Source organism: Pseudidiomarina salinarum (assembly GCF_000753715.1).
Taxonomy (GTDB): Bacteria; Pseudomonadota; Gammaproteobacteria; order Enterobacterales; family Alteromonadaceae; genus Pseudidiomarina; species Pseudidiomarina salinarum.
Genome location: NZ_JPER01000001.1, coordinates 115,051 through 172,721, shown reverse-complemented (window position 1 = coordinate 172,721; position 57,671 = coordinate 115,051). Strand labels below are relative to the sequence as shown.

Genomic DNA, 57,671 nt, shown 5'->3' with positions numbered 1-57,671 from the left:
ATAGTGGCACCAAACCCCGAACTGCAATCCAGCCGCACGTCGCCGGTGCTGGTTTTCTCAAAGGTGCATTCGCCGGCGGCGGTGGGGTAGCGCAGTTGCTCCGTCGAGTAGACTGCGGTAACTCCGAAGCTGCGCTTGAGATTGCGCGAAAAATTATAGTCCCGGCGTAAGTTAGCCCTTACTTTTGCCAGTAACGGGTCCTGCGTGGCCTTGGCCAGATCGCCGGACACCACCTGCCCCGGGTCAAGCTGACCGCCGGCACCACCACAGGTGATCAGCGGCAGTTTGCGACGCTTGCACCAGGCGATCAGTGCCGCTTTGACCTTCACACTGTCAATCGCATCAAGCACCGCCGTAACGGGGTCGCCAAGGTAGCTTTCCAGGTTCTCTTCACCGAGAAAATCATCAATCACCCGCACTTCACAGGCCGGGTTAATGTCCCTGACGCGCTGCGCCAGCACTTCGGTTTTCAGCTGACCCACGGTGCTGCTTAAGGCAGGCAGCTGGCGGTTGATATTGCTCTGACAAACATCATCCAGATCGATAAGCGTAATACCGCCGATGCCGCTGCGCGCCAGCGCTTCTACCGCCCAGGAGCCGACGCCGCCAAGGCCAACGACCGCCACGTGGCTGTGCTGAAAACCGTCGAAGGCGGTGTTGCCGTAGACCCGCTGGATACCACTGAAACGCTGATCACTCATACCCGGCTACACCGAAAACGGATACTGAATGGCTGGATGGTGCTGATAGCCGTGCACCTTAAAGTCATCCATGGTCACCCAGGTTTCCAGATCTTCGAGAGTGCGGATATCCGGATTGATCTCCAGCTGCGGCGACGGGAAGGGCTCGCGCTGCAGTTGCTCGTTAACCATTAAATCCAGCTGGTCTTCGTAGATGTGAGCGTTCACTATCTTGTGATAGGCGATGCCCGGCTTATGGCCGGTTATCTGCGCCATCAGTGCCAGAAACACGAACACCTGGATTTGATTGAAGTTAAGCCCCAGCGGCACATCACAGGAGCGCTGGAAGCTGGTCAGATACAGGGTATCGCCCAGCAAGGAGAAGTTGTGGGTATGCATACAGGGGCGCAGACAGCCCATATGAAACTCACCGGGGTTATAAAAACTGATAATCTCGCCGCGATCATCGATGCCCTGCTTCAGGTTATCGACCACCTTGCGTAGCTGATCCACGCTGCCGCCCTCGGGTTTAGCCCAGGCCCGGCCCTGCACTCCGTACACCCGGCCCATATCGTCCTCGCCCTTGCGGTAAGGGTTATTCAGCCAGGCTTCATTCAGGTTGGCATTGGCATTCCAGGTTGGCGTGCCAATGGCGCGAAAATCCGCGGCATTGTCATAGCCACGGATATAACCGATAAGCTCAGCAATGGCGGCTTTCCAGTAGCTTTTGCGGGTGGTGATCAGCGGAAACTCATTATTATCGACGCGGTATTCCAGATCCGCATTGATCACGGTCAGGCAGCGTTTGCCGGTGCGTTCGTTCTCAACCCATACGCCTTCATCGACGATGCGCTGACATAAGGCCAGATACTGGTTCATGCTTTGCGCCCCCTGGCTGGCTTCGGCTTCGCCGGTGGCTTAGCGCGGTAAGCCATGATAATCAACGCGGCGCCAATCATCACCATCGGCAGCGACAGCCACTGGCCCATGGACCAGCCCATCGACAGCAGGCCGAGATGGCGGTCCGGCTCGCGGAAGTATTCAACGATAAAGCGCGCCAGCCCGTAGCCCGCCAGGAACAGGCCACTGATCGCACCGGTTGGCCGCGGCTTGCGGCTGTACACCGCCAGAATAATAAACAGCAGCAGGCCTTCAAGGCCGGCCTGATATAGTTGCGACGGATGCCGGGGCTCGGCCCCGGCGGCTGGGAAGATAATGGCCCAGGGTACATCGGTAACCCGTCCCCAGAGTTCGCCATTGATAAAGTTACCGATACGGCCCAGCCCCAACCCGATGGGTACCAGTGGCGCGACGAAGTCACCCACCTGCAGCAAGCTCATCTGCATTTTGCGGGCAAAGATTAGCAGCACGGTGATCACACCCAGCAGGCCGCCGTGGAACGACATGCCACCACTGGTGATATCAAACAGGTACAGCGGGTTTTGCAGCAGGTAGTCAAACTGGTAAAACACCACATAGCCGATGCGACCACCGATAATTACGCCGATAAAGCCCCAGAACAATAAGTCGCTGAAGCGCTGGCGGGTCCAGCCGACCTGCTTGTAGTGCGTCATATCGCACTGGCGGTTGCCCCACCACCAGGCAAACAGAAAGCCCAGCAGATACATCAGCCCGTACCAGCGCAAATCCAGCGGCCCGATGCTGACAATGATGGGATCAATATTGGGGTGAACCATGTAGTTGCTAAACGCCGACTCGGATTGCATGGGTTATCCTATAACCAGATTAACTGAGATAAATACCAGAAATAAGGCGAAGCCCAGTTGCAGGCGCTTCACCGGAATTTTTTGCGTCAGGGTGGCACCAAATGGCGCGCAGACCACCGAGGCGATTGAAATCGCCAGCCAGGCTTCAAAGTGCACATAGCCGAGCAACCCGGCGCTGCCTTCCAGCCGCTGCCCCAGCACAATAAAGGCCAGCGCCGCGGTCAGGCCGATACTTAAACTGCCCACCGATGACACGGCGATGGCCTGCCGGATTGGTACCCGCAACCGCTGCAGCAAGGGCACCGTGAGCGAACCACCGCCGATGCCCACCAGCGCCGCCAGCGTTCCCATGCAGGCGCTGATTAACGCCATCAGCCGCTTGGACACATCGGTCAGCGGCTCGCCGGTGCGTTGCGGGATCAGCATACGCACCGCCAGAATCATTAATACCCCGGCGAAAATCCGCTGCAGCCATTCAGGTTTCAGCAAGGTGGCCAGCCAGGCACCGAGCACCGCGCCTACCATCAGGCCGGGGATCAGACGTCGTACCCAGAACCAGCTGATCTGACCGTGCTTGAGGTGCGAACGGGCCGAACTTAAGGTGGTCATCACTATGGTTGCCAGGCTGGTCGCGATCGCCATCTGCATCACCAGTTCCTGCTCTACGCCCAGTATCGGCAGCAGATAAATCAGCAGCGGTACGATGACCAGTCCGCCGCCAATCCCAAGCATGCCCGCCAGCAATCCGGCAACCATACCCCCGGCCAAACACCATAACCAGCCTGTGATGAGCACTCGTTCTCCTTTTGCTGTTTTTTGCTATCAGCCGCCGGCGCGGACAAAGCCGCCCAGCCCGGTTTGTTCCAGTAACATAGTGACCGCCTGGCGCACTTGCTGCGGCGAGCGGGCTACCAGCGCTTTCTGTAGCAGTCCGTCAAGATCCGCGGCCTTGCTGTGGCGAATGATCCAGCGGATGCGATCGATATTGTAACTGTTCATGCTCAGGGTGCGATAGCCCATCGCGATGAGCAAGAGCGCGCCGCCGGGTTCACCGGCCAGTTCGCCACAAATCGAAACCGGCTTATTGAGTTCACGGCAGCGATCAGCTATTTGCTGCAGCGCATGCAACACTGCCGGATGATAGGCATCATATAACCCGGCAACCCGCTGATTGTTGCGATCCACCGCCAGCATATACTGAGTTAAATCATTGGTGCCAACCGAGAAAAAATCAACCTTGTCGGCCACCGAGTGCAGCTGGTAAATCATCGCCGGCACTTCAATCATGACGCCGATCTTCGGCTCCTGCAGGCGTTGCTCGCCATCGGAGTTAAACTCTTCGGCCACCTCGTGGTAGGCCTGGCGCACCATGCGCGCTGATTCATCAACTTCTTCGGCGGTGGTGATCATCGGCAGCAGGATCTGCAGGTTGTTACGCCCCACCGAGGCACGCAGCATGGCGCGGATCTGTACCAGAAAGATCTCCGGATGATCCAGCGTCATACGGATGCCGCGCCAGCCCAGAAACGGGTTATCTTCCACAATCGGCAGATACGGCAGCGGTTTGTCGCCGCCCACATCCAGGGTGCGCATCACCACCGGACCAGCCGCGAACTGCTCGAGGATCTGACCGTAAAGTTCGACCTGCTCATCTTCGGTCGGCAGCCGGTCGCGGGCCATAAAGGTGAATTCGGTGCGGTACAGGCCCACCCCTTTTACGTCCAGTTCTTTCAGCCAGTCGCGCTCGGTATTCAGGCCCACATTCAGCTGCAGGTCGACTTTCACGCCATCGGTGGTTTCAACCGGCAGCCCGCGGGCACCCATCACTTTTTCGCGTAGTTCGAGTTCTTCTTCGGCCAGTTGCCGGTATTCGTTTTCGACCTGCAGCGGCGGATTGACAAACACATCGCCGTTGTAGCCGTCAACGATAAGGGTCTGACCGGCAATGTCGTTCAGATCAATGTCAGTGGCACCCAGTACCGCGGGAATACCCATGCTGCGCGCCATAATGGCGGCGTGGGAGTTGCCTGAGCCGCGCAGCGAAACCATGCCGATAATATCGGCGTGGGGCAGCTCGGCCAGCATGGTCGCGGTGACTTCCTCAGCGACCAGAATGCACTGCTCCGGGGTGCTGTGATGGCGCCGGTCACGTTCCTGCAGATAGGATAAAATGCGCTGGCCGAGATCGCGCACATCACTGGCGCGTTCGCGGATATATTCGTCATCAAGGTTCTCAAACTGATTAACCAGGTTCTCAACCACCTGCTTCAGCGCGGTCTGGGCACGCCAGCCCTGGTTAATGCTCTGTTCGACTTCCTGCCCCAGGTTGGTGGAATCGAGCATGGCGTGATAGACATCAAAAATCGCCAGGGTTTCCTGTGCCACCTGCCCCTGCATGCGCTCGCTCAGTTCGTTCAGTTCCTGCCGGGTGTGGGCGACGGCACTGCGAAAACGGCGGATTTCAAATTCGGGTTTATCGGTACGCTTGGGGGTGACGCTGCTGAGCCGCGCCGGTGGCTTGACCACATAGGCCTCACCGATACTGACCCCGGGCGCTGCCGGCAGGCCTTTTACGGTATGCAGCCAGGCGGATTGATTGGCAGTACGTAATAAGCCCTTGGCTTCAGCATGGGCAATGACCACCGCCAGCTGCGCCGCCAGGGTGACCACAAAGGCTTCTTCATCGCGGGTAAAGGCGCGGGCGCTCTCTTGCTGCACCGCCAGTACCCCCAGCACCCGCCGCTGGTGGATCACCGGCGCGGCCAGCATGGCGCAGTAGCGCTCTTCGTCTACCTGGGGCAGTTTCAGAAAACTGGGGTGTTCATAAGCATTGGCTAAATTCAGGGGTTCTTCACGGCGCGCAGCCAGGCTGATCACGCCTTCGCCGAACGGCACGTGAATGGGTTGGTCGGAAGTCACTTCCAGACCGTCAGTGGCTGCCAGCGCAAACTGCTTCTGGTCATGATCTGCGAGATAAACGGTACAGGAATCGGTATGCAGCGCTTCTTTTACCTGACGCACCATGGTTTTCAGCGCCAGCTCAAAGTCCGGCGCCTGATTCACAGCTTCGACAATGCGTTGCAGTACTCGCAGCATATTAGCGTTTCCGACGTGGGGGTCGCTGCCGCTTCGGATGCTTAGGCGGCTGCTGGCTCAAAGCCGGCATCACCACAGGCGCGAATTCTTTCATCACGCGCCGGTACACATCCCGTTTAAACGACACGACTTGTCGCACCGGATACCAGTAACTGACCCAACGCCAGTCATCAAATTCCGGGTGGCCTGAACACAGCACGTTAACGTCCTGTTCGTTGCAGGCAAGTCGCAGCAAAAACCACTTTTGTTTCTGACCAATACAGGTCGGTCGTTGTTCGCGTCGAACTAACCGTTTTGGCAAGCGATAGCGAAACCAGTTGCGACTGGTATAGACTATCTCAACTTGCTCGGGCTTCAGCCCGACTTCTTCATAGAGTTCCCGGTACATGGCTTGTTCGGCGGTTTCGCCATCATCAATGCCACCTTGGGGAAACTGCCAGCTATGTTGCCCAAATCGACGCGCCCAAAACACTTGTCCCTGATCGTTACAGATGATGATCCCGACATTGGCCCGGAATCCTTCTGCGTCTATCACGCGGGCATCCTCTTAAATTCGACTTCTGTCTGGGATTTTTCCATAATCAGGCTACTAATGAAAGGAGTTATTCATTTATATGACAAAGTTGCAAACCTTGTTCCACCGGGCCAGTGCGCTGGCAGGCCGGAGCTTTGCTGAGCTGGCGGCAGACCAGGGAATTAAGGTACCGGCGGATCTGCGCCGGCATAAAGGCTGGGTGGGCCAGTTGCTGGAAGGGGCGCTGGGCGCGGCGGCGGGCTCGCAGGCGCTGCAGGATTTCCCTGATCTGGGCGTCGAGCTCAAAACTATCCCGCTGGATGCGCGCGGCCGGCCGCTGGAAACCACCTTTGTCTGCACCGCACCGCTGACCCATGTGGATGATCTGAGCTGGGAAACCAGTAACGTACGTAACAAACTGCAATGCGTGCTGTGGATCCCCATTGACGGCCGCCGTGAGATCCCGCTGGCCGAACGCACCGTGGGCACCGCCTTTTTCTGGCAACCCAGTGAGCAACAGGAGTCGCAGCTGCAGCGCGACTGGCAGGAACATATGGATCGCATTGCCCTGGGCCAGGTGGAACAGATCACCGCCCATCAGGGTGACGTACTGCAACTGCGCCCCAAAGCCGCCAACGGCCGGGTCACTACCGACGCGATTGGCGAACAGGGGCAACTGATCAAAACCCTGCCACGGGGCTTCTACCTGAAGACAGGTTTTACCTGGCAGATTATCTGTGAGACCTTTCAGATGGAGCCGCAAGCCACTAGCCCCAAGGCAACTACCAAGGAGGCCGGATGACAGCACCCTTGCCTAAAGTCATGCATGCGATCAGCCCCGCCGCCCGCAAACACGGCGTCGGTTTTGCCCTGCTGGGCTTGTTTATTTTTGCGATCAGCATGTTCTTATGGCTGATTGACGCGCCCCTGCCAACCCCCGCCTGGGCGTTGCTGTGGATAATCAGCGCCGCACTGATTTTTCTCGGCTGGGCCAAGGTATTTGAACCTGAGATCAGCCTTAATATCACCCCCGGGCAAATCGAATACCTGCATCATCGTGGCACCTGGCAGCTGGACTGGGATAATGTGGTGCGGGTGGACTGTCCGCGCACCCACAAAGGTCTGGATGCCATCGAACTGCCCTATGTGGGATTTTGTCTGCGTGATATCGAACCCATACTCAAGAGCATCTCGCCGCGGCTGTCGACGCACCTCATCAGCGAGCAGCGCCATCTGCTGACCACAGCGCTGCGTCATGAGCGACCCGACATTCAAGACTACAGCCCCTACTTTGATATTCCTGATGCTTTTATCGCCCCCAGCGGTACCCGTTACACCGGTGTGCAGGCTTTGTTTGCCATTCGCTGTCGGCAGTTGCGCGAGCTGCTGGGGTACGAGCTGTATGTGCCTGAGAGCGCCCTTGACCGCCCGCTGGACGAGTTTATTCAGTGGCTGCGTCAACTACAGGCCAGTCGTAACGAACATTTGTAAACGTGCTACTATTGATTGATCGACAGTCGGACAGCAAAAGGATTAAAATCAGCGCATGCAAACACTAGGTTGGCGCGAATGGGGAGCTCTCCCCGATCTGGGCATTCCTGCCCTTAAAATGAAAGTTGATACTGGCGCACGCACCTCCTGCCTGCACGCATTCCGGCTGGAACCATTTGATAAAGATGGTGAAGACTGGCTGCGCATCTGGTTACACCCGGAGCAGGACAGCGATCGCGAACAGATTTGTGAGGCCCGCATTCATGATCAGCGGCCGGTCACGGATTCCGGCGGCCATACCGAACTGCGCTACGTGATTAAAAGTACCTTGCGGCTCGGTACCTTCAGCCAGCCGATAGAACTGACTCTGACCAACAGAGATACCATGAAATTTCGCATGTTATTAGGACGCCAGGCCATGCGTGGCCACTTTTTGGTTGATCCTGATGCATCCTATTTAATCGGCAAACCCGGAGCACCTTCATGAAAATTGCAATTTTGTCGCGTAATGCCAGGCTTTATTCGACCCGCCGTCTCATTGAAGCGGCCGAAGACCGGGGCCATGAAGTGGACGTGCTGGATCCGCTGCGCTGTTACATGAACATCAACGCCCGCGAATCCTCGATCCATATGAAAGGTAAGGGCCTGCCACAGTACGATGCGATTATTCCGCGCATCGGTGCTTCAATTACCTTCTTCGGTACCGCGGTACTGCGCCAGTTTGAGATGATTGGCACCTACCCGCTCAATGAGTCGGTCGCGATTTCGCGTAGCCGTGACAAATTGCGCTCACTGCAGTTGCTCAGCCGTAAAGGTATTGGCCTGCCCACCACTGGCTTTGCCAGCCAGCCGCAGGACATTCCGGATCTGATGGACATGGTTGGCGGTGCTCCGTTAGTGATTAAACTGCTGGAAGGCACCCAGGGCATCGGCGTGGTACTGGCAGAAACCCGTCAGGCCGCCGAAAGCGTTATCGAAGCCTTTATGGGGCTGAAATCGCACATCATGGTGCAGGAATATATTAAAGAAGCCGGTGGTGCTGATATCCGCTGCTTCGTGATTGGCGATAAAGTCATTGCCGCCATGAAGCGCCAGGCCAAAGCCGGCGAGTTTCGCTCCAACCTGCACCGTGGCGGCTCAGCCAGCCTGGTCAAACTGACCCCGGCCGAACGCGCCACTGCGGTAAAGGCCGCTAAAACCATGGGCCTGAACGTAGCGGGTGTGGATTTACTGCGCTCTAACCACGGCCCGCTGGTGATGGAAGTGAACTCCTCGCCGGGCCTGGAAGGTATTGAAAATGCCACGGACCGTGATGTTGCCTCACAGATCATTTCTTTTATCGAAAAAAACGCGAAACTGCATCGTACGCGCACTAAAGGTGGCAAAGGTTAACAGTGACGAATAAACCAACTAAACCCACTAAAAAACGTCCTTCGTTTAATCTTGCCGGGCAGAAAATCGCGCCCGGTTCGCGCCATAGCATTAAGGTGCCGGCAGCCCGTTTGTATAACGACACGCCGATGGATCTGCATGCTGAGGTGTTTCACGGGGTCAAGCCCGGGCCGACCCTGCTGGTGTGTGCTGCCATCCACGGCGATGAGCTGAACGGTATCGAAATCTGTCGCCGGCTGATGGGCCTGATTGACCCGCTGGAACTCAGTGGCACGGTGATTATTGTACCGGTGGTGAACGTGTTCGGCTTCATTCAGCAGTCGCGCTACCTGCCTGACCGGCGCGATCTGAACCGCTCATTCCCCGGCTCGGAGCGCGGCACCTTAGGTGGCCGGCTAGCGTTTTTGTTCAACGAGACGCTGGTGCAAAGCGCAACCCACATTATTGATTTGCATACCGGTGCGATTCACCGCGAGAATCTGCCACAGATCCGCGTCGACACCGACAGCCCCGAAGCGCTGGATATGGCCCATGCCTTTGGTTCGCCGGTGATTCTGCATTCCAAAGAGCGCGATGGCTCGCTGCGGGCGCTGGCAACGGATTTAGGCATTCCGCTGATTCTTTATGAAGCCGGCGAAGCACTGCGGTTTAATTATGCGGCCATTAAGTCGGGTGTTATTGGCGTGCAGAATGTGATGAAATCACTGAAAATGCTCAAAGGTCGCCGCACCCGGCGCAATCTGAAATCCGTGGTTGCCCTGCGCAGTGGCTGGATCCGTAATGAGTATGACGGACTGGTTATTCCGAAAGTAGAATTAGGCCAGAGTATCAATAAAGGCCAGGTTATTGCCCAGACGGTCAATCCGCAGGGCGAAGAGCTGCATCCGATCAAAAGCCCGTATCATGGTATTATTATCGGCATCAGCAAAATTCCCGTCGCCAACGAAGGTGAAGCCCTGTTTAATGTGGCTCAGTTTGATGGCGAAGGCATTGAGGAGGCGTCTGAAAACGTCGACTTATTCAGCGAATATTACGAGCGTAAACCCATTTAAATGAAACATTTACAGTCCCCCTCGCAGTTGATTCTGCGCCATAGTGAACGTTTCCAGCAACCGCTGTTGCTGGTCAATGCGCCCGATCCTGAGGTGGCCGCGGAGCTCCAGGTGGCCGGCACCTGGAACCTGCATGCCGGCTACCATCAGCGCTGGCAGCAGCAGTCAGAACAGCCCAGCCATTTTGGCGAAACCCCGCCGGCTACTGACGCTGAAGGCGCGCTGCTGTGGTTGCCAAAAGAAAAGCAACTGACGGATTATCTGCTGCGGGCGCTGGCCAGTATTTTACCGGCCAACGCGCCGGTCTGGCTGGTTGGCGATAACCGCAGCGGTATTAAGAGCATCCATAAGATCATGCCGGAGGCCTACGCGCCGGTGCAACGGGTTACCAGCGGTAATCACTCACTGTTGCTGTGCAGTGAACTGCGCGAGCCCAGCGACCAGTTCAGTGCCGACAGTTACCTGCATCAGTGCGAGCTTGAACAACCCGGCCATCCGCCGCTGCAGTTATTTAGTTTGCCCGGCGTGTTCGCCTTTCCCAGTATTGATAAAGGCAGCGAGATGCTGCTCAAGCATCTGCCGCGCTGGTCCCATGGCAATGTCCTGGATTTTGCCTGTGGCCACGGCGTGCTGGGGGCCTGGATCAACCGCGCGGCACCGGCGCTGGAAGTGACCTATCTGGACGTGAGCGCGATGGCACTGGCAGCCTGCCGCAAGACCCTGGCCGCCAACGACCTGACCGGCACCTTACTGGCCCATGACGGCCTGAGTCCGACTCTGAAAAAATATAAGTATATGGTCAGCCACCCGCCGTTTCATACCGGCCTGGCAACGGACTATAAAATCGGTCAGCAGTTTTTACGCGAAGCCCGTCAGCACCTGCAGCAAACCGGGGAACTCTGGCTGGTGGCGAACCGCTTTCTGCCGTGGCCCGAGCTTATTGTTGAGTCATTCGGGCATTGCGATAAGGTCGCCGAAGACAATCGTTTTGCGGTGTACCGCGCAGTGAATAAACCACCGGTAAAAATACGGGAGCGTAAACGTCGCTGATGGCCGGGTTCAGTTCTGTAAAACGTAATTTTTCGTGGCTACTGGTGCTGGTCAGCAGCGCTATGGTGCTGCTGGGCTGCATTGTGCACGGCGCCATGCAGATCCACGAAGTACGTGACCGCCTGCATAGTCAGGCGCAGAACATGACGCAACTGCTGATTGGCACCGCCAGCCGGCATCTGGTATTTAACAGCCCCGACGATTTGACCATTGCCCTGAGCCACCTCAACGCGGTGCCTTTTGTGCAGCATGTACATGTGTACCGCAAACAGTCCGAAACCAGTATCGGCCATTTCTTTGCCAGCTATAACCGCGAAGGCCTCGCGCCGATTCCCAGCCGTATTGACCGGATCCAGGGTATGCCCGATGGCGAGGTTGCAGTTACTGACCGCTACCTGGAAATTGCCCGGCCTATTTATATCGGCGAGCGGATTCGCGGCTATATCTATCTGCGCGGCTCGCGCGATGAACTCAACGCCGCCTGGACCGGTGTCATGCTGACCAGCTTTTTTATCGTGCTGGTGGCTGCCTTGCTGACCTGGCTGGTGTCGCTGCGGCTACGGTTGTTGTTTACCCGGCCCCTGGATGAGGCGGTGGACAGGATCCAGCAAATTGCGCGCGACAAAGATTACTCAATTCGACTGCCGGATACCCATCTGGAAGAACTTGACCGGCTGAGCACCGCATTTAATATGCTGCTGGGCCGGGTGCAACAGCATATCAACCGCCAGCAGCAGGCCGAGCAGCAAGCCAGTGAACTAAACACTGAGCTGGAGCGCCAGGTGAGCCAGCGCACCATGGCCCTCAAAGAATCGAATGAAGAATTACTGAAAACGCTGGAAACCGTCCACCAGTATCAAAGCCAGCTGGTTGAGGCCGAAAAAATGTCGTCGCTGGGTGACATGGTCGCCGGTATTGCCCATGAGATGAACACCCCGGTCGGACTGGTTATTACTTCAGCCTCGCTGCTGCAGGATAAATTACAGGTGATGCAGCAGAAATTCGAAGACCGCAAGGTCAGCAGTCAGGACTTCGAACGATTTCTGACTGCCTGCCGTGAAAACCTGCGGCTGATTAGTCGCAATACCGAACGTACCGCGGATCTTATCACCCGCTTCCGGCAGCTGGCGATGGACCAGTTTGCTGAAGATATCCGCAGTTTCAACGTCAATACCTTCTGCGAAGATGTCGTCAGCTCGCTCTACAGTCGCTTCCCGGAACTGAAAAATCATAAGCTGACGATGGACTGCGCACCGGATCTGACTGTCAGCAGCCACCCCGGCCCCATTCACCAGATCATTAATCAGCTGGTGCAGAACTCGTTGCAACACGCCTTCGAGGGACATGACAAAGGTCATATTGCGATCGCTATTGATTGTGCCGGGGAAAATACGTTACAACTAACCTACCAGGATGATGGTGTGGGTATTCCCGAAGATCTCGGGCGCCGTGCTTTTGACCCCTTTATTACCACCAAACGGGGTACTGGCGCCGCCGGGCTGGGTTTGCATCTGGTTTATAATCTGGTCACCCAGGTTCTGGACGGCCGGATCGACATGCGCAGTTCGCGCGAGGGTGGCACCACGTTCGTTATCCGGTTCCCGGCCCAGGGATGCGATAAACGGAACTAAATTCAGGTTAATTCGTCATAAAATACTGCACGAAATTCACCCATTAATTTTAAACCCATGCTACACTACCATTTATCACTATATTGCAACATATGTTAAGAGATACCGGAACACCCTATATGAGCGCCAGATTACTAATTGTCGAAGATGAAGTCGTAACCCGCAACACCCTGACGCGTCTGTTCCAGCAGGAAGGCTATGACGTGTTTGATGCCGCCGATGGGATGCAGATGCAACGCATCATGGCCCGTCAGCAGGTCGACCTGGTTATTATGGATGTCAACCTGCCGGGTAAAAGCGGTATAGAGCTGGCAGAAAGCTTGCGTGAAAACGAGAATATCGGTCTGATCTTTCTGACCGGCCGCGATGCTGAAGAAGATCGTTTACTGGCACTGGAACTGGGCGCCGACGATTATCTGATCAAACCTTATAATCCGAAAGAGCTGCTGATCCGGGTCCGTAACCTGTATCGCCGGATTGAAGCCATCAAAAGCCAGCAAAAAACCGTTGGCCATGACAGTGTGGTTTACGAATTCAATAACTGGCGTCTGGAAAGCGACAGCCGCTGCCTGTTTTCTCCTGAAGGGAAAATGTTCCGGTTACCGAAAAGTGAATACCGGGCCATGGAGCTGTTCCTGACCAATCCCGGCAAGATCCTGGACCGCGAAACCCTGGTGAAGAAAATGCTGGATCGTGAACTGCGTCCGGCTGATCGTACGGTAGACGTCGCGATTCGTCGTATTCGCCGTCACTTCGAGGCTTATTCTGATTCGCCGAATCTGATCACCACAATCCACGGTGAAGGCTATCGTTTTGTTGGTGATGTGACTATCCGCCACCTTGAACAGCCCTCGTTAAATACTCCGGGCGTTTAACCACCGTTTTAAATGAAGCTGGTGCAGGGGCAACTCAGTTGCCCACTGCTCCAGAATTTCACTTGCGTCATCCCAGTCCCAGCTTTCCCGCTCTAAGTATTCCATCCGTCTGGCCAGCTCTTTAAGGCCAATCGATCGGCAGGCACCTTTTATTTTATGAGCCTGACGTTTCGTTTCCGTATAGTCACGCTCGCCGATAACCCGCCGCATCAGATCTAAATAACCATCGATATTGTCAGCGAAGGTGTCGTACATTTCAGTCACCCCCTGGGCGCCCATCAGCTCGGCATATTGCTCCAGCAGTTTTTCATCCAGCATGTCGTCTGGCGGGGTATCTGAGATTGTATTTGTCATAAAAAGCTTCCTGAATAATGCGTTCCCTGTACTTTTTCGAACGGTACAATCGAAATTCTTTTGCCTACATATTGAACCCGATATGGCAAACTACCGTAATCGAGTTAATTCTTGTATACTAATGCCCCATTTTTGGGTAGTCGTCCTAATTTTTTAGTAACGCTTTGGAGCCGTATTTGATGCCAATAGCCACACCGACGTTAATGCCAGATATCGCCAATCAGACCCTTGCCCAAACTGAGGGCGCGCTGGACTGGGTTGGCATGAGTAACATTGAAATGCCGCTGGTTGTCGGAGCTGCCAACGAACCTGAACGCCCGGTCAGTGCGCGCATTGATGCTTTTGTGAATCTTACCGATCCCAAAGCCAAGGGCATTCATATGTCCCGGCTGTACCTGTTACTGGAAGATTTATCCAACAACGACGTACTCAATCACGACTCATTGCGCAAATTACTGCATGACTTTATTGATAGTCATGACGGTCTCGCCGACCAGGCCTATGTAAAATTCAGCTTTGATTACCATCTGCGCCGCAAAGCGCTGGTAAGCAAGAAGCCCGGCTGGAAAGCCTACCCTATAACTTTAGTCGGCCGCTATGATAACGGCAAGCTGGCATTGCAGCTAGGTGTCGATGTGCCTTATTCATCCACCTGTCCCTGCTCAGCGGCGCTGGCGCGGCAGCTGATTCAGGATGCCTTCGCCGGCCAGTTTGGTACCGATGCTGAAGTGGACGCCGAAACCGTGCACCGCTGGTTAGGCACTACTCAGGGCATCATAGCGACGCCCCACAGCCAGCGCTCGGTCGCTGAAGTCAAGGTTCTGCTTAGCGATGATCTCAACGAGCTGCCGATCATTCATCTGGTTGACGCCATTGAAGAAGCATTGCAAACCCCGGTTCAGGCTGCGGTCAAACGTGAAGATGAACAGGAATTCGCACGACTCAACGGCCAGAACCTGATGTTCTGTGAAGATGCGGCCCGCCGCCTGAAGTTCATGCTGAGCCACCAGTCGCAGTTTTTTGATTTCTGGATTCGGGTAAATCATTACGAATCGCTGCACGCCCACGATGCCGTGAGCATCGCTACCAAAGGCGTTCCCGGCGGCTTTCAGCCCTGATTAGTCGACCTATAATTGCGGCTGCTGTATACTGTGCGGCCGGATTTTCTTTGCGTTAGGTACTTATGGAATCAATAGATATAGTTGGCATCGGCAACGCGCTGGTCGACCAGGAATTTGAAGTTACTGACGACTTTCTGCTGCAGCATCAGATCGAAAAAGGCATGATGACGCTGATTGAAGATGCCGAGCAGGAAAAGCTGATTGCCGAACTGAGCCGCCGTGGCGAACTGAAGAAGCAATCCGGTGGCGGTTCCGCTGCCAATTCACTGGTTGGTTTCAGCCAGTTCGGGGGCAAAGCCTTCTACTGCTGCAAAGTTGCTGATGATGATGCCGGCGACTTTTACTGCAACGATCTGGAGCGGGTTGGCATCACCACCAATACCGGCAGCTGTAAGCATGAAGGCAAAACCGGCCGCTGTCTGGTGATGGTTACGCCGGACGCTGAACGGACCATGCGTACCTATCTGGGTATCACCGCTGATCTGTCGACCGATGAGCTCGATGAAGACGCCATTGCCCGTGCCGAGTATCTGTATATTGAAGGCTACCTGGTCACCTCGCCGATTGCCCTGCAGGCAATAGCCCGCGCCAAAGAAGTGGCGCGCGCAAATGGCACCAAAATCGCTATGACCTGCTCAGATCCTGCTATGGTTAAATACTTCCGGGACGGCATTGAAGCGATTCTGGAAGGCGGCGTCGACGTGATGTTCTGTAATCAGGAAGAAGCCCGTATTCTGACCGGCACCGACGATGTGCAGGAAGCCTTGCAGCAACTGCAGCAGCGCGCCGGGCTGGTTGCTATTACTTTGGGTAAAGATGGCGCCCTGCTGGGCGACGGCACCCGCCAGGTGGCGGTACCCGGTATCAAAGTGAAAGCGGTGGATACCAACGGCGCTGGTGATATGTTTGCCGGAGCCATGATGTTTGGTCTCACCCGTAATTATCCGCTGGCGGCCTGTGGCCTGCTAGCCAGCCATGCCGCGGCACAGATCGTCACTGAGTTCGGTCCGCGCTTAAGCGCCGATCAGCAGCAACAGTTGCTGATCCGTATGCAGCATGAGCCGGAATTTCAATTTTAAAAACGACACGCGAGGCGTATAGATGAACAAATCACAAGATTACAAAGTAGCCGATATCGGCCTGGCTGACTGGGGTCGCAAAGAAATTTATATTGCCGAATCTGAGATGCCGGCACTGATGACTATTCGCCGTAAATACGCTGACAGCAAGCCGCTGTCAGGCGCTAAAATCATCGGCTGTATTCACATGACCATCCAGACTGCGGTACTGATTGAAACCCTGCTGGAGTTGGGCGCGGAAGTGCGCTGGTCTTCGTGTAATATTTTCTCGACTCAGGATCACGCTGCCGCGGCGATGGCGGCTGCCGGGGTGCCGGTATTCGCCTGGAAAGGCGAAACCGAAGAAGAGTATGAATGGTGTCTGGAGCAGACTTGCCACAAAGACGGCGAGCTGTGGGATGCCAATATGATCCTCGACGACGGTGGCGATCTGACCCTGCTGATCCACGACAAATATCCACGAATGCTGGATAACGTGCATGGCATCACTGAAGAAACCACCACCGGTGTGCACCGCCTGCTGAAGATGCTGGAAAACGGCACCCTGCGCGTCCCTGCCATCAACGTCAACGACTCAGTCACTAAATCGAAGAACGACAACAAATACGGTTGCCGCCATTCCCTGAACGATGCCATCAAGCGTGGCACCGATCACCTGCTGTCGGGCAAAAAAGCCCTGGTTGTGGGTTACGGTGATGTGGGTAAAGGTTCCGCCGCAAGTTTGCGCCAGGAAGGCATGATCGTGAAGATCAGCGAGATTGACCCAATCTGTGCCATGCAGGCCTGTATGGACGGCTACGAAGTGGTGTCTCCTTATCGTAACGGTGTGAACACCAAGAGCGAAGAAGGCATCAACAAAGAGCTGCTGGGCACCATCGATCTGATCGTGACCACCACAGGTAACGTCAACGTCTGTGACCGTTACATGCTGGCAGCACTGAAGAAAACCGCCGTGGTTTGTAACATCGGCCACTTTGATAACGAAATCGACACCGCCTTTATGCGCAAGAACTGGCGCTGGGATGAAGTGAAGCCACAGGTACACAAAATTCACCGCAGCGACGATGAACACGATTACCTGCTGTTGCTGTCCGAAGGCCGCCTGGTGAACCTGGGTAACGCTACTGGTCACCCCAGCCGGATCATGGATGGCTCGTTTGCCAACCAGGTACTGGCGCAGATGCATCTGTTCCAGCAAGGTTACGCCAAGCTTGATAAAGCCGAGCAGATCGAACTGCTGCGGGTGGATGTATTACCTAAGCACCTGGATGAAGAAGTCGCCAAATATATGGTACAAGGGTTCGGCGGCGTCATTACCAAGCTGACCGAAGAACAGGCCGACTACATTGATGTCGCTGTTGAAGGACCATTTAAAACGGATGAATACCGCTACTGATTCGATTCACTACCGGGAACTTACGGCCGCTGACGAAGCGGCCGTAATTGTATTGGCAAACGAGGTACATGGTGCCAATTACCTTACCGGGACGAATTTTGCTGATTATCTGGAACGCGGCCAGCTCAATGGCGTGAACCTCAATTGGCTGGCCTTTGCCGGTGAGCAACTGGTGGGCGTACGCCTGACTTTCGCGCCCGGTAAATGGGATATCGATAGGTACTGCACACCGTCGGCCTGGCCGGTACCTGCTGAAGCCATGTGTTATTTTAAATGTGCTGCTGTTGATGCCAACATCCGCGGTGCCGGTATTGGCCGCAACCTGCTGGAACGATCCATAGGTGCTGCTAAGCAACTGGGTTGTCGTGCCGGTCTGGCCCATATCTGGATGGAAAGCCCCAACAACAGTGCCTTTTCGTATTTCAGCCGCTGCGGCGGTCAGCTGATCACAGAGCACCCCGGGCGCTGGTACGAGATTTCGGTAAACGACGGCTATCATTGTCTGGTCTGCGATGGCATCTGCCACTGTACCGCCGGCGAGATGATTCTTCCTTTCGATAACTATTAACCTCTCAGGTATCCCCATGTACGATCCGCTGCACGATGCTTGCCCTGGTCCCGGTCAACCGGCCGCGGCGAGTTATTGGCAGCAGCATAGCCAACCCGAGTGGCCGGTAACCCATACTGAATTACCTGAGCGCGCTGATGTGGTGGTGATTGGTGCCGGTTATACCGGCCTGAACGCGGCGCTGGAGCTGTCCGAGCGCTATCAGCAACAGGTGGTGGTGCTGGAGGCTAATCAGCCCGGCTGGGGCTGCTCTACGCGTAATGCCGGCTTTGCGATGCCGGGTACCGGCCGGCTGGGTTATGCCGGCTGGGCCGAACGCTTCAGTACCGACGTGGCGATGGGGATCCGGGCTGAATACCAGCAAGCCTTTGGCCGCCTTGAGCGCCATCTGCAGGCCTGCCCCGAACAGGCTCAGGTGCAACGCGGCGGCTATCTGAAAATCGCTCATAAAGCGGGTGCCGTAGCCGGCCTTTATCAGCAGTACCAGCAACTGCGGACCTTCGAGCCCGACACCCGCTGGCTTGAGCGCGACGAACTGCAGCAGCGGGTGCGCAGCCCGCAAGCTTTTGCGGCTATTCACTTTCCGCAAAGCTTTGGCATCAATCCGCTGCTGGTCGCTGCCAGCGTCGCCCGTCAGGCGGTGGCGGCCGGTAGCCGTTTGCTGGCGGATACGCCGGTGACCAGCTGGCAGCAGCAGGGTACTGAACAGGTATTGCAGACGCCGCGTGGCAGCATTCGCGCCGGTAAAGTGATTCTGGCAACCAACGGCTATACACCGAATCACCTGCACACCGCCGTACACGGCCGCAGCCTGCCGGTGCTCTCGAGTGTACTGGTAACCCGCCCGCTTACTGCCAGCGAGCTTGCTGCCACCGGCCTGAGCCCGGCGGAGCTGGTGATGGATACCCGCTTGCTGAAGTATTATTTCCGGCTGTTACCTGATGGCCGGCTGTTATTTGGCGGGCGCGGCGCTATTCATGGCAAGGATGCAAATAAACCACGTTATGCCCGGCATTTATTACAGGGCCTGGCGGCGACCTTTCCGCAACTGAGCGCGCTGGCCGCTGAGCAACCGGCCTATTTCTGGAGTGGCTGGATCAGTGTAGCGCTGGATGATTATCCGCGGATCTATTCGCCGGCGGCGGGCGTTTTTACCAGTATGGGTTACTGCGGTGCGGGCGTGACGTTCAGCCAGCTGGCGGGGGTGCGGGTGGCACAACTGGCGATGGGCGAGCAATTACCTGCCCTGCCGTTTTACCAGTCGCCGTTACCACGCTTTCCGTTGCCCGGGTTACGGCGGCTGGGCCAACAGGCTTACTATCAGTATGCCCGCTGGCGCACCGGCCTGTAAGCCAGGCTTATAAACCGAATACCACTTTCTCGCTGTTCAGCATGCGGCCAATCAGTCGCAGCAGCAACATCGAGACCGCGATGGTAAAGAGCCCGCTAATCAGCATCGGCAGCCACTGCAGGGTTTCGCCTTTGATAATATCGAGCAGCGCCTGATGCTGGCCGGTCAGCGGCAGGTAATAGAGGATTTGATTCTTCAGCCGCGAGAATTCCACTCCGAAAACTGCCAGCATGGGCACCATCAGCAAAAACGAGATGTAGGTCTGGGCTTCTTTGAAGCTTTTTGCCCGGAACGACACAAACAGCTGCAGCGCCGTGGCGAACAGCGCCAGTGGCGCCAGCAACACCATGATCAGCAGCAACATCGGCCACTCCAGCACCACGCTGATGCCAATATTATGCAGCGGCAGGAAGCGGAAGATAATGGGGATCAGGATCACGCTCAGAATGCCGCCAAAAATAGCGAAACAGCTGGCTGCCAGCGCCTTACCCCACACCAGTTGATGACTACTGAGCGGCTGCGATAACAGTAACTCCAGCGAGTTGCGTTCGCGTTCACCGGCGCTGATATCAATCGCCACGTTCATGCCCGAGAAGAACACCGACAGCAGCATAAAAATCAGCACACTGCCCATCAGAATGGCCGCTCTCGAACCTTTAGTCGCGGTGTCCTGCTTGACCAGATCAATGGCCGTGATCAGTTGTGGAGCCAGCCCGCGCATCTGCAGGCGGATGTAGCCCAGTTGACGACTATAACTGCTGACGGCCTGCTCTACGCGCCGGATTTCAGTACGCTGTTTCTGCGCCGAGAAGTCAGCCCGCAAAATCACTTCAGCTGGCTGCGCCGAGGCAATATGCTCATCCCAGTGACCGGCAATTTCCAGAATAATTGGCTGCTGGCCAGCGGGCCAGGGCTTGGTGCGCTCAACGATGCCTTGATCCTGCAGATGCTGGATTAGTGCCGGCGCATGTTCAGCGCCCTTGATGTCAATTTCAACATCGCTTTCGTCAGTCAGCTGGCTTATCAACACATAAAAAGCGACCGCCATCAGCAGCGGTCCGAAGAAGGCGTACGACATAGCCGCCATCACCGATCGTTTATCACGCAGCGCGTCTTTCAGTTCTTTGCGCCAGACTATGGAAATCGGATTACTCATGCGGCAATGCCCTCGTCGGTGCCAATTATTTTCACAAAGGCTTCTTCTAACGCCGTTTCGCCTGTGAGTTCACAGAGCTCTTCCGTGGTACCTTGTGCGGCAACCTTGCCTTTAGCAATAACAACCACCTGATCACATAAGGCAGCGACCTCCTGCATCACGTGGCTGGAAAACAAAATACTGGTGCCCTGCTGGCGTAGTTCGCGCAAGAGATCGCGCAATACCCGGGTGCTCATCACATCGAGCCCGCGGCTGGGTTCATCCAGTATCAGATGTTTGGGCTGATGGACAATGGCCTGGGCCAGTGCCACTTTCATCCGCTGGCCCTGGGAAAAGCCCTGGGCACGGCGGTCAGCGATGGCATCCATATCCAGGCGCTTGAGCACTTCGGCGACGGCTTGGTCCCGGTGTTCACCTTTCATGCCATGCAAGGTGGCAAAGTAGGCCACCTGCTCGCGCGCGGTCAGGCGCTCGTACAGCCCGAACTTATCAGGAAAGATCCCAATATGCCGCCGCGCCTGCAGCGGGTTCAGGTTAGCATCCACGCCATCAATCAGGGCCTGACCGCTGTCAGCGCGCAGCAGACCGTAAATGGTACGCAGGCAGGTGGTTTTGCCGGCGCCGTTGGGGCCGAGTAAGCCGGTGATCTGCCCTTCAGGAGCAGAAAAACTCAGACCGTCAAGGGCGATAACCTTGCTAAAGGTCTTATGCAGGGATTTGACTTCAATCATAGTGCGTTCCTCATAGCCCTTTGCCGTTACTGTTCAGGATAAAGGGGGCAGGTTGTTCGCGCTGCAGACAGGTCGCGTCCAGCGTACTGAAGTTCAGCGTATCGATAAAAGTCGCCGCCAGCTTATTGGCGCAGGTATGGCCGGCGATGGTGTGCGCACCATGGTTGGCGATCAGGTGGCGGCTATTGCTTAAGGTTGCGGCTGCCAGCTCGCCCCAGGCAGGCGGCGTGACAGGATCGGAGGCACCGGACAGTAATAGTGCCGGTATCTCGCTGACCACAGGGTCAAACCAACTGTCCGGGCGCTCAGCCTGAGGCCAGACCGAACACATTTCGACAAAAGCTTCGCCGGTGCGGCCACCGATAAAGTTATTCGCGGCATCGGCTTCAAGCAGTTCCGGGGTGGCCCGCGGCAGATCTTCACTGCACAGCACCGACAGGGTCAGCCCCATATACATCTGCGACTGCGCCAGGGTACTACCCAGCAGGCCAATCAGGGGGGTGTAATTTTCCGCGGCGGTCTGCTGGATGACAAAAGGCAGCATTTTTCGCGTCGAGGGATGGTACAGGCCCACCCGCATCACCGAGGTAAAACGTCCGGCGGTGATCAGAATCTCGATGGGCTGATTGCTCAGCGGATCCGGCACAGTCAGCGCTACCGGCTCCTGTTCAAGCCGGGCCACGGTCTCCAGATAAGTCTGCTCGAGCGCCGGAAAGGTTTGATCACAGCTTTGCTGCGCAGCGCAGTTAGCGAGCAGAATTTCAAATGAATCCGCGCCATGCTGGCCAAAGGGCCCCACCACCACCTGTGGCGGCGCGACCGCATCGAGTATCGCGCTGCGCACCGACGCCGGCGCTTCACGCATATAGACCAGACCGGCGCGGCTGCCGTAAGAACCGCCATACAGATTAACCTGAGGATAGCCCAGGGCCGCGCGAACCGCTTCAAAGTCACGGATGGCATTTACGGTATGATACTGGGTGAGATCCACCTGCGTATATTTGCTGGCGCAGTCGGATGCCATCTGTGCCAGTTCCACATCATCATCGGCCTTAACCAGCTCTTCGACATGATTCAGTTCACAACTCAGCGGATTGGATTTGCCGGTACCACGCTGGTCGATTAACAGGATATCGCGCTGCCGGCGGACATCTTTAAAGATGCGGTCGATCATGGGCGCCAGTTCGGTCGCCGCCTGACCCGGGCCGCCAGCCAGAATCAGTAATGGATCCGCGGCCTTACTTTCACTGATTGCCGGCAATACCGCAAAGTTAATGGCGATAGTACGGCCTTCGGGCTGGTCATAATTCTCTGGCACCTGCAACGAGCCACACTGAACGCGTTCTTCGATACCATCAAGGTAGCAACCTTCAAGTTGCGTCAGCCGGGCGTTTTGCGGCTCCGCCACCGCGGACGAGGCAAGTAACAGCAACAGACTGCCAGTAAACAGGCGGGTAAGGGGCATAGCTATCGGCTTCATAGGTTGTTATCCAAGTCTAACAATGGGCCATAGTGTACCGCGTAGAAAAGAGATTAAAAAGATGTAAACTGTAACGAAAAATTAAGTTACTTATTGCGTGAGTCTGGCCCGGAGCACCTGGCCGATAGGGTTATCGAGTAGCTGGTGCTGCCGCGCCCATTCGTAATCCCCCGAGGCCTGAATATCTTCTGGTTCAACGCTGGAGGCAATGTAGCGTCCGATATCGTAGGATTTATGGCGAAGCGCAAACTGAATCAAGGAACTATCGTTACAACGGACGCTGGAATAGATGTCGCGCATACGCAAGCGCTCAGCCCGTAGCTTGCTGCGCAGGCGATTGCTGTCGTTATCCCGCACATAGGTGCAGAATACCAGCGCAAGTTCATCCGTACCCGACAGCGCCTGGGCACTGACCGGTGTTATTGGTAGTAAGGTTCCAATAGCTGCAAGCAAAAGCATGCAACGGGCAACGAAGGGGGACATTAACCATCAACCTCGTTTGTTTAAATTAACGAAAGCAATGGTACAACTGCGGTTCCCTGCCCGCAACGGAATAAAATGTTACAAATGCCGGGCTGGTTACTTTTTCTTTACCTTTGTGCTAATCAATGCTGACGCTGATAGATTAATGCTTTGAATTTGTGCGGGTTTTTATCGTCAGCCGGGTACTCGGATGAGTCCAGCAACTGCCAGGCACCCTGCTTATGGTAGTCGGGGAAGTAGGTATCGCCGGGGGTGTCCAGGTCGATTTCGCTAACATACAACTTATCGGCCAGCGGCAAAAACTCAGCATAAATGTGACCACCACCGATAATCATCAGTTCATCAACGTCACCTGCTACTTTCATTGCCTGCTCAGGGCTGCTCACCCAGATCACGCCCTGATCGTCTTTGTAGGGTTGTTGGTACGAACGACTGAGAACAATATTGGTGCGGCCGGGCAGCGGCCGGCCGACGGATTCATAGGTCGTGCGACCCATGACCACCGGCTTACCCATAGTAATACGTTTGAAGTACTGCAGCTCGGCCGGCAGATGCCAGGGCATCTTGCCGTCCTTACCGATAACGCGATTTTTGGCCATAGCGGCAACCAGAGAAATAATCATATCTGCCTGTTTTCCTTTGCCGGACTATTTCTTGTAGACAACCTCGACATCATAATCATCTTCGTCGAAATCGTCATCATCGTCGTCATCTTCATCTTCAGACGCGGCCTCGCCCATCTGCTGGGTATGGTAATCATCCCATTTGAATTCAGCGCCGGCTTTGGCTTCTTCTTCCATCTCTTCCGGCGTCTGCTGGGGCTGCTGTTCGATGTAGGTCATGATCTCTTTACACAGCAGATCAGTGCCCTGCTTGCTGATCGCAGCAATCTGATACACCGGACCATCCCAGTTGAGGGCGGCTTTCACTTCCTCAATACGGGTGGCGATTTCTTCTTCGCTCAGCAAGTCGACTTTGTTAACCACCAGCCAGCGCGGCTTGGCCGCCAGTGCCGGATTGTATTTTTCCAGTTCCTGCACTATGGTCACCGCCTGCACCGCAGGGTCGCTATTATCATAAGGCGCCAGGTCAACCAGGTGCAATAACAAACGGCAACGCTCCAGGTGCTTCAGGAAGCGAATACCCAGACCAGCGCCTTCAGCGGCACCTTCAATCAGGCCGGGAATATCGGCAATGACGAAGCTGGCGTGCGGCACCGGTTGCACCACGCCCAGGTTTGGCACCAGGGTGGTAAACGGGTAGTCAGCAACTTTTGGCTTGGCCGCGGATACCGAACGGATAAAGGTTGATTTGCCGGCATTTGGCATACCCAGCAAGCCCACATCGGCCAACAGCATCAGTTCCATCTTCAGGTTACGGATTTCACCCGGTGTGCCGTCAGTTTTTTGCCGTGGCGCGCGGTTGGTACTGCTTTTAAAGCGGGTGTTGCCTAAACCGTGGAAGCCCCCTTTGGCCACCATGCGACGCATGCCATGACGGGTCAGATCGCCGATGACTTCGCCGGTTTCCACATCAGTGGCACGGGTGCCGACCGGCACTCTCAGTACGATATCGTCGCCGCGACGACCGGTACAGTTTTTACCCATACCGTTCTGCCCACGCTGGGCGCGGTGAATACGATCAAAACGATAGGTAATCAGGGTGTTTATGTTTTCGTCTGCTTCCAGATAAACGTCGCCACCATCACCACCATCGCCGCCATCGGGACCGCCTTTGGGGATATATTTTTCACGCCGGAAACCAACGCAGCCATTACCGCCGTCGCCTGCTTCAACGCGAATTTCGACTTCATCTACAAACTTCATGATTACCTACCTGCTTACATGAAAAAACCCCGTCACACCGGACGGGGTTTCTTATTCTTCGTTAGTGCGAAAACTGAGTTTTATTCAGTAACGATACTAACGTATTTGCGGCTTTTAGGACCTTTTTCCGCAAAAGAAACTTTACCATCGGTGAGGGCAAATAATGTGTGGTCACGGCCCAGGCCAACGTTGTCACCAGCGTGGAAACGAGTTCCGCGTTGACGAACGATGATGCTGCCTGCTAATACAGACTCACCACCAAAGCGTTTTACACCCAGACGTTTACTCTCTGAGTCACGACCGTTACGAGTTGAACCACCAGCTTTTTTGTGTGCCATGTGTCGTTACTCCTTCAATTAACCGTTAATGCCAGTGATTTTCACTTCGGTGAACCACTGACGATGACCTTGTTGCTTCATCGAGTGCTTACGACGACGGAACTTAATAATGTTCACTTTGTCGGCACGACCATGATTAACAATTTCCGCTTTAACAGAGCCACCAGAAACAAAAGGTGCGCCGATTTTCACGTCGTCACCGTTCGACACCATTAATACCTGGTCGAACTCAACCACTTCACCAGTGGCTTGCTCCAGCTTTTCCAGGCGGACGATTTGGCCTTCAGACACACGGTGCTGCTTACCGCCACTTTGGAATACTGCGTACATAGGTTTTCTCCGATTTGCCCGCTAGGGCAGCTTAATATTTAAATCAGGGCGCGAATTATAGGCGAATCGACAGCCCGAGTAAAGGGGTAGATCGCGATTGTAGCCCGTGGTTCTACCACGGGTAAAGGTTTGGTGCGAAGGTTCGGGTTTTACCCGTGGTAGAACCACGGGCTACCCAATTCGGTCCACGGCGATATCGGCGAGGGCGTGCAGGGCATCGCGGTATTGGCTGGCCGGCAGGGCCTGCAGCTGCTGCTGCGCCAGGCGGGCTTCGGCCAGCGCGCGCTCGCGGGTGTAATCGAGGGCGCCGGTGCGACGCATGGCGGTGAGAATGGTCTGCAGTTTATCGCGGCCATCACCCTCTTCGATGGCCTGGCGAATCAGCTGCTGCTCGGTGTCATCACCGTTCCACATCGCGTAGAGCAGCGGCAGCGTCGGCTTGCCTTCGGCCAGGTCATCACCAGCCTGCTTACCCATGGTTTCGCTGTCGGCAGTGTAGTCGAGCAAGTCATCAACCAGCTGAAAGGCCGTGCCCAGATGGCGACCATAAGCCGCCAGCGCTGCTTCCATCTGTTCCGGCTGGCCCGCCAGTACCGCACCCAGCTGGGTAGCGGCTTCAAATAACTTACCGGTTTTACCGTAAATCACATTAAAGTAGCTGCTTTCACTGGTATCAGGGTCATTGCAATTCATTAACTGCAATACTTCGCCTTCGGAAATCACATTGGTGGCATCTGCCAGAATGCGCATGACCTTGATCGAATCCAGGGTCACCATCAGCTGAAACGCGCGGGTATAGAGGAAATCCCCCACCAGCACGCTGGCTTCATTACCAAACACGGCATTGGCAGTTTCCTGCCCGCGCCTCATTTCTGACGCGTCCACCACATCATCGTGCAATAAGGTAGCAGTATGAATAAATTCAATGATGGTGGCTAAGGTGCGATGATCTTTACCATCATAGCCCGCCGCCCGCGCAGCAGTAACTGCCAGCAAGGGGCGCAGACGCTTACCGCCACTGTTGACGATATAAAGTCCAAGTTGATTGATCAGCGCGACATCAGACTGCAGTTGGGCAGCGATTAACTGGTTCACACCGGTCATATCGTCTGCCATCAGCGTATTGATTTCAGGTAACTTCATAACTACTTGCTGGCTGTGGACAGGAGCCTGAGATTGTACAGGAAAACGCACGCGAAAGGGTAGCGGATCGCTGCGGCTTTAATCATCCAGCGTATTTCCCCGGTGTAACAGCATGGCAATGACCGCACCGGCGGCGATCCCGGCCAGGTGCGCGGGCACCGCGATCTCGCTGCTGACCGGCACATAAAACAGGTCGTAGATGTTTTTACCGAGAATCGCCACCAGGATCAGCCAGCCCGAATACCTGCCAGCTAAAATGTCCCGGGTACTACCGTAAGCAAATAAACCATAGAGGGTGCCGGAGAAACCGGCGTAGTAAGTGATTTCAGGCTCACCGAGCAGATGCCCGAGACTGCTTATCAGCATCACCGGCAGCAGCCAGAGCCAGGTGCGCCAGTGTGGCAGGTATTCGATAAACAATAGCCACCAGAGCCAGAGCCCCAGCACATTGAGCCACAGATGAGGCTGATCAAAGTGAACCAGCTGCGCGCTCAATAGCCGCCACCATTGCCCCTGCTCCACCTGGTTGCGCTCAAACACCAGCACTTCAAACCAACCGGAAGCAATATAGAAGAGGCCGATCATCAGCAAGCTGAGAACGACTACGGGGACTAATTTAGCTCTGTTCAGCGGCAGCCTGGACTTGCCGGTGAACGTACTGACCAGAGACATCTGAATTTATGGCTCCACCAAAGAAAAACGCCGGGATGATGCTTATCATCACTCCCGGCGCTTAGCAGGTCAACCTTTAATTAACGGATAGGTTCCTGTTATTTAACAAAGTCCACGCCAGTCTGAATATCTTTCTTCAGGCCGTCGAGCATATCCGCTTTGGCTTTTTCTTCTTTGCCGCTCAGTTTGCCATACGACAGGATTTCTTCCACGCCGTTTGGACCAAGGCGTACGGGCTGGGCAAAGAATTTCGCATCGCTGCCATCGCCTTCAACATAAGTACATTCAACGACGCTGGTGTCGCCCTGCAGGCCACGCACCAGTGACAGACAGAAACGCGCTGCGGCCTGCCCCATAGATAAGGTCGCAGAGCCGCCACCGGCTTTGGCTTCAACCACTTCAGTACCGGCATTCTGGATACGATGGGTCAGGTTTTCGATTTCTTCGTCAGATAAGGTCACGCCTTCAACCTGCGACAGTAATGGCAGAATGGTGGTGCCGCTGTGGCCGCCAATTACTTTCACATCAACATTGGCCGGGTCCATCGAGCGCAGTTCTGCGATAAAGGTTTCTGAGCGGATCACATCCAGCGTGGTTACGCCGAATAATTTACGCTTGTTGTAAACGCCTTTTTTCTTCAGCACTTCAGCAGCGATTGGCACCGTGGTGTTGACCGGGTTGGTGATCACACCGATACAGGCATCCGGGCAATTATCAGCAATGGCTTCAATCAGGTCGGCGATGATACCGGCATTGATATTGAACAGATCTGAACGGTCCATACCGGGCTTACGCGGCACACCGGCAGGAATCAGGACGACATCAGCGCCAACCAGTGCCGGTGCCAGGTCTTCTTTACCATAGCCTTTCACACTGACTGCAGTCGGGATGTGGCTGAGATCAACAGCAACACCTGGTACTACCGGCGCGACATCATACAGCGCCAGGTCAGAGCCAGCAGGTAATTGGGTTTTTAAAAGCAGTGACAGTGCTTGGCCGATACCGCCAGCGGCACCTAATACAGTAACTTTCATCTCAGACTCCATCCAGTTTATATGAGGAAATTGCAGGTCGAAAACTTTACTCCAATCAGGCCCGAATTACAACCGAGACCCCCGTGGCTAGGCGCTGGAAAACAAATCATGTACACTGGCGCAATGCCTCCGGTGTGACCATTTTTGTACAGGAACAGTTATGTCTGACAATAAGAACGGCACCTTAATTGAAGCCTTTAAAGAACTGCTCAATGAAGAAGCTTATGGGTCTCAGGCCGACATCGTCGATGCCCTGAAAGCCAGAGGTTTTACCAACATCAGCCAGTCAAAAGTGTCGCGGCTGCTGAGTAAATATGGCGCTGTGCGCACCCGTAACGCGCGTCAGGAAATGGTCTACTGCCTGCCGGCCGAACTGGGCATTCCCTCTACCCGGGCACCATTAACCCAATTGGTACTGGATATTCAGCATAATGATGTGATGGTGATTATCCGCACGACGCCAGGTGCGGCGCAGTTAATTGCCCGCTTGCTCGATTCAGTGGGTAAAAAAGAAGGGGTCCTGGGCACTATTGCCGGCGACGACACCATTTTTATTGCGCCGCTGAAAGTCTCTGAAATTGATTACACCCTGCAGAAAGTCAAAGAGCTGTTCGAGAACGTCTAGCCGTTGGCTTCGAGAAAATCGATCGAGGGTACAAAATAGGCCGCATTGCTGACCGCTTCGGTGTAGTCCAGCAGCGGGTCGTAGTCGCCCTGCTGATCGGCGATATAACGTTGTTTCAGCCAGTAAATCATCTGCGTCGGGTCGGCCGCGAAGTACATTCCCAGCAGCCCCTGCTCGCGCAAGTTCCCCCACGGCATATTCTGCCGCAAGATAGCCAGCGGTTCACCTTCACTACCAACCAGTCGCGCTTTCTGGGTATGAGTGACCATGCTCAGTACCGCTTCACTGATGCGCTCACCGCTAATCTTCTGGCGCCCGAACACATGTTCCTGAATTTCAGTATTTAACTGCTCCCAGCGGCGCAGGTCGTGGCGGAATTTCTGCACAAACAGGTAGCTGCCGCCCTGAAAATAAGGGTCATCATCGCTTTTTATCAGTGCCGTCTGCCGCCGGCGCAGGCCCCGCGGGTTATCCGGCGCGTCAATAAAACCCATCAGGTCACGGCCATCCATAAAGCGGAAGGTCTGCAATTGTTCCAGTAGTTCGACATCGTGGCCGAGCCACTCAAGCAACGTGCGGGCGCTCTGAAAGTTCACATCAAAGCGATCCGAGCGGATGCTCAGCAGCAGATCTACCGGCTGTCGGGGTGCCTGGCGGTCGCCGTCACGTAATTCCGGGAAGCCGGCAAGTTGCAGCGGCCGGCGGTCGGGATACAGGATATCCCAGTAGTCACTGCCGACGGCCACATAGCCGTTGAGCATGGATTCGGAGAAGCGATCATCAAGATTGGCGATAATCGCCGGAATACGGGCAATTTTACGCCGCACGCTGCCGACATCATCGGTCATCACGTTTAATAGCAAGGTCAGACCATGTAGATTCGGCTCTGCGTAGATTCCACCTTGTGCTCGTGCCATACTTCGTCCTCAATCAAGCTGCTTGCGTTGCCGCCCGGGTTGCATACAATGCGAATCCAGTGTAACAAAAATTACCCGGAATAATTCGACAAAAATACGGAGTTTTTATGGGCTTACCATTATCCTTTAAAACCACCCTCAGTGCTGCGGCACTGGTGGCATTGCTGGGCGGCTGTACCGCCAGTCCCGGCGACCAGACGGCGGCGCAATCGACAACAGTTGCAGCCCAGAGCGCCGACGAACGGTTCACCGAAGTGGCTGACCGCATCTGGAAAAACCTGCAGGAGCAGCGCACCAGTCAGGGTAATGAATTACCGGATATGTCGCCCGAAGCCCTGCAGGCGCGCGTGGACGAACAGCGCGACTGGCTGGCGCAGTTACAGGCGATATCCGCAGAACAACTGAATGAGCAGAACCGCATCAACCTGCGGATGCTGACCTATCGCATTAAGAATAACGTCGACAGCTACGATTATAAAGAACACCTGATGCCGCTCAATGCCGAAGGCGGCTTTCATAGTAATCTGGCATTTATGGTGCGTAACACCGTATTTGCCAAGCCGGAAGACTTTGACGACTACCTGCAACGGCTGGCGACCATACCGCGCTACATGCAGCAACAGACCGACTGGCTGCGCCGGGGTATGGAACAGGGTTATACTCAGCCCAAGGCCGCCATGCAGGGCTTTGAAGACAGCATTGCCGCCTTTATCGTGCAGGACCCGGCCGAGAGTACCTTCTACCAGCCGTTTCTGGTCAAGCCCCACTTTATGGACGACGAGCGCTGGCAGGCATTACAGTTGCAGGCTTATAAACTGATTGATGAAACCGTTGTCAGTGCCTATCAGGACTACTTTGAATTTATGGTAACTGATTATCTGCCCAACTGTCGTGATGACGTCGGCGCCAGTGCCCTGCCCAACGGCCGCGAGTACTACCAGAACCGGATCCGGCATTTCACGACTCTGGATTTAACGCCTGAACAAATCCATGAAATTGGCATGGCCGAAGTCGCCCGCATCCGCCATGAAATGCTGACCGTGATTGAAATGACCGGCTTTGACGGTGACTTCGATGAATTCGTTGCGTTCCTGCGTACCGACCCGCAGTTCTATCCGGAAACCGCCGAAGAGCTGCTCAAAGAAGCTGCCTATATCGCTAAACAGATGGACGGCGAGTTGCCTAAGTTATTTAAGCTGCTGCCGCGCCAGCCGTTTGGTATCGCTCCGGTACCAGCTGAAATTGCGCCGAAATACACCACCGGCCGCTATGCCGGAACCGGACGGGATGACCGCGCCAGCTTCTACTGGGTGAATACCTATGCGCTGGATCGTCGTCCACTGTATGAAATGGAAGCCCTGACACTGCATGAAGCCATGCCCGGTCACCATCTGCAAAACGCCCTGGCGCGTGAGATGGAAGGCGTTCCGGATTACCGCCGTCAGACCTATATTTCGGCCTTTGGTGAAGGCTGGGGGCTGTATGCTGAGTGGCTGGGCCTGGAAGCCGGTCTGTATCAGGACCCATACAGCAATTTTGGTCGGCTGAGCTTTGAAATGTGGCGCGCCGCTCGCCTGGTTGTAGATACCGGTATGCATGCGATGGGCTGGAGCCGGGAACAGGCCATGGAGTTTATGGCCGACAATACGGCACTCAGCCTGCACAATGTCAGAACCGAGATTGACCGTTATATTACCTGGCCTGGTCAGGCACTGTCTTACAAACTGGGTGAGATTCTGATCAAGCGTCTGCGCACTGAAGCGGAAGATGCGCTGGGAGCAGATTTTGACGTACGGGAGTTCCACCATGTGGTGCTGCGCAATGGCAGTATTCCGCTGGATGTGCTTGAGGTACAGGTACGCAACTGGATTGACAGCCAGCTGACGGAAGCGAAGGACTAAGGCTCGCCGATTGTCGCTGCCGGAAATAATACGTCGAGCGGCAGCGGCACCTCAGGTGTCAGCCCCTTCTTCTCGGGGAGGGGGTTGTTGGCGCCATCGCGCACCTGATCAGCACTGTACATCGACAAACCGATAATCCAGCCATTGGGTAAGGTTCGCACCGTGATTGGCGAAAAGGCGCCACGGGTGGTCTGCCCGCTCAGGGTCAGCCCGCGCAACCGTAAAGCCTGCGCCAGATGTTCTGCAGCGCTGGCGGTCACTTCGGTAACCAGCACGGTGCCATCCTGATACAAGCCACTGAGATCGGCCGCCCGCGGCGATGCTTTGATCGCATGTTCACCAATAATCGCCAGCGGCTGTTCTTTATAGGCAATGCTATCAGCCAGCTGACTGGCCAGCAGCATGCTGCCCCCCTCGTTATAACGCAAATCAATCAGCAGCTCAGGTGGCTGCCCCAGTAGTTGTCCGGCCTTACGCATATCTGCCGCGATAGCATCGAGCGCCTGAGCCAGGCAGCGCTGATCCGCCGCATCGTAGTTCGGTTGGTCGGATAATTCCTGTAAACTCAGCACACCCAGGTAATAACGATTATCTTGTAACAGCCCCCACCAGATCTTCCGCTCACAGGATGATGCCAGACGGCTGCTGCTAAGCTGTTGCAGCAGGTCAAAGCGGGCCCGGGCGCGCTGTGCCTCACCCACGGCAAAGGTGCTGACGCTATGGTAATTCTGCAGCTCGCGGGATAGCAGAAAGGCATGTTCGTCGCCGCCCTGGTCCAGCACCGCTGTCAGTAGTTGAAACAACGCCAGGCTTTCAGCCAGCGGCGAATCATGCAGCTCGGTGTCCAGCCGCCCGGCTTCGTAACGCCAGCGTAATAGCTGACTATAGGGTACCGGATGGCCGAACTGGGCCAGACTGAAGGTTAAGGCGTCGAGATTAGTTTGCGCGGTTTCGACCGCGCTTACCTGGCAGTTGCCGGGCAAAAACGGCGAGCGGATGAACACCACCGGCAGACCGTCGGAACGGCGCTGCAGACGAATGCTCTGGTAATCAGCGTAGACCCAGTCGTGCTGACCGGCAGCTGTGGCCGGCGTCATCACTTTTGGCAGCAGCCCTGCCGCCGCTTTATTGCAACTAGCGGGAGTCCACTGATAACGGGTAGCGATTTGATCCTGAACGTCAAGATAGGCCTGATAACGATGGGACCAGTATACCCCGTCAACCAGGGTAACTGCTGACGGGGTGCTCAGGGTTGAGCAGCCCATCAGCAGCATACTAATAAAGCCCGCTGTGATCCCTGCGCTGGCCGGTTTACGCACCGCTTACAGGTATCTGTCGTACAGCAGCTGCAGGGTGGCTTCAGCCGCCAGCTTGCCTTGTTCGGCCCAGATCTCAATAGGGTTTTCAATGATATCGTAGCCGCTGGCACCGGCTTCAACCCCGGCGAAATTCTGCGGCCGTTGCTCACTGTAACCGGAGGCGCCAGCCCGATACTCTTTATAAGCTTCCGGAATCGCAACCCGATCATCAGCCAGCAGGGTGGCATCTTCCAGCGAGGTCATGGTCAGCTGATAACCGATTGGCTCGTACTGGTATTTCTGCTCACGATACGGCAACACTTCAATCAGGAGCTTGGAATGCTTGCGTAGCATGTCCATCTCCAGCCGCTGACTGTCATCCTGCGGGTTGCGGTTACTGGTTTCCCGAATCTCGGAATCAAGCAGCCGCAAGGCCACCGCCCGGTTGACCAGGCGCACACCATATTTCAGCAACGTACTCTGGTAGCCGCGCTGGTACTCATCCCACTGGGCCGGTGTCAGCAACGGCGAGCGCCGCGGAATATCGTAGCTACGGTTCTCCACCCCCACCTGCACACTCTGCGACTCAGGCACGAAGGTGCCGTCGGTGCCGGTGGCAGTAGCGTTAATATTCAACCGTCGGTGCATGTGCCAGTCGGATACCATATCAGTGAAGGGCTCGCCGACCAGCATGATCAGCTTGGGCTTACCCGCCGCATCGTAGGCCTTGCGGAAGGTCGCCTCATCGATGCGCAGCATCGTAATATGTTCTACTTCAGCGGCCCGCTCTTTATCGAAATAGGGATCGGACAGCATCTTGCCCGCCGGTGAATCCTGCGCCAGCGCGGCGATACTGACAGCCGCAGCGGCCACACCCGCGATTAAGCGGTTAACCCGTAGTTGCCGTTTCATAATTAACGACCCTCTCTAAGCTCCACCAGAAAATACTGGGCGCGGTTATTCAGTGACATTTCGCGATAAACCGCGGTACCGTTCGCAGGAACATACACCCGCCGCCACATGCTTTCGTCCATCAGCGGCGCCTGATCCGCGTCAAAAAACATGGCTTTACCTTCTACCTGTAAATCATAGTCGGTTCGGTTGCGAATGGTAGTCCAGACTTCCAGCTGCCCGGTTTCAGTATTACGCATGCCGCTGCGATCCAGCGTCACTTTCACGGTATCGCGAACGCGGTCGCCGAACGGCGTACGGGTAATATCGGTGCGGTTCAGCGCGTGGTCGATAAACACTATGGTGTTCATTTCATTAGTCTGTGTACGCTGTACCGGATGTGCTCCGGCATAGCCGTCCTGGGTGCTATTACAGCCGGCCAGGAAGGCGCTCAGTGCCACTGCCGCCAGTACCTTGGTTTTTATATTTTTTGTCATAAACAGAACCTCATCAAATGCCCGGCTAACGCGGGCGAGAGCTATGCCAGATAATATGATTGCCACGCGGATCCTGATAGTGACGGAATACGCCTGACGGTTGATTCACTGGTTTACCTGCCAGATCCATATACACCGCCTGCCAGCTTTCCGGATTACCCGGTGTGCCGCGCAAACTGGCAACGTGCACCGCATCGGGCAGGCGCGACCAGTAACGGGTATCGGCCCGCGGCTTCACTTGCTGTGACAGGGCCATGCTGGCCACACCGATCAGCGCCAGGGTATTACCCACCTGCCCGGTACTGCCACCCGCCAGCGGCGCATACACATTAGCCGCAACACCCAGCTCGGCCAGCACTTTACCGGCTTCGGCAGTATTCTGGGCAAAGGCCGCTTTGCCTTCGACGATGGCATCTACCGGCCGGCCACCACGCGAGGTGGCCTGCCAGTAGATATTTTCTACCGGCGGCACCGGCATCAGCTCCGCACCGGTGTGGATCGCCAGTTGTTTTTCCTCAAACTGCTTACCCGGACGGAACACCAACTGATAATGGCCCATGCCATCGGCCAGCTTTCGCGGTGCCTTGCCGGTCTCGCCTATGATCAGCACGTTATCGTCCGGCCCCGGGATCGGATAATCCGGGCGCAGGGCACGCAGTTCGTCGTAGGCTTCCTGCGCCAGCCCGGTACTGCCCATTTTCTGCGCCGACCAGCCCGCCAGTAACATCATCAGGGCAAAGTCCGAGCGGTTTTGTTCTTCTTCAGCAAAGGCATCCTGCATCAGGCCGCTGATAAAACTGGCCCGGGCATTGTCATACTCGCCGTCGATCAGATAAATCAGGCCGCGGTAGTAATACACCATAGTGCGCTCATAGGGTTCGCCTTTAAAATCCTTGCGGCCCTCTTCGTGCCACAGGCTGCGGGCCTGGGTGGCAGAGTCATTATTGGCGTACACGGTTTCGATACGGGCAAGGGCTACATCAAAGCTTTCGCGGGCTTCGTTCAGGTCACCGTGATAAAACGCCGCAGTACCTATTTCCATCCGGTTCAGTACTTCGTTGCGCTGGCCTTCCTGAAACAACTTCTGGTAGAGCGGACGCAGATACGCCGGCTTGCTGGCCAGCGTATTCTGTTCCTGGGTATTTAACGCTAACGGCTGGTATTGCGCCGGGCCGGTGGCACCACAACCAGCCAGCCCCACTGCCAGCACCGCACTAGCGATAAACGACGTCGTCCTGGGCAGTTTTCTGGAATTCATAAATGCCACTCCATACATAAGTGCCAAGCTCAAGATCGATCAGTTCAAAGGTGATCTGATGATAACGCGAGCGTTCCTGACTGCCGGTGTCCATCTTGTCCAGCGACATGATCCGGCCAACCAGCCGGAAGTCAGCGCCAGCGGTCGCCGCGGTAGTACGAATGGTACCGCCGTCAACCACGCCCCGGCGTTTCAGTTCACGTTCTTTCTCAACCATGTTGGCGTATTCACGACCGACAAACACCAGCCGGCCATTGGCCGCACGGTTCAGATTAATCCGCAGCCGGTCCGTCAGCATGTTCTTGTTGATCCGCGACGAGCTTTCATTGGTAAAGTACTCGCTGTCGATGATCACCCGCGGCGACACTTCGCGGCTTACCAGCATCGAGTTGCTGAGCATATCGCGCATCATCTGATCAGTAACGGCCATGATGTCCTGTGATTCAACACCAACACCCTGAATTTTCCCGGGCTGGCGGGCATCTTCATAAACCGTTGCGCGCCCGGCAGTATTGTCGATGCGGGTACCGGCACAGCCCACCAAAGTAGTGGCAGTTACCGCTGCCACCAGGATCATTAACTTGTTCATGATTGGTTCCTTAGTAACTTACACCCACTGAAGCTTGCTGCAGGGCAACGTGATAGACCTGCTTCAGCTCAGGGTAGATACTCATCGCCGATTCCAGCGCGTCAGCATAGTGCGGGTGCGCCGAGTGCGTTACATACATCCATACTGACAGTTCTTCCAGGGTATTAAAGGAGATGTCTGAGGTACCGCGCAGGGCTTCTTCACCACCGGCCATTTCCAGCGCGACTTCACGGCCTACAGCATTACCGACTTCCTGACCAATCCAGCCACCGATGAAAGGAATATTTTCGGCCAGCTTCTGGCCAGCGTAGGCACCGGCCATACCGCCGATTGCGCCACCCATTTCAGCATTTACAGCATTGTTAACCCATTCAGCTAACACACCGTCCGTCGTATAAGGACTCATAAACTGTCCGGTATTACCCTGGATGGGGGCGGGAGCAGTTAGTTGGTGAGGCTGGGCGATTTGCGGTCCCATCGCGGCACAAGCGGTCAGCAATACGGCAACGGAAGCAACAAGCAGGAGTTTGATTTTGTTCATAGCGGTGCTCTCCAATGAGCAATAGATAAGGCCTGTTAGGCTATTTGTATTATAACGAATGCAGCTTAATTGATCAGATACTGATCAGTTGAGTTAGGATTATGCAAGTTAAAATGATTTGCAAGTGAATTTTCAAGAAATCTTTACATATTAAAAAAGCCCGCTGTATCTTGCTGATACAGCGGGCTTTTTAGTTTTTCCCGGAAGCGGATTAGCGCTTATCAGGCAACATTTAAGGTGGGTATAATGTTTTTCTTCGCTGCGGATTCAGCGGCGCGGAAGGCATCCATCTGGTCAAAATTCAGGTACTTGTAAACCTCACCAGCCATAGCGTTAATGTCTGCTGCGTACTCCAGATATTCGGCCGGTGTCGGCAGCTTACCCAGAATCGCACCCACAGCTGCCAGTTCCGCAGAAGTCAGGTACACGTTAGCGCCATCACCCAGCCGGTTCGGGAAGTTCCGGGTGGAGGTGGACAGCACGGTTGCGCCTGGCTCAACCCGGGCCTGGTTACCCATGCACAGTGAACAACCCGGCATTTCCGTACGCACGCCATTGTTGGCGTAGATGCTGTAGTAGCCTTCTTCACGCAACTGGGCTTCGTCCATCTTAGTGGGTGGCGCAATCCACAGCCGGGTTTTCAGCTCTTCGGTGTTCTTCTCGAGCAGCTTACCGGCGGCACGGAAATGGCCGATGTTGGTCATGCACGAACCGATAAAGACTTCATCTACCTTATCGCCGGCCACTTCGCTCAGGAATTTGGCATCATCCGGGTCGTTCGGACAACAGACGATCGGCTCTTTGATGTCGCTAAGGTCGATCTCGATGACTTCAGCGTATTCCGCATCCGCATCGGCGCGCATCAGTGACGGGTTCGCCAGCCACTCTTCCATCTTACGGGCACGACGCTCAAGGGTACGCACATCGCCATAGCCTTCGTTGATCATCCAGCGCAGCATAGTGATGTTCGAACGCAGGTACTCAGCGACTGATTCTTCCGACAGGTTAATCGTACAACCAGCGGCAGAGCGCTCGGCTGAGGCATCAGATAATTCAAATGCCTGTTCTACAGTCAGGTGATCCAGACCTTCGATTTCCAGGATGCGGCCTGAGAACGCGTTTTTCTTGCCACGCTTCTCAACCGTCAGCAGCCCTTCTTTAATGGCGAACGCAGGAATCGCATGCACCAGATCGCGCAGGGTAATACCTGGCTGCATGTCACCTTTAAAACGCACCAGTACCGATTCCGGCATATCCAGTGGCATCACGCCGGTAGCCGCTGCAAAAGCAACCAGACCTGAACCGGCCGGGAAGGAAATACCCAGCGGGAAACGGGTATGCGAATCGCCGCCGGTACCTACAGTATCAGGCAGTAACATGCGGTTCAGCCAGCTGTGAATAATGCCATCGCCAGGACGCAGACTAACGCCGCCACGGTTCATGATGAAATCTGGCAGGGTATGCTGAGTTTCCACATCCACCGGCTTCGGATAAGCGGCGGTATGACAGAAAGACTGCATGGTCAAATCGGCAGTAAAGCCAAGACAGGCCAGATCTTTCAGTTCATCACGGGTCATCGGCCCGGTGGTGTCCTGCGAGCCCACGGTGGTCATCTTAGGTTCACAGTAGGTACCTGGCCGCACGCCCGTTACGCCACAGGCCTTGCCAACCATTTTCTGCGCCAGGGTGTAACCCTTGCCGGTGTCCGCTGGTTGCTCTGGCTTCAGGAACAGCTCGGACGGCCCCAGGCCTAAGGTTTCCCGCGCTTTTTCAGTCAGCGCCCGGCCAATGATCAGGTTGATCCGGCCGCCGGCACGGACTTCATCCAGAATCACCCGTGAGGCATAGTCGTACTCAGCAAGTACATCGCCCTGCTGGTTTTCAATTTTGCCCTGATACGGATAAATGGTGATCACATCACCCATGTTCATCTTGTCGACATCGGCCTCAAATACCAGCGCGCCTGCATCTTTCATAGTGTTAAAGAAAATCGGCGCTACTTTGCTGCCGATACAGATGCCGCCGGCACGTTTGTTAGGGGTGCCCGGCATATCTTCACCGATAAACCACAGCACCGAGTTGGTCGCTGATTTACGTGATGAGCCGGTGCCTACTACGTCACCAACAAAAGCAACCGGGTGGCCTTTTTGCTTGAGCTCTTCGATTTGCTTCGCTGCGTCAGTAATGCCTTCGCGTGGCATTTTGTACATGGCTTTGGCATGCAGGGGGATATCAGGACGTGACCAGGCGTCAGGCGCTGGTGACAGGTCGTCGGTGTTGGTTTCGCCGGTCACCTTAAATACGGTGGCAGTGATCTGATCAGGCAGTTTGTCACGACCGGTAAACCATTCGGCGTTAGCCCAGGATTCAACCACTTCTTTGGCCAAGGCGTTGCCGGCCCGCATTTTCTCTTCAACGTCATGATAGGCATCAAACATCAGCAGGGTATGCTTAAGCTCGTGCGCCGCTAATTCGGCCAGTTCCGGGTGATCCAGCAGATCAACCAAAGTCACGATGTTGTAACCGCCGTGCATATTACCCAGTAATTTGACGGCATCCTGCTTAGAAATCAGTGGCGAACTGCTTTCGCCTTTAACGATGGCGTCCAGGAAACCGGCTTTTACATACGCCGCTTCATCTACACCTGGTGGCACGCGCTCGGCCAGCAGTTCCACCAGAGTGGCTTCTTCGCCTGCTGGTGGGTTCTTTAATAATTCAACTAAATCAGCAACTTGTTCTGCTGTGAGTGGCTTAGGTGGGATGCCTTCGGCGGCCCGCTCTTCGACATGCTTACGATATTCTTGCAGCACTGATTACCCCTTTTGCTGTTGCGGTTTAAAAAAGTCGCGCAATTATAGGGGTTTTGCCGGCGGAATAGAATTCATCCTGACCAATAACCGCTTAATCTTTATGATAAATCCGGTGAATGGGCAAAAGCACCCCAAATCAGCTGGCCAGCGGGCCCGGCAATACGTTCGGCTGAGCGCACCAGATGCACTTCAAGGTGCACTTCATTGATAAAGCCCGGGATCTCAATCTGCAGTAAGGCACCGCGGGCGACGGCTTCATTGACCAGATCGCCGGGGCAGATGCCCCACCCCATGCCCGCCAGCAGCAGTTCGCGCTGGGCAATGGAATCATTGACCCGGATCCGCTGCTGGCCAGGCATGCGAATCATCCGGTCCAGGTTGATGCCGATATCCTGATCCTGGGGGATCAGCATGGGCAGATCCAAGAGTTCATGGCGCTGCCTTGGCATGCCGCCGTAGCGCTCAACCAGCTCGGGTGCAATTACCACCAGCAGTTCAAAGGGGCGCACCAGCCGGGTCTCGAAGTCGCCGTGCTGACGGAAAATCGGCAGCCAGGGGCATAGCGCCAGGTCGGCATCACCACTGCTGACGCTGCGCAATGACTTTAGCTGGGATTCACCGCTGAGCAGTAGTTCAGTGGCCGGATAATTTTGCTGTACCTGTCGCATCGCGGCGAACAGCAGCGACGGCGAACAGGTGTGGTCATAGGAAATCCGCAACTGGGGCTCAGCGCCGCTCTGCAGTTGCAGGGTCAGGGACTGTAACCGCTGTTGCTGCCGCAGCACTTCGCGCGCCTGGCGCAGAAACTGCTCTCCGCGGGTGGTCAGCCCAAGCCGGTAGGTATCGCGATCAAACAAAGGGAAACCGGCGTCCTGCTCCAGTTTCTTCAGCGCCATACTGACTGCCGCCTGCGTACGGTGCAGCTTATCTGCCGCGCCTTGCAGCGAGCCGGTGTCAGCGAGCGCATCAAGCATTTGCAACTGTTGAATCTTCATAAGCGTTTCTTAATATCTGGATAATATAAATTAAATATTACTTTACATCTTTCTGGCTTAGAATAGCCAGCATAATTGCTAAACCCGCACCTGAATCCGGAGTATTTAATGAGAACCCTGGTTAGCTATCTGACCCTTATTGCCGCACTGGTACTTATCAGCGCCTGCAGCGACGCTATCTCTGACGATGCGCAGCAAGCGGCGGTGCAACCAGTCAAGATTTATCAGATCCAGGATACCGACAGCCAGCGGCTGCGTAGCTTCCCCGCTGTGGTTGAAGCCGCTGAGGTGGCGCAACTGGCATTCCGGGTGGGCGGCGAAATCACTGAGTTTCCGGTGCGGCCCGGTACCCATGTTGACGAAGGCCAGTTGATCGCCCGGCTCGATCCCACCGATTACCAGCTGATCGTGAATCAGGCCCAGGCCCAGTACAACCTCGCCGAAGCGCAATTTAATCGCACCGAAAACCTGGTCGCCAAAGGTGTTGTCTCCGCGCAGCAGTTCGATGAGGTACGCGCCAACCGCGATATCAGCAAAGCAAATCTGGACACCGCCCGCGCTAACCTGGGCTATACCGAACTGCGCGCGCCTTTTGCCGGCACCATCGCCCATGTGTTTGTCGAAAAGCATGAAACCGTGCAGCCGCAACGTCCGATAGCTACATTGCAACTGGATAACGCCATTGATGTCAGTATCCGGGTGCCGGAGAATCTGTTTTCACAGGTACAACGCCAGACTGACTATCAGCCTGATGTGATCTTCCCCGCCGCCCCCGGCGAGCGCTTCAAAGCCAGCCTGAAAGAGTGGGACGCCATGGCGGATCCGGCCTCAAATACCTTCAAGGTGGTTTTCACTTTACCGACGCCGCCGGCGGTTAATTTATTACCGGGCATGTCTGCCACTGTGCTGGTGGATACCCATGCGGTTACGGCTGCACCCACTGCTACCCTGCTGGTGCCGGCCAGTGCGGTATTTGTGCCCACCACGCAACCCGTCGACGGTGGCTTCCAGGTCTGGATCTACCAACCGGACAGCGGTACCGTCACCCGGCGCGGTGTCATTATCGGCGATATAAGCAGCGCTGGTATTGAGATCATCCAGGGTCTGGCCATCGGCGATCAGATCGTCATCGCTGGCGTGCATCAGCTTAGCGAAGGTCAGCAGGTAAGGCCCTGGGTGAAGGAGCGCGGCCTGTAATGAATATTGCCCGTTACAGCATCAAGCGCAGCACCACCAGTTGGTTGTTCTTACTGATCCTGCTCATCGGCGGCATTGTCGCCCTGCTCTCGATCGGCCGGCTGGAGGATCCTGAGTTCACCCTGAAGCAGGCGATGGTGGTTACCCCCTATCCCGGCGCCACCGCCCAGCAGGTTGAAGAGGAAGTTACTTATCGGCTTGAGAATGCCATGCAGGAACTGAGTTATGTTGATCACATTACTTCAGTATCTAAGCCCGGCTTAAGCCAGATCATGATTGAAATGCGCAGCACCTTTCGTAAAGACGATATGCCGCAGATCTGGGATGAGCTGCGCCGCAAGATCAACGATACCAAAGTCCAGCTACCACCCGGCACTGGTGAGCCTGTGGTGCATGACGATTTTGCTGATGTCTATGGCGTGTTGCTGGCCATTACCGGCGCGGACTACAGCTATCAGGATATTTCCGATTACACCGATTACCTGCGCCGTGAGCTGGTGCTGGTGAAAGGCGTGGGTAAGGTCATGGTCAGCGGCAAACAGCAGGAGCAGGTGACCGTTGAAGTATCCCGCGTCAAGCTGGCGAATTTTGGCATTCCGCCGCAGCAAGTCATCAATCTGCTGCAAACCCAGAACCTGGTCAGCGATGCCGGCCGGGTGATGCTGGGCGATGAGCGCCTGCGCATTCACACCACCGGCGAATTTGCCAGCGTTGACGAACTGGCCGACCTGCTTATCAGCAATCCCGGTGCCGAAGAGCGCATTATGCTGCGCGATGTAGCCACTATCAGCCGTGACTATCAGCTGATTCCTGATCACCTGCTGCGCTTTAACGGCGAAGCCGCGCTCTGGCTGGGTATTTCTTTTGCCGAAGACGTGAACGTGGTTGAGGTCGGCGGCCGCCTGATGGAGCGGCTGGAAGAGCTGAAGTTCGCCCAGCCGGTAGGGATGCAGGTCAGCAAGATCTACGACCAGCCGGCGGAAGTCGAAAAATCGGTTACCAGTTTTCTGATTAATCTGGCCGAAGCCGTAGCCATTGTGGTGATGGCTCTGCTGCTGACCATGGGCCTGCGCAGCGGCGTGCTGATTGGCGGGGTACTGCTGCTCACGGTACTGGGCAGCTTTATGCTGATGTACCTGGCCGATATCCAGTTGCAGCGGGTCTCATTGGGCGCGCTGATTATTGCGCTGGGGATGCTGGTTGATAACGCCATTGTTATCGCCGAGGGCATGCTGGTTGGCATTCGCCGCGGGTTAACGCGAATTCAGGCGGCTTCGCAGGTGGTCCAGCAGAATATGTGGCCCCTGCTGGGGGCGACCTTTATTGCCATTATCGCCTTCGCGCCTATAGGTTTATCCGAGGATGCCAGTGGTGAATTTGCCAACTCGCTGTTCTGGGTGCTCTTTATTTCACTGCTGCTGAGCTGGTTTACCGCCATCACGCTGGTGCCCTTTCTCGGCAATATCCTGTACCGCCGCGATGCCCGGGCCCGCTCGGCCACCCAGCAGCCGGAAGATGAACAACATATTTATGACCATTGGGTGTTTCACGGCTACCGGCGCGCGCTGCAGCATTTTCTAAACTGGCGCAAAACCACCGTGGTGGCAATGACGCTGTTGCTGGTGGTGGCGGTGATTGGCTTTAGCCAGATCAAGCAGTCGTTTTTCCCGCCCTCCAATACGCCAATCGCCTACGTTGACCTCTGGTATCCCCAGGGTACTGATATCCGCGCTACCGCTGATCAGGTGGAGCAAATTGAAGCGCATCTGACCGCTAATTATCTGGGCCAGCAGCAACTCGACTTTGTGGCGACCACCATCGGCCGCGGCGGTCCGCGCTTTACCCTCACCTATGTGGTGGAAAAAGCCTACGAAGGCTATGCCCAGCTGATTGTGCGCGGCCCCGACAATGAGACTCTGGACCAGGTATTGCTGGAGCTTGGCGAGTATCTTCGCGTGCAGCAACCGGGGGTTGAATTCAAGTTTAAACGGGTGGAAATGGGGCCCGCCCAGAGCGCCAAAATTGAAGCGCGTTTCAGCGGCCCGGATCCCCTGGTGCTGCGCCGGCTCAGCGCACGGACGCAGGATATTCTGGCGGCTGATGCGGGTACCCGCAATATCCGCGACGACTGGCGCCAGCGCACTAAGGTGCTGCGCCCGGAATTCAATGAAGCAGCCGCCCGGCGCCTTGGCATCACCAAAGCCGATGTGAATGAAGTACTGAAGCGCAACTTTACCGGCCAGACCGTTGGCGTTTACCGCGATGGCACCGACCTGCTGCCGATCGTGGTGCGGGCGCCAGCCACCGAGCGCGCCGATCTGGATAACTGGCAGGAACTGCAGGTATACAGCTCGGCGCTGCAACAGTCGCTGCCGCTGGGCCAGGTGGTGCATGACATTCAACTGACTGCAGCGGATGATTTGATCCTGCGCCGTGATCGTAAACGCACCTTAACCGTGATGGCCGACCATGACATTTTCGGTGAGGAAACACCGGCTATGGTACTGGCCCGGGTGCGTCCGGCGATTGAAGCCATCCCGCTGCCGGTTGGCTATCAGCTGCAATGGGGCGGTGAGTACGAAGCCTCAGCCAAAGCCACGGGCGCGGTATTTGAAGCCCTGCCACTGGCCTTTATAGTGATGTTTGTGCTGACGGTGCTGCTGTTCAGTTCCATTCGCCAGGCCGGCGTGCTCTGGGCTACGGTGCCGCTGAGTATTATCGGCGTTACCCTGGGGCTGTGGCTGACCGGCCAGCCGTTTGGTTTTATGGCCCTGCTCGGCTTTCTCAGCTTGTCGGGCATGCTGATCAAAAATGGTGTGGTATTGCTGGAGCAGGTGCGTACCGAGCGCGCCACCGGTAAAGATCAACTGGTGGCCTTAATCGATGCGTCGGTAAGCCGCGTGCGGCCCGTCGCTATGGCAGCCGCTACCACTATCGTGGGCATGACACCCTTGTTATTCGATGACTTTTTCGCCAGTATGGCGGTAGTCATTATGTTCGGCCTTGGGTTTGCGACCCTGCTAACCCTGGTCATTGTTCCGGTCATGTATGCGATGGTGATGCGAGTGAAATGAGCCGTGCCCGCTGGTTGCAGATAACAGGTAGTGCCTTACTCGTGCTATGGCTGCTGGGCGAGCAGGCCGGGTTCTGGCCCAGCCCCCTGCTGCAACGACTGGAATGGATCAGTTATGACCAGCGGGTGAATGCCACCCTCCCGGACGCCGCCCCCGAACAAATCGTGGTGGTCGACATTGACGAAGCCAGCCTGCAACAACTCGGCCAGTGGCCCTGGCCGCGGACTCAGGTTGCCGAACTGATTCAGACGCTGTTTGATGATTATCAGATCCAGCTGCTGGGGCTGGACCTGGTATTCGCCGAGCAGGAACAAAACCTGCTGCGACAGCAGTGGCAGCAATTGCGTCGGGAATATTCGGCGCTGGCCGACAGCGACCCGCCCGCAGGGGGCGATCAGTTGCTGGCCCGCACCATCAGCAATTACCCGGTGGTAATGGGCTACTACTTTGAGCGCACCAATCCCACGGACGCCGCGAATCCGACTGCCAGTACCGGCATCCTGCCACCGCCTTTAGTTCTTCAGCGCCCGGAGCAGAATCCGCCCCCCCCACTGACTGAACTACCGCTCATCCGACCCGATCGTTATTCCGCAAATTTGCCGGTACTGCAGCAGGCTGCACTTGGCGCCGGTTTCTTTGATAACCCGACAGTGGATGCCGATGGTATTTTCCGCCGCGTCCCGCTGGTGCAGGATTACCAGAATCAGCTTTATCCGTCGCTGCCACTGGCGATGTTTCAGTTGCTGCTGGGGCAGCCACCGGTTGCGCTCGATGCCCATTTTGCCGGTGACATCTGGCACCTTGAAGGGCTGGATTTTGGTGGCTATTATTTCCCGACAGATGCCCGCGCTGCGGTACTGGTGCCCTGGTATGGTCCGAGCGGAACTTTTACCCGGGTCAGTGCCGCTGATGTGCTCAGTGGTAGCGTCAACCCGGGACAACTCAGCGGCCGCATTGCACTACTGGGTACTTCGGCGCCGGGGCTGATGGACCTGCGCTCAACGCCGGTCAACGCGGTATTTCCAGGCGTTGAGATCCACGCCTCCTTGCTCGCTGGTATGCTGCAGATGAATTTCAAGCACCAGCCAGGCTACGCCACCGGCATGACGGTGGTTGGGCTGTTGTTATTGGGCCTGCTGATGACTTGGCTCTATCCGCGCCTGCCGGCAATCGCCCTGCTGAGTATTAGTGCCGCGTTACTGGTGGCGCACGCAGCAGCCAACTTGTATGCCTGGCATCAGGGCCTGGTACTGCCGTTAGCTTCAGGTCTGCTGCTGGTGGTGCTGCTGACAGGCTGGCATCTGGCGTGCAATTTCTGGCGCGAGTCGGCCGCCAAACGCCAGGTTGCGGCGCAATTCGGACTGTATGTGCCGCCGGAGCTGGTCAATGACATCGTCGCCCATCCCGAAGCGCAGGATCTGACCGGTCAGGTCAAAGAGCTTACCGTACTCTTTTCAGATGTGCGGGGCTTTACTTCCTTTGCCGAGCAGGTGCCGCCGGCCCAGCTCACCACCGTGATGAACCAGTTGCTATCGCCGGTTACCCGTGCCATACATGAGCATCGCGGTACCATCGACAAGTATATGGGTGATGCGGTGATGGCCTTCTGGGGAGCGCCGCTACCAGATAATGACCATGCCTGGCATGCGGTACAGGGCGCCGTTGCCATGCAGCGCGCACTAGTCGATACCAATCAGCAGTTCCGCCAGCAGGGCCTGCCGGCGCTGCAGATGGGCATTGGCGTGCATACTGGTGCGATGAACGTCGGCAACATGGGTTCAGACTTCCGCATGGCGTATACCGTGCTTGGCGATAATGTGAATCTCGGTTCACGAATTGAAGGCCTGACGAAAGTTTACGGCACTCCCATATTAATTAGTGAGGATACCTGTCAGGCGCTTACCGCTGAACAGCGCCAGCAACTGCCACTGCGCCCCGTCGACAAGGTGCGCGTAAAAGGCCGGCAGGCGCCGGTGATGCTGTTCCAGGTGCTTAGTGAAACGCCCGATGAGAAGAGCCGCTATGCGCTCACCAGCGGCTGGCAGGCCTATCAACAAGGCGACTTCAATGCCGCCCTTGATTACTATAAAGCGGCGCTGGCAGCTGAGCCCGATGACGCATTGGCCTTGCTGTTCCGGGACCGTTGCCACTATTATCTACAAGAGCCCCCGCCGGCTGACTGGGACGGGGTTTTTACACACGAACAAAAATAATGAGGCCCGGCTTTATGGCCACTGCAGACTTGCTGGAGCGTATTCGCTATCTGAATAAAATTGGCATTGCGCTATCGGCTGAACGCGATCATATCAAGCTGCTCGAGCTTATCCTAAGCAGCGCGCGGACCCTAACCGGTGCCGATGCAGGCTCTTTATATCTGGTTGAGGGCGAGCAACTGGCCTTCGCCCTGGTGCAGAACGACAGTCTGAACATTCATTTTGGCGGCAGCGGTACGCCACTTACCGACAGTTTTAAGCCACTGCCGCTTTATCTTGCCGGCGGCCAGTCCAACGACAGGCTAATCGTCGCCCACAGCGTGTTGCACGAAAAGACCGTCGTGGTGGACGATGCCTATGATGCCGATGGTTTTGATTTCTCCGGCACCCGCGCCTTCGATGAGAAGACCGGCTACCGGACCAGGTCGGTGTTAGTGGTTCCGCTTAAGAATCACGAGAACGAGGTTATTGCCGCCCTGCAGCTGATCAACAAGCAGGCCGATGGTAACACTGTGCCCTTTCCTGACGACGATATTGATCTGACCCAGTCGCTGGCATCGCAGGCCGCGGTGGCACTGACCAACCAACGGTTGGTGGAGGAGCTGCACCACCTGTTTGAGAGTTTCACCCGGGTTATCGCCAATGCCATTGATGCCAAGTCGCCGCAGACCGGTGCCCATTGCCGGCGGGTGCCGGAGCTGACGCTGATGATTGCCGATGCCGCCAGTGGCGCCGATTATCCCGGCCTGCGGGATTTTGAACTGAGCCGTGAGGGCCGCTATGAGCTGGAAACCGCGGCCTGGATGCACGATTGCGGTAAAATTGTCACGCCGCCCCATGTGGTTGAAAAAAGTCGCAAACTAGAAACCATCTATGATCGTATCGAAACGATAGCGGCTCGTTTCGCCGCCCTGGCCCAGACCAGTGAATGGCAGGATAAAACGGACCAGCTGCGCGACGACCTGGCATTTCTGGAACAAACCAACCTGGGTGGCGAATTCATGAATGACGACGCGATCGATCGGGTAAAAGCCATAGGCCGGCGTCGCTACCCGGATCTTAACGGCGAACTACAGCCGCTGCTGACCGACGACGAAATAAACTATCTATGTATCCGCAAGGGCACCCTGACCACTGATGAACGTCAGATTATGAAAGACCACATGGTGCACACCATCAATATGCTCGAGCAACTGCCCTTTCCCAAACATTTACGGCGGGTGCCGGAATATGCCGGCGGCCATCACGAACGTATGGACGGCAAAGGCTACCCCCGTGGATTAACCCGCGAGCAGATGTCGGTGCCGGCCCGGATGATGGGCATCGCCGATGTGTTCGAAGCCTTAACCGCGCCGGAACGCAGCTATAAAAAGCCGATGTCGCTGTCGCAGAGCCTGACTATTATGGGCCGAATGGTGGAAGACAACCATCTGGATCCGGATTTGTTCCGACTGTTTATAGATAAGCGGGTTTATCTGACCTACGCCAGCGAATATCTGACGGACGCCCAGATTGATGAGATTGATCTGGACCAGCTACCAGGATACCGACCCGCATGAATATCAAGGTACTTGGATTCAGCGGCGGTATAGGCGGCACCAGCGGCACCACCTGCCTGCAACTCAATGAGCGGGTGCTGATTGACGCCGGCTCGGGTCTTGCTGAGCTGTCGCTGCCAGAGATGAAGGCCATCCGCCATGTGCTGCTGACCCATGCTCATATGGACCACATTTGTTTTCTGCCGATGTTACTGGCCAACATCATCGGTCAGCAATCTGAGCCTGTCACTGTCTACGCTTCGGCCGCTACCCTGGATGTGCTTAAAAGGCATTTGTTTAACTGGGAGATCTGGCCGGATTTCACCCGGCTTCCTGATGTGGACAACCCGTGCCTGAAAATGCAGGCCATTACTGATAGCGATTTGCTGGCACTGGACGGCATGCTGATCCGTCCTTTTGTGGTTGATCATTCAGTGAGCACCTTTGGCTATGCCGTGCGGAAAGATAACCGCCAGACCGTATTTACCGCCGATACCGGTTATGACGAACGGCTGGTTGGACAACTTGATGCCCTTGGTTATATTGACGATCTGATCCTGGAGTGCTCCTTCCCCGATCACCTGGCCGAACTTGCCAGGAGCTCCGGACACCTGACCCCCCAGCTGGCGGCACGGTTAGTTGAAAGTCTGGATCAGTCGCCGGGCCAGATCTGGGTAACCCACTTAAAGCCCTCTTATGAAAGTGAGCTGCGCCAGACACTCAGTGCCCATGTCGCGACCAGCCACTGGCATATCCTGGCCGATCGGGGCAAACTGCCGAAAATTTAGTTCTAACATAAGTTGCACTATGGGCGCGGCAGGCCTAACATTATGGCAACAAGAATAAGGACTCATTCTGACTATGACTATCCGCAACCTGGTTCTACTGGGGTGCCTGCTTTGTGCTAATCCTGTCAGCGCTCAGATCACCTCTTCTACAAGCGCCTCGGGTAAAGCCGAGCTATCAGAACTGCTGCGTACTACCAAACAGCAGCTACAGGAAGGTAACACTGACGCCGCTTTGAGTGCCTTACAACAGGCGGAAGATAGCTACGCTGGCATGGCGCGCTATGATTATTGGTACGGCGTAGTCGCTTTGCGCGCTGGTCAGCCTACGCTGGCTTCGCTGGCACTGGAAAGGGCGATTTTATCCGATCCCAATCATGCCGGCGCGCGCCTTGAACTGGCGGCAAGTTACCTGGCGCTGAACCGACTGAATAAATCGGAAGCCGAACTGGACTACCTGGCGCGCTTTAATCCACCTCCTTCAGCGCAGGAAGCCATCGCCCGCTATCGCACCGAAATTGCTGAACGCCGGCGCCGGGCAGCAGAAGGCTCTCAACTGGTGATGCTTAGCGTGGATTATGGGTACGACAGTAATTACCTCAACTACCCCAGCAGCTTTGATCTGTTTGATAATACCTTTCTTGAGGGGCTGGCTATTCTCGAGGCCGATGATACCCAGTTTGCCACCGGTCGCGGGGTCTGGTTTCATCAACGCGACATCGATGCCCGGCAGTTTGTTGAATTCTCGGTGGCGGGCCAGGCGCGGGTGAATGAGGATTCTGAGGCCCGCGCTTTTGATACCACAATTTTACAGGGTAGTGCCGCGTACGGACTGCGCCTGGATGCCAAAAATAGCATCCGCTATGGCGTGGATCTGGGCCAGGTCTGGCTTGATGACGGGGATTTCCGCTCGCACATCGGCCTGCTGGTTGGCTGGCAGCACAATTATGATCTCCAGCATACCTTTATCGCTAATCTGCGGGCCCGGGATTTCAGTTTCGATGCACGCCGCAATGATTATCGTGGCGCGCAGCTTGAATTTGAATGGCAATATCAGTTGCGCCCTGATCTTTTACTGCGCTCGCGCTACGCTCTGGAAACCGAGCGGGTCAGTAACAGCCCAGCCCGACCGGGCGGCGATGCTATGCGCAATTATCTGTCGGTACAGGCTGATTATCAGGCCTCCGGCAGACACCACTGGCTTGGCAGCCTCAACTACCATAGCCTGAGATATATGCAGGAAGATTTTGCGATATTTAATCGTGGCGTTGATGACCATCGCGACGATGATACCCTCACCACACGTCTGGAGTGGACTTATCTGATCACGCCGCAATGGCGTACTGGCCTCTCCGGGCTTTACCGCGACCAAAGTTCCACGATCGACTTCTTTAATCTCGATCAGACTTTGCTGCAATGGACGGTGACTTATGTTTACTAATCGTATGTCCCATGCCTTATGGGTGACTCTGCTGAGCCTCAGCCTGACGCTGATGAGCTTCACCGCGCAAGCGAATGAACTGGCGGCCCGGGTACTTTTTGTATTTGGCGAGGTCCGGATTGATCGCGACGACGACAGCTTAACCGCCGCCCGTAATACCCAGGTGCTGGTTGGCGACCGGATTATTACTGCCGAAGGCGCCAGTGTGCAGCTACGCTTTACCGACGACAGCCTGATCGCGCTGCGGCCTTCTTCAGAGTTTATTGTCCGCACCCATACCTATAATCCTGATGACCCGGCCAGCGGCGAGCAAAGCTCCGAACTCATCCGCGGTGGTTTTCGCGCTATTACCGGTGCTATGGGTACGGCCACGCCGTCCTCCGTTGAGTTTAAGACGCCTGTGGCCACTATGGGCATCCGCGGCACTGAGTTACGCGTGGTACATGTGCCACCGGGCAGTGAGAACCAGTTTAATTCTATCCCGACTGGCAGCTATCTGCAGGTAGCAACCGGCCAGGTGGCCATGTCTAACAGCGGTGGTGAACAATTGGTTGATGCCGGTCAGAGCTTCTACGTACCCGACTCAGAAACCCCGCCCCAGGCGCTGCCGGTTGACCCTGATGAGGTATTTGATGAAGAAACACCGACTGGAGAAAGCACGGACGAAGATGAAGGTGAAGGTAATGAGCCAGCTGCAGAGCCGGTGACTCCGGCGGATACCGGCAGCAATGGTACGCCCCCGGCGACCAACATGCCGGTGACACCACCTGAGCAGGCGCAGGAGGATGCCGGCCAGCAGGAAGCGGTGGAGGAAGTGGAAGAGCATCAGCCGGAGCCTGAACCACAGCCACAACCTCAACCTGAGCCCGAGCCTGAGCCTGAGCCTGAACCCGAACCCGAACCTGAGCCCGAGCCCGAGCCTGAACCCGAACCTGAACCTGAGCCCGAGCCCGAGCCTGAACCCGAACCTGAACCTGAACCTGAACCTGATCCAGCTCTACCATCCTTTGGCTTTGATGGCACTGCCGTCGGCTATCTGCAGCGCACCGCGCCGGGCAGCACCAACTTCAACGACGACGGCGTATTGATCGGGCTGGATTCTGAGGTCTTTACTTTTACTGCCGCGGAAGGCGCAAAGCCTGGTTTTGCCCAGCAGTTGGATGCCAGTAGCTGGCATACGGGCTCAGCCAACCAGATATACCAAGGCTTCTGGCAGGCAGGCGATTATGAGCTTGCCCTGAATGAGGTTACCGCGCCAGATGACGGAACCTTCCATTATCTGCTGGCAAACTACACGCTGGCCGATATTAACGCGCTGAACGAGCTCGCTGAGCAGTACTACCAGCAACAAAGCTTGCTGCTCAGTCTGCAATCGAACTACGGCGTGTTGTTTAGCGATGGTAGTGTGGCCGAATTTACCGCCGACAGCACCCTGCAAATTGACTTTACCAGCAATACCGTCACCGTTAGTCTGCCGTTCACTTATCTGGATGACAATATCCATGAATTACAGGGCAGTGCCAGCTTCGCCGATATATTTGCCGGCGCGGTGACACTCAGTGAACTTGGCGATAACCCTATTGTTAGTGAAGCATCGCTATACGGTACCTTCAGCGGTGATGCCGACTGGGGTCTTGATGGCTTCCTGGCAGGGCTTCATTTGCTGATCAATTCCGATGGCAGCGAGCTGGCGGGCTGGGGCACACTGTTTTTCAGTAATGACTGCTGGTTTAACTTTCCCTGTCAGCTTCTGGATACCGACTATGTCAGCATGCAACAACTGGGCTGGGGCGACGGCGGCAGCATCAGTGGCCTGCCGGGCATAAGCTTGTCCGCTGGTGCTGTGGGCAGCTGGTTACAGGCCGCTGATGATGACGTCACTGGCGCTTTGCTAGCCCAGCAGGCTAGCAGCGACAGTGGCTCGTATCATTTTCTCGGGCTTGATCTGGACGGCCTGGTCGGTGGTAACGCCGACCACCGGCTGCTAATCGAAACCGCAGACGGGCCACTGGAAATCTACTGGGGCTACTGGAAAGCAGGGAGCTATCAGATCCTCGCGCCGGAGGATGCTGCGGCAGAGAATGCCGGGCAGAGCGTCACAGAAAACAGTACCGCAGATCTATCCGGTGACGCCAACTTCTATTTTCTTTCGGCCAACGAACTGGCACCGGCCACGCTGCCGGATAGCGGGGTATTTAATTTCAGTCCGGCCGGTGGTACTGGCCTGACAGGTGATGACAGTCAAACCCAGGCAACAACGACCGGCGGCCAGGTTATCGTTGATTTCACCAGCGCCCAGGTGCTGGTCATGCTGCTGTTTGACGTCGACGGCCAAGAGGGCCGTTTATCAGCCCTTGCTGACATCACTGCTCTGCTCAATCAGTCTGAAGGCGGTTTGGAACTTGTCGGCGAAGGCTATTTCAGCGGCGGTAGTATCTTCGGTCAGTTTGTCGGCGGGGATTTCGACGCTTTGATGACTCTGCTTACCGCCTCCTCGGCAACCGAAAACTATCGCGGCAGCCTGGTCTTTACTCAGGATCCTCAGCTTGGCCCAGCCATTGCCGAATTCGGCTGGGAAAACGGTGGTATGTTGGGCATGAACCAGGCTATGAGTATTTTAAGTGATGCTGAAAATACCTATGGACTGACGTCGCTGTTTGAGGAAGGCGCCTTCCTTCTGTCGGGTCAGACTGGCGAGACCGGCTCCATGACGCTAAGTTCGCTGTTTAATCTCGATGATGATGATTTCTGGTTTGGTGAATTCAATGTCGAAACCGATGGTGATCCGCTTCGTGTCCGGTTCGGTACTTTCGCTGCCGGCAGCTATCAGTTAACCGACAGTACCGGCGCAGAAATAGACAGCAGCAGCCCCTATCAGTTTGCCCTCACCGACTCGCTGACGCCGGAGACCGCGACCTTACCCACGGGCGCCTTAGTTTATGATCTCCTTGATTCCAGTCTTGCAGACTTACAGGATCCGACAAATATCTTCGCCGTTGCGGGGCAGATCCTGGTCAATTTTGACACCGGCAATGTCAATGTCGGGTTGCAACTGTCCAGCTCCACTCAATTTGAAGAGCCGCTCTTCAGCGGCGGACTCTATGGCTCTGCCAGTGTTGCGGACTTGTTCAGCGCCGAGGTCATTAGTCTGCTGGGCGATGGCTATTTTGAAGGCGGTGGCGGTAGCCTTTCAGCACGTTTCGCCGGTGATAGCTTTGATGCAATTATCACGCTGCTGGACGCTTATACTGCAGATAACCAAGACTATTTTCGCGGCACCAGCATATTTGTGCCCGGTGAGCAGTTAATAAGTCTCTCAGAGCTAGGCTGGACCGAGACTGGCGGCTTATTATCAGGTAACGATGAGTTGATGATCAGCTCCGCTCCAACGGATGTGCTGCTAGCACTGACCGAATACGATAGTGGTGAATCCGTCGAGGATTATGTCACGGTCTTTTCTGGCAACGTCCGCCAGATCACAACCAGCGAATTTACTGTTGGTACCACCGATCGTTATTCCGGCCTCTTTGCACCCGTGCTGATTCCCGGCACCGATGTTAAGGTAAGGTGGGGCTACTGGAGTGCAGAAACCTATAACTTTGATGAAACCGGCTATAGCAATGACAGCACTTTCTGGCATATAGGCACGGATCAACTGACACCGGCGACCACACCGCTGCCTGCCGGCAGCATCGACTTTACCTTTTATACTTCCGACATGATGCAGGACGGTGGCAACTATCAGGGCAATACCTATATAGATAGCGGTAATCTGGCGGTTGATTTTGATGCAGGTAGTTTCGATCTGAACTTAAGCTTTCTCCGCCTTCTGGATGATGCAACAGGAACCCCCGAGGTCGGCGACCTCAGTGGTAGCGGTCTGGTTTCTGATCTCTTTACCAGCGATACCATCAGTCTTTCCGGCAGTGGTCTGTTCAACAATGGCGGGGGGGAGTTCAGTGGTCGCTTTATCGGCGCCGACTTTGACGGCGTAATGGGCTTGTTCCGCGGCTGGACCTCTAACGATGTGCGGTATTCAGGGGCTGTTATATTCGGTCCACCTGATCTCGGTTTGTATACTACCACTGAAGCAGACTGGGGCTACTGGCAGGTTACTGAAGGCAGTGATATCAGTACGGCTGATTATCCGCAGGGAATTGATCCGGCGACACAACTGCCACCCGAGATTCTGTTGCAACAGAGCCTGCTGCACGGTGAGTTGATTCAGCAGCAGGCGCTACAGCAATCGCTGCAACGCCTGGCTGAAGATGCGGCTCTCCCGCGGCCGGGACAACCGCGTATTATTTTAGAACCTTAGCGCAGTCTAACGGGCCTGCTGGCGTAAGCGGAACTGCCAGTAGGCGTAATAGACTGCTGGCAGCACCAGCAAGGAGAGCAAAGGTGCCAGTATCATGCCGCCAATCATAGGCGCGGCAATCCGTTGCATCACCTCGCTACCGGTGCCGTGCGTCAGCATGATGGGCAACAGGCCGGCGATAATGGTAATCACCGTCATCGCTTTTGGCCGCACCCGTAGTACCGCGCCTTCCATCACCGCTTCGTGCAACGTCTGTTCATTACGTACAGTGCGATCCTGCCAGGCGTTATTCAGATACAGTAGCATTACCACGCCAAACTCAGCGGCCACACCGGCCAGCGCAATCATCCCCACCATGACCGCAATCGACAGGTTAAAGCCCAGGTACCAGATAAACCAGAGGCTGCCTGCCAGCGCCAGTGGTAGCGTCCCCATGATGAGTACCGCCTGTTTCACTGAGCGGAAGGTCAGGTACAGCAATACCAGAATGATCGCCAGGGTGAGTGGAATGACTTCCTTAAGCTTGGCACTGACCCGTTCCATTGATTCGTACTGCCCTGACCAGCTCAGGCTGTAACGCGGCGGTAGTTCATAGTCCGCCAGCAAGGGCTCGGCGGTGGTCAGGAACTCACCAACGGACATCTCCGGCAACACATCGATGAACACCCAGCCGGTGGGCCGGGCATTTTCGCTGCGGATCATGCCGGGGCCTTCCACCACTTCGATGGTGGCCACCTGCTCCAGCGTAACCCAGGCGCCGGAACTACTGATAACCGGCAACTGTCGGATACTTTCGACGTGATCGCGGTGTGCCCGCGGATAACGCAGGGTGATCGGATAGCGCTCGGTACCCTCAACGGTTTCATCAATCATTGCACCGCCAATGGCGTACTGAATAATGCGCTGGATGTCAGCTTGCTCAATACCATAGCGTGCTGCCTTGGCTAAATCCGGGCGAATTTCAATGTAGCGCCCGGACGCCGGCCGCTCAGCGAACACCGATGCCACGCCCGGCGCGTTGGCCAGCCGCTGTTCAAGTTCCGCACCAATACGCTGAATCTCGGCCAGATCCGGCCCGGCGATCTTCAGCCCAAGCGGGGTTTTAAGGCCAGTAGACAGCATATCAATGCGGGTTTTGATGGGCTGCACCCAGGCATTGGTAATGCCCGGAACCCGCACGGTAGCGTCGAGATCGGCAATAATGTCCTGGATGGTGAAGCCTTCGCGCCACTCGCTTTCAGGCTTAAGCTGAATCGTGGTTTCCAGCATGGTCAGCGGTGCCGGATCCGTGGCGGTATCAGCGCGGCCAGTTTTACCAAATACCTGTTTCACTTCCGGCACCTGCATGATCAGCCGATCCGTGCGCTGCAGCAGCTCACCCACGGCCGCCGGGCTGATGCCCGGCATGGTGGTGGGCATATAAAGCAGATCGCCCTCCTGCATCGCCGGCATAAATTCAGTGCCCAGCTTGGAGTAAGGATACAAGCTACTGGCGGCAATCAGTATCGCCACCACTACCGTGGATTTCGGGAATTTCAGCACCAGGCTCAGCACTGGACGGTAAAGCCATATCAAAAAGCGGGTCAGAGGATTGCGCTGCTCGCTGATGATTTTGCCGCGCACGAAAAAGCCCATCAGCACCGGTACCAGCGTAATCGACAACAGCGCCGCGGCTGCCATGGCAAAGGTCTTGGTATAGGCCAGCGGACTGAATAAACGCCCTTCCTGGTCTTCCAGCGCAAATACCGGAATAAAGCTTAAGGTAATAATCAGCAGCGATAAGAACAGCGCCGGGCCAACTTCACTGGTGGCTTTGCCGATCAACTGCCAGTGCACCGCGCCTTTGGGCTCGGTACCATGCTGTTCCCGGTAATGCTCCAGATGTTTATGGGCGTTCTCGACCATAACAATAGCGGCATCCACCAGCGCACCGATGGCAATGGCGATACCGCCCAGACTCATGATGTTAGCGTTAATGCCGAGATAGCGCATCACCATAAAGCTCATTAACACCGCCAATGGCAGGGTAATAATGGCCACCAGCGCTGAGCGCACATGCAGCAGGAACAAGATGGTGACCAACGCCACCAGCCCCATTTCCTCAATCAGCTTTTCGGTGAGGTTATCCACCGCGCGATTAATCAAATCCGAGCGATCATAGGTCGGCACAATTTCTACGCCGGCTGGCAATCCCTGCTGCAAGCCTTTGAGTT

50 protein-coding genes (2 of these 50 only partly in view) are annotated in these 57,671 nt (G+C 55.8%); 22 read left to right on the top strand and 28 right to left on the bottom strand.

The genetic code is table 11. From position 1 onward, the window contains the following. The 6 genes in view from tcdA to rppH are tightly spaced (at most 27 nt apart) and all read right to left on the bottom strand, a layout consistent with a single transcriptional unit that may run on beyond the window. Nucleotides 1-701, bottom strand: the 5' portion of a protein-coding gene (gene tcdA / locus IDSA_RS00790; RefSeq protein ID WP_034773546.1) for a tRNA cyclic N6-threonylcarbamoyladenosine(37) synthase TcdA. 79 nt of this gene lie to the left of the window's left edge; 701 of the gene's 780 nt are visible here — the first part of the coding sequence; it begins with the start codon at nucleotides 699-701; its stop codon lies beyond the left edge, outside the window. 6 nt (nucleotides 702-707) lie between these two features. Next, the gene (locus IDSA_RS00785; protein WP_034773544.1) at nucleotides 708-1,559 is read right to left on the bottom strand and encodes a thymidylate synthase; all 852 of its coding nucleotides are present in this window, start codon (nucleotides 1,557-1,559) and stop codon (nucleotides 708-710) included. Next, entirely contained in the window at nucleotides 1,556-2,407 is an 852-nt protein-coding gene (lgt, locus tag IDSA_RS00780) for a prolipoprotein diacylglyceryl transferase (protein WP_034773541.1), read from the bottom strand. The genes IDSA_RS00785 and lgt overlap by 4 nt, the downstream gene beginning before the upstream one ends. Before the next feature lie 3 nt (nucleotides 2,408-2,410). Continuing rightward, nucleotides 2,411-3,202, bottom strand: coding sequence for a sulfite exporter TauE/SafE family protein (locus IDSA_RS00775; RefSeq protein WP_034773531.1), 792 nt, complete (start codon nucleotides 3,200-3,202; stop codon nucleotides 2,411-2,413). Between the two features lie 27 nt (nucleotides 3,203-3,229). Beyond that, nucleotides 3,230-5,503: a phosphoenolpyruvate--protein phosphotransferase gene (ptsP, locus tag IDSA_RS00770; protein ID WP_034773529.1), complete on the bottom strand. Its 2,274-nt coding sequence runs from the start codon at nucleotides 5,501-5,503 to the stop codon at nucleotides 3,230-3,232. 1 nt (nucleotide 5,504) lies between these two features. Beyond that, entirely contained in the window at nucleotides 5,505-6,038 is a 534-nt protein-coding gene (gene rppH, locus IDSA_RS00765) for an RNA pyrophosphohydrolase (protein ID WP_034773526.1), read from the bottom strand. 79 nt (nucleotides 6,039-6,117) lie between these two features. On the opposite strand from rppH, the gene mutH reads away from it, so the two are divergent. From mutH to arcA, 8 genes are all read left to right on the top strand, one after another. After that, nucleotides 6,118-6,819 carry a DNA mismatch repair endonuclease MutH gene (mutH, locus tag IDSA_RS00760; RefSeq protein WP_051985970.1) on the top strand — a complete coding sequence of 234 codons (702 nt, stop codon included), beginning with the start codon at nucleotides 6,118-6,120 and terminating at the stop codon, nucleotides 6,817-6,819. Further along, a complete protein-coding gene (locus IDSA_RS00755; protein ID WP_051985969.1) occupies nucleotides 6,816-7,508 on the top strand; it encodes a DUF2982 domain-containing protein in 693 nt (230 codons plus the stop codon). Before mutH ends, IDSA_RS00755 begins: the two co-directional genes overlap by 4 nt. Before the next feature lie 55 nt (nucleotides 7,509-7,563). Further along, nucleotides 7,564-7,995: an ATP-dependent zinc protease family protein gene (locus IDSA_RS00750; RefSeq protein ID WP_034773523.1), complete on the top strand. Its 432-nt coding sequence runs from the start codon at nucleotides 7,564-7,566 to the stop codon at nucleotides 7,993-7,995. Next, complete coding sequence (gene rimK / locus IDSA_RS00745) at nucleotides 7,992-8,900, top strand: 30S ribosomal protein S6--L-glutamate ligase (RefSeq protein WP_034773520.1); 909 nt, start codon at nucleotides 7,992-7,994, stop codon at nucleotides 8,898-8,900. The genes IDSA_RS00750 and rimK overlap by 4 nt, the downstream gene beginning before the upstream one ends. Nucleotides 8,901-8,902: 2 nt before the next feature. Beyond that, nucleotides 8,903-9,952, top strand: coding sequence for a succinylglutamate desuccinylase/aspartoacylase family protein (locus tag IDSA_RS00740; RefSeq protein ID WP_034773517.1), 1,050 nt, complete (start codon nucleotides 8,903-8,905; stop codon nucleotides 9,950-9,952). Further along, on the top strand, nucleotides 9,953-11,002 hold the full coding sequence (locus tag IDSA_RS00735; RefSeq protein ID WP_034773515.1) for a class I SAM-dependent methyltransferase: 1,050 nt from the start codon (nucleotides 9,953-9,955) through the stop codon (nucleotides 11,000-11,002). After that, nucleotides 11,002-12,633 (top strand): HAMP domain-containing sensor histidine kinase, encoded by a 1,632-nt coding sequence (locus tag IDSA_RS00730; RefSeq protein ID WP_034773513.1) that lies wholly within the window; start codon nucleotides 11,002-11,004, stop codon nucleotides 12,631-12,633. The genes IDSA_RS00735 and IDSA_RS00730 overlap by 1 nt, the downstream gene beginning before the upstream one ends. Nucleotides 12,634-12,752: 119 nt before the next feature. Further along, a complete protein-coding gene (gene arcA, locus IDSA_RS00725) occupies nucleotides 12,753-13,508 on the top strand; it encodes a two-component system response regulator ArcA (protein WP_051985968.1) in 756 nt (251 codons plus the stop codon). Here arcA and IDSA_RS00720 read toward each other — a convergent pair. Further along, a complete protein-coding gene (locus IDSA_RS00720) occupies nucleotides 13,488-13,862 on the bottom strand; it encodes an Hpt domain-containing protein (protein WP_034773510.1) in 375 nt (124 codons plus the stop codon). The genes arcA and IDSA_RS00720 overlap by 21 nt on opposite strands. 179 nt (nucleotides 13,863-14,041) lie before the next feature. Here IDSA_RS00720 and folE2 point away from each other — a divergent pair, with 179 nt between their 5' ends. The 5 genes from folE2 (at nucleotide 14,042) to IDSA_RS00695 (ending at nucleotide 19,377) form a co-directional block, all read left to right on the top strand. Continuing rightward, nucleotides 14,042-14,980, top strand: a complete 939-nt coding sequence (gene folE2, locus IDSA_RS00715) for a GTP cyclohydrolase FolE2 (protein WP_034773508.1) — start codon at nucleotides 14,042-14,044, stop codon at nucleotides 14,978-14,980. A gap of 65 nt (nucleotides 14,981-15,045) precedes the next feature. After that, nucleotides 15,046-16,062, top strand: coding sequence for an adenosine kinase (locus tag IDSA_RS00710; protein ID WP_034773506.1), 1,017 nt, complete (start codon nucleotides 15,046-15,048; stop codon nucleotides 16,060-16,062). Nucleotides 16,063-16,084: 22 nt separating this feature from the next. After that, the gene (gene ahcY / locus IDSA_RS00705) at nucleotides 16,085-17,458 is read left to right on the top strand and encodes an adenosylhomocysteinase (RefSeq protein ID WP_034773504.1); all 1,374 of its coding nucleotides are present in this window, start codon (nucleotides 16,085-16,087) and stop codon (nucleotides 17,456-17,458) included. Beyond that, nucleotides 17,442-18,026 (top strand): GNAT family N-acetyltransferase, encoded by a 585-nt coding sequence (locus tag IDSA_RS00700; RefSeq protein WP_034773502.1) that lies wholly within the window; start codon nucleotides 17,442-17,444, stop codon nucleotides 18,024-18,026. Before ahcY ends, IDSA_RS00700 begins: the two co-directional genes overlap by 17 nt. A 16-nt stretch (nucleotides 18,027-18,042) precedes the next feature. Beyond that, nucleotides 18,043-19,377, top strand: a complete 1,335-nt coding sequence (locus IDSA_RS00695; RefSeq protein WP_034773500.1) for an NAD(P)/FAD-dependent oxidoreductase — start codon at nucleotides 18,043-18,045, stop codon at nucleotides 19,375-19,377. Nucleotides 19,378-19,384: 7 nt separating this feature from the next. Here IDSA_RS00695 and IDSA_RS00690 read toward each other — a convergent pair whose 3' ends face one another. From IDSA_RS00690 to mdh, 11 genes are all read right to left on the bottom strand, one after another. Continuing rightward, on the bottom strand, nucleotides 19,385-20,533 hold the full coding sequence (locus IDSA_RS00690; RefSeq protein ID WP_034773498.1) for an ABC transporter permease: 1,149 nt from the start codon (nucleotides 20,531-20,533) through the stop codon (nucleotides 19,385-19,387). After that, the gene (locus tag IDSA_RS00685; protein ID WP_034773495.1) at nucleotides 20,530-21,264 is read right to left on the bottom strand and encodes an ABC transporter ATP-binding protein; all 735 of its coding nucleotides are present in this window, start codon (nucleotides 21,262-21,264) and stop codon (nucleotides 20,530-20,532) included. Before IDSA_RS00685 ends, IDSA_RS00690 begins: the two co-directional genes overlap by 4 nt. Nucleotides 21,265-21,274: 10 nt before the next feature. Further along, on the bottom strand, nucleotides 21,275-22,744 hold the full coding sequence (locus IDSA_RS00680; RefSeq protein WP_084693993.1) for an alpha/beta hydrolase: 1,470 nt from the start codon (nucleotides 22,742-22,744) through the stop codon (nucleotides 21,275-21,277). A 90-nt stretch (nucleotides 22,745-22,834) separates the two neighbouring features. Continuing rightward, the gene (locus IDSA_RS00675) at nucleotides 22,835-23,227 is read right to left on the bottom strand and encodes a DUF3718 domain-containing protein (RefSeq protein ID WP_084693992.1); all 393 of its coding nucleotides are present in this window, start codon (nucleotides 23,225-23,227) and stop codon (nucleotides 22,835-22,837) included. 122 nt (nucleotides 23,228-23,349) lie between these two features. Beyond that, nucleotides 23,350-23,850 (bottom strand): type 3 dihydrofolate reductase, encoded by a 501-nt coding sequence (gene folA / locus IDSA_RS00670; RefSeq protein WP_034773491.1) that lies wholly within the window; start codon nucleotides 23,848-23,850, stop codon nucleotides 23,350-23,352. A 24-nt stretch (nucleotides 23,851-23,874) separates the two neighbouring features. Beyond that, nucleotides 23,875-25,053, bottom strand: coding sequence for an Obg family GTPase CgtA (cgtA, locus tag IDSA_RS00665; protein WP_034773489.1), 1,179 nt, complete (start codon nucleotides 25,051-25,053; stop codon nucleotides 23,875-23,877). 80 nt (nucleotides 25,054-25,133) lie between these two features. Continuing rightward, a complete protein-coding gene (rpmA, locus tag IDSA_RS00660) occupies nucleotides 25,134-25,391 on the bottom strand; it encodes a 50S ribosomal protein L27 (RefSeq protein WP_034773487.1) in 258 nt (85 codons plus the stop codon). Between the two features lie 18 nt (nucleotides 25,392-25,409). After that, nucleotides 25,410-25,721 (bottom strand): 50S ribosomal protein L21, encoded by a 312-nt coding sequence (gene rplU / locus IDSA_RS00655; RefSeq protein ID WP_034773485.1) that lies wholly within the window; start codon nucleotides 25,719-25,721, stop codon nucleotides 25,410-25,412. Nucleotides 25,722-25,892: 171 nt separating this feature from the next. Further along, complete coding sequence (gene ispB / locus IDSA_RS00650) at nucleotides 25,893-26,864, bottom strand: octaprenyl diphosphate synthase (protein ID WP_034773483.1); 972 nt, start codon at nucleotides 26,862-26,864, stop codon at nucleotides 25,893-25,895. Nucleotides 26,865-26,942: 78 nt separating this feature from the next. After that, nucleotides 26,943-27,536, bottom strand: coding sequence for a rhombosortase (gene rrtA / locus IDSA_RS00645; RefSeq protein ID WP_034773481.1), 594 nt, complete (start codon nucleotides 27,534-27,536; stop codon nucleotides 26,943-26,945). Between the two features lie 98 nt (nucleotides 27,537-27,634). Then, nucleotides 27,635-28,570, bottom strand: coding sequence for a malate dehydrogenase (gene mdh / locus IDSA_RS00640; RefSeq protein WP_034773480.1), 936 nt, complete (start codon nucleotides 28,568-28,570; stop codon nucleotides 27,635-27,637). A gap of 160 nt (nucleotides 28,571-28,730) precedes the next feature. Between mdh and argR the strand changes: the two genes are divergently transcribed. After that, entirely contained in the window at nucleotides 28,731-29,195 is a 465-nt protein-coding gene (argR, locus tag IDSA_RS00635; protein WP_034773479.1) for a transcriptional regulator ArgR, read from the top strand. Here the strand turns inward: argR and IDSA_RS00630 are convergent. Next, nucleotides 29,192-30,112, bottom strand: coding sequence for a Dyp-type peroxidase (locus IDSA_RS00630; protein WP_034773477.1), 921 nt, complete (start codon nucleotides 30,110-30,112; stop codon nucleotides 29,192-29,194). The two genes, argR and IDSA_RS00630, sit on opposite strands and share 4 nt — an antisense overlap. 107 nt (nucleotides 30,113-30,219) lie before the next feature. Here IDSA_RS00630 and IDSA_RS00625 point away from each other — a divergent pair, with 107 nt between their 5' ends. Further along, nucleotides 30,220-32,013, top strand: a complete 1,794-nt coding sequence (locus IDSA_RS00625; RefSeq protein WP_034773476.1) for a DUF885 domain-containing protein — start codon at nucleotides 30,220-30,222, stop codon at nucleotides 32,011-32,013. On the opposite strand, the gene IDSA_RS00620 is transcribed toward IDSA_RS00625, so the two are convergent. The 8 genes from IDSA_RS00620 to IDSA_RS00585 form a co-directional block, all read right to left on the bottom strand. Next, entirely contained in the window at nucleotides 32,010-33,332 is a 1,323-nt protein-coding gene (locus tag IDSA_RS00620) for a S41 family peptidase (RefSeq protein WP_126760544.1), read from the bottom strand. The two genes, IDSA_RS00625 and IDSA_RS00620, sit on opposite strands and share 4 nt — an antisense overlap. Nucleotides 33,333-33,335: 3 nt before the next feature. Beyond that, entirely contained in the window at nucleotides 33,336-34,223 is an 888-nt protein-coding gene (locus IDSA_RS00615) for a hypothetical protein (RefSeq protein WP_034773473.1), read from the bottom strand. A 2-nt stretch (nucleotides 34,224-34,225) separates the two neighbouring features. Beyond that, complete coding sequence (locus tag IDSA_RS00610; protein ID WP_051985966.1) at nucleotides 34,226-34,699, bottom strand: putative periplasmic lipoprotein; 474 nt, start codon at nucleotides 34,697-34,699, stop codon at nucleotides 34,226-34,228. 25 nt (nucleotides 34,700-34,724) lie between these two features. Continuing rightward, nucleotides 34,725-35,957, bottom strand: a complete 1,233-nt coding sequence (locus IDSA_RS00605) for a COG3014 family protein (protein ID WP_198024026.1) — start codon at nucleotides 35,955-35,957, stop codon at nucleotides 34,725-34,727. Then, a complete protein-coding gene (locus IDSA_RS00600) occupies nucleotides 35,914-36,546 on the bottom strand; it encodes a penicillin-binding protein activator LpoB (protein WP_051985964.1) in 633 nt (210 codons plus the stop codon). The genes IDSA_RS00605 and IDSA_RS00600 overlap by 44 nt, the downstream gene beginning before the upstream one ends. A 10-nt stretch (nucleotides 36,547-36,556) precedes the next feature. After that, nucleotides 36,557-37,087, bottom strand: coding sequence for a hypothetical protein (locus IDSA_RS00595; RefSeq protein WP_034773471.1), 531 nt, complete (start codon nucleotides 37,085-37,087; stop codon nucleotides 36,557-36,559). Nucleotides 37,088-37,308: 221 nt separating this feature from the next. Next, complete coding sequence (gene acnB / locus IDSA_RS00590) at nucleotides 37,309-39,897, bottom strand: bifunctional aconitate hydratase 2/2-methylisocitrate dehydratase (protein WP_034773467.1); 2,589 nt, start codon at nucleotides 39,895-39,897, stop codon at nucleotides 37,309-37,311. Between the two features lie 98 nt (nucleotides 39,898-39,995). Continuing rightward, the gene (locus tag IDSA_RS00585) at nucleotides 39,996-40,892 is read right to left on the bottom strand and encodes a LysR family transcriptional regulator (RefSeq protein ID WP_034773465.1); all 897 of its coding nucleotides are present in this window, start codon (nucleotides 40,890-40,892) and stop codon (nucleotides 39,996-39,998) included. A 108-nt stretch (nucleotides 40,893-41,000) separates the two neighbouring features. Here IDSA_RS00585 and IDSA_RS00580 point away from each other — a divergent pair, with 108 nt between their 5' ends. The 7 genes from IDSA_RS00580 (at nucleotide 41,001) to IDSA_RS00550 (ending at nucleotide 55,458) form a co-directional block, all read left to right on the top strand. Then, a complete protein-coding gene (locus IDSA_RS00580) occupies nucleotides 41,001-42,089 on the top strand; it encodes an efflux RND transporter periplasmic adaptor subunit (RefSeq protein WP_034773462.1) in 1,089 nt (362 codons plus the stop codon). Then, nucleotides 42,089-45,163, top strand: a complete 3,075-nt coding sequence (locus IDSA_RS00575; RefSeq protein ID WP_034773460.1) for an efflux RND transporter permease subunit — start codon at nucleotides 42,089-42,091, stop codon at nucleotides 45,161-45,163. Before IDSA_RS00580 ends, IDSA_RS00575 begins: the two co-directional genes overlap by 1 nt. Further along, a complete protein-coding gene (locus IDSA_RS00570; protein ID WP_051985963.1) occupies nucleotides 45,160-47,376 on the top strand; it encodes an adenylate/guanylate cyclase domain-containing protein in 2,217 nt (738 codons plus the stop codon). Before IDSA_RS00575 ends, IDSA_RS00570 begins: the two co-directional genes overlap by 4 nt. A 14-nt stretch (nucleotides 47,377-47,390) precedes the next feature. Further along, nucleotides 47,391-48,935, top strand: coding sequence for an HD-GYP domain-containing protein (locus tag IDSA_RS00565; protein ID WP_232221243.1), 1,545 nt, complete (start codon nucleotides 47,391-47,393; stop codon nucleotides 48,933-48,935). Further along, the gene (locus IDSA_RS00560; protein ID WP_034773456.1) at nucleotides 48,932-49,702 is read left to right on the top strand and encodes a 3',5'-cyclic-nucleotide phosphodiesterase; all 771 of its coding nucleotides are present in this window, start codon (nucleotides 48,932-48,934) and stop codon (nucleotides 49,700-49,702) included. Before IDSA_RS00565 ends, IDSA_RS00560 begins: the two co-directional genes overlap by 4 nt. Before the next feature lie 73 nt (nucleotides 49,703-49,775). Continuing rightward, nucleotides 49,776-51,140 carry a tetratricopeptide repeat protein gene (locus IDSA_RS00555; protein WP_034773454.1) on the top strand — a complete coding sequence of 455 codons (1,365 nt, stop codon included), beginning with the start codon at nucleotides 49,776-49,778 and terminating at the stop codon, nucleotides 51,138-51,140. Beyond that, the gene (locus IDSA_RS00550) at nucleotides 51,130-55,458 is read left to right on the top strand and encodes a FecR family protein (RefSeq protein ID WP_034773452.1); all 4,329 of its coding nucleotides are present in this window, start codon (nucleotides 51,130-51,132) and stop codon (nucleotides 55,456-55,458) included. Before IDSA_RS00555 ends, IDSA_RS00550 begins: the two co-directional genes overlap by 11 nt. A 6-nt stretch (nucleotides 55,459-55,464) precedes the next feature. Here IDSA_RS00550 and IDSA_RS00545 read toward each other — a convergent pair whose 3' ends face one another. Beyond that, nucleotides 55,465-57,671 carry the 3' portion of an efflux RND transporter permease subunit gene (locus IDSA_RS00545; protein WP_034773451.1) on the bottom strand. 922 nt of this gene lie beyond the right edge of the window, so 2,207 of the gene's 3,129 nt are visible here — the last part of the coding sequence; the start codon falls outside the window, past its right edge — the gene reads right to left on this strand; it ends in the stop codon at nucleotides 55,465-55,467.

Excerpts from the sequence above, each read along its gene's own strand:
- IDSA_RS00785 (WP_034773544.1), bottom strand. The coding sequence starts at position 1,559 with ATGAACCAGTATCTGGCCTTATGTCAGCGCATCGTCGATGAAGGCGTA.
- lgt (WP_034773541.1), bottom strand. The coding sequence starts at position 2,407 with ATGCAATCCGAGTCGGCGTTTAGCAACTACATGGTTCACCCCAATATT.
- ptsP (WP_034773529.1), bottom strand. The coding sequence starts at position 5,503 with ATGCTGCGAGTACTGCAACGCATTGTCGAAGCTGTGAATCAGGCGCCG.
- mutH (WP_051985970.1), top strand. The coding sequence starts at position 6,118 with ATGACAAAGTTGCAAACCTTGTTCCACCGGGCCAGTGCGCTGGCAGGC.
- IDSA_RS00755 (WP_051985969.1), top strand. The coding sequence starts at position 6,816 with ATGACAGCACCCTTGCCTAAAGTCATGCATGCGATCAGCCCCGCCGCC.
- IDSA_RS00750 (WP_034773523.1), top strand. The coding sequence starts at position 7,564 with ATGCAAACACTAGGTTGGCGCGAATGGGGAGCTCTCCCCGATCTGGGC.
- rimK (WP_034773520.1), top strand. The coding sequence starts at position 7,992 with ATGAAAATTGCAATTTTGTCGCGTAATGCCAGGCTTTATTCGACCCGC.
- IDSA_RS00735 (WP_034773515.1), top strand. The coding sequence starts at position 9,953 with ATGAAACATTTACAGTCCCCCTCGCAGTTGATTCTGCGCCATAGTGAA.
- IDSA_RS00730 (WP_034773513.1), top strand. The coding sequence starts at position 11,002 with ATGGCCGGGTTCAGTTCTGTAAAACGTAATTTTTCGTGGCTACTGGTG.
- arcA (WP_051985968.1), top strand. The coding sequence starts at position 12,753 with ATGAGCGCCAGATTACTAATTGTCGAAGATGAAGTCGTAACCCGCAAC.
- IDSA_RS00720 (WP_034773510.1), bottom strand. The coding sequence starts at position 13,862 with ATGACAAATACAATCTCAGATACCCCGCCAGACGACATGCTGGATGAA.
- folE2 (WP_034773508.1), top strand. The coding sequence starts at position 14,042 with ATGCCAATAGCCACACCGACGTTAATGCCAGATATCGCCAATCAGACC.
- IDSA_RS00710 (WP_034773506.1), top strand. The coding sequence starts at position 15,046 with ATGGAATCAATAGATATAGTTGGCATCGGCAACGCGCTGGTCGACCAG.
- ahcY (WP_034773504.1), top strand. The coding sequence starts at position 16,085 with ATGAACAAATCACAAGATTACAAAGTAGCCGATATCGGCCTGGCTGAC.
- IDSA_RS00700 (WP_034773502.1), top strand. The coding sequence starts at position 17,442 with ATGAATACCGCTACTGATTCGATTCACTACCGGGAACTTACGGCCGCT.
- IDSA_RS00695 (WP_034773500.1), top strand. The coding sequence starts at position 18,043 with ATGTACGATCCGCTGCACGATGCTTGCCCTGGTCCCGGTCAACCGGCC.
- IDSA_RS00690 (WP_034773498.1), bottom strand. The coding sequence starts at position 20,533 with ATGAGTAATCCGATTTCCATAGTCTGGCGCAAAGAACTGAAAGACGCG.
- IDSA_RS00685 (WP_034773495.1), bottom strand. The coding sequence starts at position 21,264 with ATGATTGAAGTCAAATCCCTGCATAAGACCTTTAGCAAGGTTATCGCC.
- IDSA_RS00680 (WP_084693993.1), bottom strand. The coding sequence starts at position 22,744 with ATGAAGCCGATAGCTATGCCCCTTACCCGCCTGTTTACTGGCAGTCTG.
- IDSA_RS00675 (WP_084693992.1), bottom strand. The coding sequence starts at position 23,227 with ATGTCCCCCTTCGTTGCCCGTTGCATGCTTTTGCTTGCAGCTATTGGA.
- folA (WP_034773491.1), bottom strand. The coding sequence starts at position 23,850 with ATGATTATTTCTCTGGTTGCCGCTATGGCCAAAAATCGCGTTATCGGT.
- cgtA (WP_034773489.1), bottom strand. The coding sequence starts at position 25,053 with ATGAAGTTTGTAGATGAAGTCGAAATTCGCGTTGAAGCAGGCGACGGC.
- rpmA (WP_034773487.1), bottom strand. The coding sequence starts at position 25,391 with ATGGCACACAAAAAAGCTGGTGGTTCAACTCGTAACGGTCGTGACTCA.
- rplU (WP_034773485.1), bottom strand. The coding sequence starts at position 25,721 with ATGTACGCAGTATTCCAAAGTGGCGGTAAGCAGCACCGTGTGTCTGAA.
- ispB (WP_034773483.1), bottom strand. The coding sequence starts at position 26,864 with ATGAAGTTACCTGAAATCAATACGCTGATGGCAGACGATATGACCGGT.
- rrtA (WP_034773481.1), bottom strand. The coding sequence starts at position 27,536 with ATGTCTCTGGTCAGTACGTTCACCGGCAAGTCCAGGCTGCCGCTGAAC.
- mdh (WP_034773480.1), bottom strand. The coding sequence starts at position 28,570 with ATGAAAGTTACTGTATTAGGTGCCGCTGGCGGTATCGGCCAAGCACTG.
- argR (WP_034773479.1), top strand. The coding sequence starts at position 28,731 with ATGTCTGACAATAAGAACGGCACCTTAATTGAAGCCTTTAAAGAACTG.
- IDSA_RS00630 (WP_034773477.1), bottom strand. The coding sequence starts at position 30,112 with ATGGCACGAGCACAAGGTGGAATCTACGCAGAGCCGAATCTACATGGT.
- IDSA_RS00625 (WP_034773476.1), top strand. The coding sequence starts at position 30,220 with ATGGGCTTACCATTATCCTTTAAAACCACCCTCAGTGCTGCGGCACTG.
- IDSA_RS00615 (WP_034773473.1), bottom strand. The coding sequence starts at position 34,223 with ATGAAACGGCAACTACGGGTTAACCGCTTAATCGCGGGTGTGGCCGCT.
- IDSA_RS00610 (WP_051985966.1), bottom strand. The coding sequence starts at position 34,699 with ATGACAAAAAATATAAAAACCAAGGTACTGGCGGCAGTGGCACTGAGC.
- IDSA_RS00605 (WP_198024026.1), bottom strand. The coding sequence starts at position 35,957 with ATGAATTCCAGAAAACTGCCCAGGACGACGTCGTTTATCGCTAGTGCG.
- IDSA_RS00600 (WP_051985964.1), bottom strand. The coding sequence starts at position 36,546 with ATGAACAAGTTAATGATCCTGGTGGCAGCGGTAACTGCCACTACTTTG.
- IDSA_RS00595 (WP_034773471.1), bottom strand. The coding sequence starts at position 37,087 with ATGAACAAAATCAAACTCCTGCTTGTTGCTTCCGTTGCCGTATTGCTG.
- IDSA_RS00585 (WP_034773465.1), bottom strand. The coding sequence starts at position 40,892 with ATGAAGATTCAACAGTTGCAAATGCTTGATGCGCTCGCTGACACCGGC.
- IDSA_RS00580 (WP_034773462.1), top strand. The coding sequence starts at position 41,001 with ATGAGAACCCTGGTTAGCTATCTGACCCTTATTGCCGCACTGGTACTT.
- IDSA_RS00575 (WP_034773460.1), top strand. The coding sequence starts at position 42,089 with ATGAATATTGCCCGTTACAGCATCAAGCGCAGCACCACCAGTTGGTTG.
- IDSA_RS00570 (WP_051985963.1), top strand. The coding sequence starts at position 45,160 with ATGAGCCGTGCCCGCTGGTTGCAGATAACAGGTAGTGCCTTACTCGTG.
- IDSA_RS00565 (WP_232221243.1), top strand. The coding sequence starts at position 47,391 with ATGGCCACTGCAGACTTGCTGGAGCGTATTCGCTATCTGAATAAAATT.
- IDSA_RS00560 (WP_034773456.1), top strand. The coding sequence starts at position 48,932 with ATGAATATCAAGGTACTTGGATTCAGCGGCGGTATAGGCGGCACCAGC.
- IDSA_RS00555 (WP_034773454.1), top strand. The coding sequence starts at position 49,776 with ATGACTATCCGCAACCTGGTTCTACTGGGGTGCCTGCTTTGTGCTAAT.
- IDSA_RS00550 (WP_034773452.1), top strand. The coding sequence starts at position 51,130 with ATGTTTACTAATCGTATGTCCCATGCCTTATGGGTGACTCTGCTGAGC.